General features: G+C 73.4%; 47 protein-coding genes, 1 tRNA gene and 1 riboswitch (1 of these 49 cut by a window edge). Of the genes, 29 read left to right on the top strand and 19 right to left on the bottom strand.

Annotation, left to right across the window (positions count from 1 at the left end; all coding sequences use genetic code 11):
* Positions 1-3,360, bottom strand: the 5' portion of a protein-coding gene (locus QMG39_RS11495) for a DUF3376 domain-containing protein (protein WP_281885097.1). 282 nt of this gene lie to the left of the window's left edge; the window shows 3,360 of its 3,642 coding nt (coding positions 1-3,360); the start codon lies at positions 3,358-3,360; the stop codon falls past the left edge of the window.
* A 195-nt stretch (positions 3,361-3,555) separates the two neighbouring features.
* Here QMG39_RS11495 and QMG39_RS11500 point away from each other — a divergent pair, with 195 nt between their 5' ends.
* Positions 3,556-4,230, top strand: a complete 675-nt coding sequence (locus QMG39_RS11500; RefSeq protein ID WP_281885098.1) for a response regulator — start codon at positions 3,556-3,558, stop codon at positions 4,228-4,230.
* A complete protein-coding gene (locus QMG39_RS11505; RefSeq protein WP_281885100.1) occupies positions 4,230-6,149 on the top strand; it encodes a sensor histidine kinase in 1,920 nt (639 codons plus the stop codon). Before QMG39_RS11500 ends, QMG39_RS11505 begins: the two co-directional genes overlap by 1 nt.
* 31 nt (positions 6,150-6,180) lie before the next feature.
* Here the strand turns inward: QMG39_RS11505 and QMG39_RS11510 are convergent, their stop codons facing one another.
* Together QMG39_RS11510 and QMG39_RS11515 are read right to left on the bottom strand one after the other, a co-directional pair.
* Positions 6,181-6,513: an MGMT family protein gene (locus QMG39_RS11510; protein ID WP_281885102.1), complete on the bottom strand. Its 333-nt coding sequence runs from the start codon at positions 6,511-6,513 to the stop codon at positions 6,181-6,183.
* A gap of 1 nt (position 6,514) precedes the next feature.
* The gene (locus QMG39_RS11515) at positions 6,515-6,967 is read right to left on the bottom strand and encodes a GNAT family N-acetyltransferase (RefSeq protein ID WP_281885104.1); all 453 of its coding nucleotides are present in this window, start codon (positions 6,965-6,967) and stop codon (positions 6,515-6,517) included.
* 186 nt (positions 6,968-7,153) lie between these two features.
* Between QMG39_RS11515 and QMG39_RS11520 the strand changes: the two genes are divergently transcribed.
* The 10 genes from QMG39_RS11520 (at position 7,154) to nagB (ending at position 21,624) form a co-directional block, all read left to right on the top strand.
* Positions 7,154-8,368, top strand: coding sequence for an NADP-dependent isocitrate dehydrogenase (locus QMG39_RS11520; RefSeq protein ID WP_281885106.1), 1,215 nt, complete (start codon positions 7,154-7,156; stop codon positions 8,366-8,368).
* A gap of 103 nt (positions 8,369-8,471) precedes the next feature.
* Positions 8,472-10,355 carry a heavy metal translocating P-type ATPase gene (locus QMG39_RS11525; protein ID WP_281885108.1) on the top strand — a complete coding sequence of 628 codons (1,884 nt, stop codon included), beginning with the start codon at positions 8,472-8,474 and terminating at the stop codon, positions 10,353-10,355.
* Between the two features lie 311 nt (positions 10,356-10,666).
* The gene (locus tag QMG39_RS11530) at positions 10,667-13,603 is read left to right on the top strand and encodes a S8 family peptidase (RefSeq protein ID WP_281885110.1); all 2,937 of its coding nucleotides are present in this window, start codon (positions 10,667-10,669) and stop codon (positions 13,601-13,603) included.
* A 169-nt stretch (positions 13,604-13,772) separates the two neighbouring features.
* A complete protein-coding gene (locus tag QMG39_RS11535; RefSeq protein ID WP_281885112.1) occupies positions 13,773-15,035 on the top strand; it encodes an ROK family transcriptional regulator in 1,263 nt (420 codons plus the stop codon).
* Positions 15,036-15,104: 69 nt separating this feature from the next.
* Positions 15,105-16,346, top strand: coding sequence for an extracellular solute-binding protein (locus QMG39_RS11540; protein ID WP_281885115.1), 1,242 nt, complete (start codon positions 15,105-15,107; stop codon positions 16,344-16,346).
* Positions 16,347-16,544: 198 nt separating this feature from the next.
* Positions 16,545-17,522 (top strand): carbohydrate ABC transporter permease, encoded by a 978-nt coding sequence (locus QMG39_RS11545; protein ID WP_281885117.1) that lies wholly within the window; start codon positions 16,545-16,547, stop codon positions 17,520-17,522.
* Complete coding sequence (locus tag QMG39_RS11550) at positions 17,519-18,463, top strand: carbohydrate ABC transporter permease (RefSeq protein ID WP_373878323.1); 945 nt, start codon at positions 17,519-17,521, stop codon at positions 18,461-18,463. The genes QMG39_RS11545 and QMG39_RS11550 overlap by 4 nt, the downstream gene beginning before the upstream one ends.
* Positions 18,460-19,929: a glycoside hydrolase family 3 protein gene (locus tag QMG39_RS11555; protein ID WP_281885119.1), complete on the top strand. Its 1,470-nt coding sequence runs from the start codon at positions 18,460-18,462 to the stop codon at positions 19,927-19,929. Before QMG39_RS11550 ends, QMG39_RS11555 begins: the two co-directional genes overlap by 4 nt.
* A complete protein-coding gene (locus QMG39_RS11560; protein ID WP_281885121.1) occupies positions 19,926-20,846 on the top strand; it encodes an ROK family protein in 921 nt (306 codons plus the stop codon). Before QMG39_RS11555 ends, QMG39_RS11560 begins: the two co-directional genes overlap by 4 nt.
* Positions 20,839-21,624, top strand: coding sequence for a glucosamine-6-phosphate deaminase (nagB, locus tag QMG39_RS11565; RefSeq protein WP_281885123.1), 786 nt, complete (start codon positions 20,839-20,841; stop codon positions 21,622-21,624). Before QMG39_RS11560 ends, nagB begins: the two co-directional genes overlap by 8 nt.
* A 7-nt stretch (positions 21,625-21,631) precedes the next feature.
* On the opposite strand, the gene QMG39_RS11570 is transcribed toward nagB, so the two are convergent.
* Complete coding sequence (locus QMG39_RS11570; protein WP_281885125.1) at positions 21,632-22,246, bottom strand: TetR/AcrR family transcriptional regulator; 615 nt, start codon at positions 22,244-22,246, stop codon at positions 21,632-21,634.
* A 96-nt stretch (positions 22,247-22,342) separates the two neighbouring features.
* Here QMG39_RS11570 and QMG39_RS11575 point away from each other — a divergent pair, with 96 nt between their 5' ends.
* Both QMG39_RS11575 and QMG39_RS11580 read left to right on the top strand, forming a co-directional pair.
* Complete coding sequence (locus QMG39_RS11575) at positions 22,343-23,251, top strand: ABC transporter ATP-binding protein (protein ID WP_281885127.1); 909 nt, start codon at positions 22,343-22,345, stop codon at positions 23,249-23,251.
* Position 23,252: 1 nt separating this feature from the next.
* The gene (locus tag QMG39_RS11580; RefSeq protein ID WP_281885129.1) at positions 23,253-24,848 is read left to right on the top strand and encodes an ABC transporter permease; all 1,596 of its coding nucleotides are present in this window, start codon (positions 23,253-23,255) and stop codon (positions 24,846-24,848) included.
* Between the two features lie 42 nt (positions 24,849-24,890).
* Here QMG39_RS11580 and QMG39_RS11585 read toward each other — a convergent pair whose 3' ends face one another.
* A complete protein-coding gene (locus QMG39_RS11585) occupies positions 24,891-25,484 on the bottom strand; it encodes a TetR/AcrR family transcriptional regulator (RefSeq protein ID WP_281885131.1) in 594 nt (197 codons plus the stop codon).
* Between the two features lie 156 nt (positions 25,485-25,640).
* Between QMG39_RS11585 and QMG39_RS11590 the strand changes: the two genes are divergently transcribed.
* Positions 25,641-26,732, top strand: coding sequence for an ABC transporter permease (locus tag QMG39_RS11590; protein WP_281885133.1), 1,092 nt, complete (start codon positions 25,641-25,643; stop codon positions 26,730-26,732).
* 3 nt (positions 26,733-26,735) lie between these two features.
* Here the strand turns inward: QMG39_RS11590 and QMG39_RS11595 are convergent, their stop codons facing one another.
* The 3 genes from QMG39_RS11595 to purU all read right to left on the bottom strand — a co-directional run bounded on the left by QMG39_RS11595 (position 26,736) and on the right by purU (position 29,153).
* Positions 26,736-27,785 carry an isopenicillin N synthase family dioxygenase gene (locus tag QMG39_RS11595; protein WP_281885135.1) on the bottom strand — a complete coding sequence of 350 codons (1,050 nt, stop codon included), beginning with the start codon at positions 27,783-27,785 and terminating at the stop codon, positions 26,736-26,738.
* An 88-nt stretch (positions 27,786-27,873) separates the two neighbouring features.
* Positions 27,874-28,233: a YrdB family protein gene (locus QMG39_RS11600; protein WP_281885137.1), complete on the bottom strand. Its 360-nt coding sequence runs from the start codon at positions 28,231-28,233 to the stop codon at positions 27,874-27,876.
* Positions 28,234-28,250: 17 nt separating this feature from the next.
* Positions 28,251-29,153, bottom strand: a complete 903-nt coding sequence (gene purU / locus QMG39_RS11605; protein ID WP_373878324.1) for a formyltetrahydrofolate deformylase — start codon at positions 29,151-29,153, stop codon at positions 28,251-28,253.
* Positions 29,154-29,289: 136 nt separating this feature from the next.
* Between purU and QMG39_RS11610 the strand changes: the two genes are divergently transcribed.
* A complete protein-coding gene (locus tag QMG39_RS11610; RefSeq protein ID WP_281885138.1) occupies positions 29,290-30,537 on the top strand; it encodes an MFS transporter in 1,248 nt (415 codons plus the stop codon).
* On the opposite strand, the gene QMG39_RS11615 is transcribed toward QMG39_RS11610, so the two are convergent.
* The 3 genes from QMG39_RS11615 to QMG39_RS11625 form a co-directional block, all read right to left on the bottom strand.
* Complete coding sequence (locus tag QMG39_RS11615; RefSeq protein WP_281885140.1) at positions 30,534-32,090, bottom strand: sigma-70 family RNA polymerase sigma factor; 1,557 nt, start codon at positions 32,088-32,090, stop codon at positions 30,534-30,536. The genes QMG39_RS11610 and QMG39_RS11615 overlap by 4 nt on opposite strands.
* A gap of 255 nt (positions 32,091-32,345) precedes the next feature.
* Positions 32,346-33,494 carry an N-acetylglucosamine-6-phosphate deacetylase gene (gene nagA, locus QMG39_RS11620; RefSeq protein ID WP_281885142.1) on the bottom strand — a complete coding sequence of 383 codons (1,149 nt, stop codon included), beginning with the start codon at positions 33,492-33,494 and terminating at the stop codon, positions 32,346-32,348.
* Positions 33,491-35,035: a beta-N-acetylhexosaminidase gene (locus QMG39_RS11625; RefSeq protein WP_281885144.1), complete on the bottom strand. Its 1,545-nt coding sequence runs from the start codon at positions 35,033-35,035 to the stop codon at positions 33,491-33,493. The genes nagA and QMG39_RS11625 overlap by 4 nt, the downstream gene beginning before the upstream one ends.
* 105 nt (positions 35,036-35,140) lie before the next feature.
* Positions 35,141-35,223, top strand: a riboswitch (ZMP/ZTP riboswitch).
* Between the two features lie 52 nt (positions 35,224-35,275).
* Between QMG39_RS11625 and glyA the strand changes: the two genes are divergently transcribed.
* A complete protein-coding gene (gene glyA, locus QMG39_RS11630) occupies positions 35,276-36,565 on the top strand; it encodes a serine hydroxymethyltransferase (RefSeq protein WP_281885146.1) in 1,290 nt (429 codons plus the stop codon).
* A 3-nt stretch (positions 36,566-36,568) separates the two neighbouring features.
* The gene (locus tag QMG39_RS11635; RefSeq protein ID WP_281885148.1) at positions 36,569-37,450 is read left to right on the top strand and encodes a bifunctional methylenetetrahydrofolate dehydrogenase/methenyltetrahydrofolate cyclohydrolase; all 882 of its coding nucleotides are present in this window, start codon (positions 36,569-36,571) and stop codon (positions 37,448-37,450) included.
* 34 nt (positions 37,451-37,484) lie between these two features.
* On the opposite strand, the gene QMG39_RS11640 is transcribed toward QMG39_RS11635, so the two are convergent.
* Positions 37,485-38,225, bottom strand: a complete 741-nt coding sequence (locus QMG39_RS11640) for a sulfite exporter TauE/SafE family protein (protein ID WP_373878325.1) — start codon at positions 38,223-38,225, stop codon at positions 37,485-37,487.
* Between the two features lie 107 nt (positions 38,226-38,332).
* On the opposite strand from QMG39_RS11640, the gene QMG39_RS11645 reads away from it, so the two are divergent.
* The 4 genes from QMG39_RS11645 (at position 38,333) to QMG39_RS11660 (ending at position 43,490) form a co-directional block, all read left to right on the top strand.
* On the top strand, positions 38,333-39,559 hold the full coding sequence (locus QMG39_RS11645; RefSeq protein ID WP_281885150.1) for an acylneuraminate cytidylyltransferase: 1,227 nt from the start codon (positions 38,333-38,335) through the stop codon (positions 39,557-39,559).
* A 13-nt stretch (positions 39,560-39,572) separates the two neighbouring features.
* Entirely contained in the window at positions 39,573-40,463 is an 891-nt protein-coding gene (locus QMG39_RS11650) for an N-acetylneuraminate synthase family protein (RefSeq protein WP_281885152.1), read from the top strand.
* Positions 40,460-41,884: a DUF6716 putative glycosyltransferase gene (locus tag QMG39_RS11655; protein WP_281885154.1), complete on the top strand. Its 1,425-nt coding sequence runs from the start codon at positions 40,460-40,462 to the stop codon at positions 41,882-41,884. The genes QMG39_RS11650 and QMG39_RS11655 overlap by 4 nt, the downstream gene beginning before the upstream one ends.
* Before the next feature lie 73 nt (positions 41,885-41,957).
* Positions 41,958-43,490, top strand: coding sequence for an HNH endonuclease signature motif containing protein (locus QMG39_RS11660; RefSeq protein WP_281885156.1), 1,533 nt, complete (start codon positions 41,958-41,960; stop codon positions 43,488-43,490).
* Here QMG39_RS11660 and QMG39_RS11665 read toward each other — a convergent pair.
* Complete coding sequence (locus QMG39_RS11665) at positions 43,487-44,023, bottom strand: gamma carbonic anhydrase family protein (RefSeq protein WP_281885158.1); 537 nt, start codon at positions 44,021-44,023, stop codon at positions 43,487-43,489. The genes QMG39_RS11660 and QMG39_RS11665 overlap by 4 nt on opposite strands.
* Positions 44,024-44,172: 149 nt before the next feature.
* Here QMG39_RS11665 and QMG39_RS11670 point away from each other — a divergent pair, with 149 nt between their 5' ends.
* A complete protein-coding gene (locus tag QMG39_RS11670) occupies positions 44,173-44,589 on the top strand; it encodes a hypothetical protein (RefSeq protein WP_281885160.1) in 417 nt (138 codons plus the stop codon).
* Here QMG39_RS11670 and QMG39_RS11675 read toward each other — a convergent pair.
* On the bottom strand, positions 44,567-45,853 hold the full coding sequence (locus tag QMG39_RS11675; RefSeq protein WP_281885162.1) for an APC family permease: 1,287 nt from the start codon (positions 45,851-45,853) through the stop codon (positions 44,567-44,569). The two genes, QMG39_RS11670 and QMG39_RS11675, sit on opposite strands and share 23 nt — an antisense overlap.
* Before the next feature lie 42 nt (positions 45,854-45,895).
* Here QMG39_RS11675 and QMG39_RS11680 point away from each other — a divergent pair, with 42 nt between their 5' ends.
* On the top strand, positions 45,896-46,390 hold the full coding sequence (locus QMG39_RS11680; protein ID WP_373878326.1) for a YbaK/EbsC family protein: 495 nt from the start codon (positions 45,896-45,898) through the stop codon (positions 46,388-46,390).
* Here QMG39_RS11680 and galK read toward each other — a convergent pair.
* Positions 46,374-47,540 carry a galactokinase gene (gene galK / locus QMG39_RS11685; RefSeq protein ID WP_373878327.1) on the bottom strand — a complete coding sequence of 389 codons (1,167 nt, stop codon included), beginning with the start codon at positions 47,538-47,540 and terminating at the stop codon, positions 46,374-46,376. The genes QMG39_RS11680 and galK overlap by 17 nt on opposite strands.
* Positions 47,537-48,688: a galactose-1-phosphate uridylyltransferase gene (galT, locus tag QMG39_RS11690; RefSeq protein WP_281885164.1), complete on the bottom strand. Its 1,152-nt coding sequence runs from the start codon at positions 48,686-48,688 to the stop codon at positions 47,537-47,539. Before galT ends, galK begins: the two co-directional genes overlap by 4 nt.
* Positions 48,689-48,773: 85 nt before the next feature.
* Between galT and QMG39_RS11695 the strand changes: the two genes are divergently transcribed.
* From QMG39_RS11695 to QMG39_RS11705, 3 genes are read left to right on the top strand one after another with little or no spacing between them, the layout of a single operon-like run.
* Positions 48,774-49,613, top strand: coding sequence for a DeoR/GlpR family DNA-binding transcription regulator (locus QMG39_RS11695; protein ID WP_281885166.1), 840 nt, complete (start codon positions 48,774-48,776; stop codon positions 49,611-49,613).
* Between the two features lie 2 nt (positions 49,614-49,615).
* On the top strand, positions 49,616-50,548 hold the full coding sequence (locus QMG39_RS11700; protein WP_281885168.1) for an aldose 1-epimerase family protein: 933 nt from the start codon (positions 49,616-49,618) through the stop codon (positions 50,546-50,548).
* Between the two features lie 11 nt (positions 50,549-50,559).
* Positions 50,560-51,600: an LLM class F420-dependent oxidoreductase gene (locus tag QMG39_RS11705; RefSeq protein ID WP_281885170.1), complete on the top strand. Its 1,041-nt coding sequence runs from the start codon at positions 50,560-50,562 to the stop codon at positions 51,598-51,600.
* A 13-nt stretch (positions 51,601-51,613) separates the two neighbouring features.
* Here QMG39_RS11705 and QMG39_RS11710 read toward each other — a convergent pair whose 3' ends face one another.
* Together QMG39_RS11710 and fdhD are read right to left on the bottom strand one after the other, a co-directional pair.
* Entirely contained in the window at positions 51,614-52,795 is a 1,182-nt protein-coding gene (locus QMG39_RS11710) for a MarP family serine protease (RefSeq protein ID WP_281885172.1), read from the bottom strand.
* Positions 52,792-53,625 carry a formate dehydrogenase accessory sulfurtransferase FdhD gene (gene fdhD / locus QMG39_RS11715; RefSeq protein ID WP_281885174.1) on the bottom strand — a complete coding sequence of 278 codons (834 nt, stop codon included), beginning with the start codon at positions 53,623-53,625 and terminating at the stop codon, positions 52,792-52,794. Before fdhD ends, QMG39_RS11710 begins: the two co-directional genes overlap by 4 nt.
* 107 nt (positions 53,626-53,732) lie before the next feature.
* On the opposite strand from fdhD, the gene QMG39_RS11720 reads away from it, so the two are divergent.
* The gene (locus QMG39_RS11720; protein ID WP_281885176.1) at positions 53,733-56,054 is read left to right on the top strand and encodes an FdhF/YdeP family oxidoreductase; all 2,322 of its coding nucleotides are present in this window, start codon (positions 53,733-53,735) and stop codon (positions 56,052-56,054) included.
* Between the two features lie 14 nt (positions 56,055-56,068).
* Here QMG39_RS11720 and QMG39_RS11725 read toward each other — a convergent pair.
* Positions 56,069-56,141: transfer RNA gene (locus QMG39_RS11725), tRNA-Lys, on the bottom strand.
* A gap of 80 nt (positions 56,142-56,221) precedes the next feature.
* Here QMG39_RS11725 and QMG39_RS11730 point away from each other — a divergent pair.
* Positions 56,222-56,854 (top strand): DNA-directed RNA polymerase subunit beta, encoded by a 633-nt coding sequence (locus QMG39_RS11730; RefSeq protein ID WP_281885178.1) that lies wholly within the window; start codon positions 56,222-56,224, stop codon positions 56,852-56,854.
* Positions 56,855-56,931 lie beyond the last annotated feature (77 nt).

Raw genomic sequence — 56,931 nt, forward strand, 5'->3', positions numbered from 1 at the left:
CAGCGTCGACACGGCGGCCCCGGCGACGGCCAGGACCACGAGCGCGGCGGGCCACGAGGGGACCACGCCGGCGCTCAGCAGCGCGAGCGCCTCGTCGCGGTCGGCCGCCCCGGAGGCCTGCAGCAGCAGCGGGACGACGACCCCGAGCGCGACGAGCGTCGACACGCCGGCCCAGGCGCGCAGGCGGGCGACGCGGGCGACCGGACGCGGCACCGCGGTGAACGAGCGGGCGGCGGCGACCACGAACACGACGGCCGTGCCGGTCGTGAGCACCGCCATGAGCGGGTTGCCGGCGAGGATCGCCGTCGCCGCCACGGCGATCGCGACGACGGCGAGGAACATCGGCGCGGTCGCGGCGAGCCGGCTCGCGGACTCCGCGTCCTCGACGCGGTCGGCGGCGAGGTCGCCCCCGTGCTCCTGCGCGCGCACCGCCTCGCGTACCCTGCGCCAGCGCTCGTCCGACCCCCAGCCCGCGGCCACGAGCCAGCCCACGAGCCCGGCGGCCACCAGGCCCGCGCCGATCCAGGCCCAGGGGCCCGGCGCATCCAGCGCGCGCCACGAGAGCACCCATCCGGCGCCGCCGACGACCCCGGCGATCGCTGCGGCGCGAGGCGGGTCGATGACGGCGGGGAGCACGGCGAGCACCGGCCGGAGCACCGCGAGCAGCGCGCCGAGCAGCCAGCGCGCGATCCGGTGCGCCGGTCGCAGGGCCACGCGATCGATCAGCCGGAGTCCGCGCGACGCGATGCCCACGAGGTAGCCGGGCGGCAGGTCGCCGAGCGCGTCGACGCCCCCGCGCAGCCTCGCCCGCGCGGACGGCGTCGGCGCCTGGAACGGCGGGTCGACGACCGGCGGGACGACCAGGGGCGTCCGCTCGGCGCCCCCGTTGCCGGGGTCGCCGGTCGCGGCGCGCTCGACGACCTCGGCGTCGTGGTCGGCGTCCGAGAGGACCGTGTCCTGCGCGATGCGGATGGCCGCGCTCGCGCGGACCCGGTTCGGCTCGAGCGAGTCGAAGAACCGCACCACGCCGGCCGCGGCGTCCAGGCGGCCCCACAGCCAGTCGTTGACGCGCCAGCTCGCGCTGAGGAACCCGAGGAAGTTGCCGAGGCCGTAGCCGGCGAGCTTGGACTGCGGCGTGAGGGTCGATGTCTCGGGGGTGTCGGCCAGGCGTGCGAGGAGCTCGCCCGGCAGGTCGCGGTCGGTCGGGGCGCGGAGCGCCTCCTGGAGCGCGGCGCGGCGCTGCCCGGCGTGCAGCGCGGTGAAGGTGAAGGGCCGGTCCGGGCGCTCGTCGACGCCGATGCTCCAGTACCCGACGGGCGACAGCGCCGGCGGGATGCCCGCCGGGCACATCAGCGCCGCCAGGTCGACCGCACCCGGCGTGACGCCGGACGCGGGCACGCGGAGCATGGTCCACGGCGAGGCCGTGGCCCGCGCCTCGGCGTGGGAGCCGAGCCCATCCGGGGTGCCGGTGAGCCGCGCGTTCTCGGCGAGCAGGTCGGCGACGCAGGCGTCGAGCGCGTACCAGGCGTCGCGCAGGTCGTTGCCCGGTTCCGTGTCCGAGATGCGCCACTGCCGCATCCACGGGCGCGCCTCCTCCCGCCGGGGCTGTGCGAGCCGCCGGGGGTGCGCGCGCAGCACGAACCGGCGCACGTGCTCGAGCACGCGGGCCGTCGAGCGGTCGACGTGCGCGGTCGCGAGCTCGAGGGCCGAGTAGGCGGTCGCGCGCACCTCGGGGAAGCTGCGCAGCCTGCGGGCGCCGTCGGCCTCGGGGATCGCCTCGAGGTCGCGCGCCCAGGCGAGCACGCAGTTCGCCGCGTCCGCGAGGGCCGATGCCGATACCAGCCGTGCGTCGCGCGCGGCCTCGTCGTCGGCCGCCTGCCGGTAGTCGCCCTCGACCATCTCGGTGAACGCGAGGAGCCGCGTGCGCGCGATCGGCAGGTAGCGGCAGCGCTGCTCGAGGTCCGTCGACACCTGCCAGAGCGAGGGCCCGGAGATCGCGTCCGCGAGCCGCTCGGCGACGGAGGCGCCCATCGCCCGCACGTACGCGGCGCGACGGTCCTCGACGGCCGCCTGCGACCAGCCGGCGCTCTCCACGAGCGAGACGGCCGCCCGTCGACGGGCATCCTCGACGCGGCGTGTGGCGTTGAACCGCTGCACGTCGGCGGTCTCGCGGGCGACCGGCTCGGTGCGGAACATCCGGCTGACCTGCGCGCCGATCGCGCGGAAGAAGCGCGACGCGCCGGCGTCCCAGGCGAGCAGGTCGTCGGGACCCGGATCCGGATCGGGATCCAGGAACAGCAGCACGCGATCGGCGTTGCGCTCCGACGCGCGCCCGCGCGCCGCCCGCATCGCGCGCTCGATCGGCACGTTGTCGAACACCGCGCCGTCGACGACGCGGTAGGGCACGTCCGGCGGCTCGCGGTGCCCGCTGAAGGCGTGCCGGAGGTCGTCCCGGTCGCCGGTCGCCATGGGGCCGCCGTGCAGCGTGCGGTCGATGCGCGTGCGCGAGGTGATCTCGGCCGGCTCGAAGCCGCCCGGCAGTGACGAGGTCGAGCGCGCGGCGAGCGCGAGGCGGTCCAGGCTCAGGTCGTCCTCGCGCGCGTCGGCCTCGTGGTCGTGGCGGCTCGGGATGCGGTTGGTCCGGCCCTGCGGCACGGTGGCCCGGAAGCGGAAGTGCGCGCGTCCCTCGTTGCTGTCGGGCTCGAGCTCGTCCCGCGCGTCGATCGCGGTCGCCGAGAGGTCCACGTCGACGTGCTCGGCGCGCAGGTCGGGATGGGACGGCTGTGTGGCGTAGATCTCGGTGAGCCCGCGGTGGACCTCGCGGCGGAAGAGGTCCTCGCCGCGCATGAGCGCGTGGATCTCGTCGCGCCCGGGGAGGTTGAGCAGGCCCCACAGGCCGCCGACGTCGGCCCACATGATCCTGAGCGCGTCGATGCTCGCGCCGGCGCGCTGGGCGACCGCGTACACCACGGCGTTCAGGCCCCCGGCGCTGGTGCCCGCGAGCAGGTCGAACTCGACGCGGTCGTAGCCGCGCATCCAGAGCAGTTCGGCGTAGATCGAGGCGCGCAGCCGCGTCTCCAGCGTCGGCGGCTCCGCACCGGGCGTGATGAGGAACGCGACGGGCGCGCCGTCGCGCTCGTAGAGGCGGATACGGCGCAGGAGGTCGAGCTCGGCGACCGCGCCGCCGATCCACACCGCGAGGCTCACCCCGCCGCGCATCGCGAGCGAGACCCTGAGGGTGCGGCCGAACGCGGGCTCGGCGCCCTTCGCCGCGTCCGCCAGCCGCGTCTCGCCGGTGACGGGGACGACGCGGATCTTCGGCCCGCCCTGCACGGCGCGCCCGGTCGCCTCGGTTCCCACTGTGCCGCGCCTGACCACCATGGCCCGCCTCTCACCGTCGATGCACCCCAGTATCCCGGTCGCCCGGGGGGTCGTGCGCACCCCCCGAAGGGGGGCGCTTTACGCGATCTGGCGCGGAAGTTCCGTGTGTTCGGGAGGCTCTCCGAGGTATTCTCGACACAACCGCACAACCCGGCATTGCGGCACGAGGTGATGATGGACCCGCACCACGATGAGGCGCCGACGCTCCGCGTGGCGATCGCCGACGATGCGCTGCTGCTGCGCGAGGGCATCGAGAAGGTGCTGGCGGATGCCGGCATGGAGATCGTCGCCTCGGTCGGCACGGCCCCCGAGCTGCTCGCCGTGATCAACGCGAACGAGCTCGACGCCGCAGTCCTCGACATCCGGATGCCTCCCGACTACTCCGACGAGGGCGTGAGCGCGCTCGAGCGCATCCGCGAGGCGGGCTCGAAGATCGGCGTGCTGCTGCTGTCGATGTACGCGACCCCCGAGTACGCGGTGCGCGTGATGGGCGCGGGCGCCGGCACCGGGTACCTCCTGAAGGACCGGGTGTCCGAACCGCAGTCCCTCGTGCGGGCGGTGCAGACCGTGGCATCCGGCGGCTCGGTCGTCGACCCCGAGGTCGTCTCGAAGCTGGTCTCGCGCTCGCGCGCCGACGACCCGATCGCCAGGCTCACGCCGCGCGAGCGCTCGGTGCTCGAGCTCATGGCCGAGGGTCGGTCGAACGCCGGCATCGCGCAGGAGCTCTTCCTGGGCGTCAAGACGGTCGAGACGCACGTGCGCAGCATCCTGCAGAAGCTCGACCTCGAGGAGTCCCCCGAGCATCACCGGCGCGTGCTCGCCGTGCTCATGCTGCTCGGGTCCCGGTGATGCCGGCGAGTCCCGCCGCGGTCCGCTCGCGGATCACCCGCAGGTCGCTCGTGATCGTCGGGGTGATCGCCGCGAGCCTGGCGATGTCGATCGGCGGGTACCTCGCGACGCCGCCCGACGAGCGCTTCGACCCGAGCTACGCGACGCTGCACGCCATCGTGCCGCTCGTGTTCGCGATCTGCGCCGCGATCGCGTGGCGACTCGACGTCGCGCCGTCCGCGGCGCGGCTGATGGCGGTCTTCCCGCTGCTGTGGATCCCGCAGACCATCTACAACGTGATCGCGCCGCTCGGCTGGCTCTGGCCGGTGGTGCGCGGCGTCGACCTGCTCTGGGGCGTGCTCGCGGGCGTGCTCGTGCTGATCTACCCGCGCGGCACGTTCGACGACAACACCGACCGGGCCATCGCGTACTCGGCGTTCGCCGTGTCGGCGGTGAACTTCGCCGCGGTGCTGCTGCTCGCGGTGCCCGACGCGGTGCCGTGCGACTGCGCACCCAACGCCTATTCCTTCCTCGACGCGCCGACCGCCTTCGCGATCATCGACGCCGGGTTCCGGCTGTTCGGCGGCGCCCTCGTGGTGGTCGTCGCGGTGCGGATGCTGCTGCGCTGGATGCGCGGCAGCGTACCCGCCCGCACGATCGTGTTCCTCATGCCGGTCGCGCTGCTCGCGTGGGCGACCACGCTCGCGATCCAGGTCGTCAGCTATGCGGTCGACACCGCCTTCGACGAGGTCGCCGCGACCATCTCGCTCATCGCGATCGCGACCATCCCGGTCTGCTTCGTCGCCGGCATCGCGCACGCCCGCAACCTGCGCGCACGCGTCGCCGACCTCATGCGCATCACCCGCGAGAGCGCCGACCGCACGCTCTGGGAGGAGTCGCTCGCCCGCACGCTTCGCGACCCGTCGGTGCGCGTCTACTGGTGGGACGACCGCGACGGCGCCTACACGGATGCCGCGGGCGAGCCGCTCGACGTCGGCGACGGCGGCGGCGCGGGCATGCTGCCGATCACCTCGCCCTCGGGCGCGCGGCTCGCGCTGATCCGGCACGACCTCGCGCTCACCGACAACACGCGACTGCTCGACGGCGTCTCCAGCGCGCTGCGCCTGTCGGTCGACAACGGCCGGCTGCGTTCGCAGGTCGAGGCGACCCTGGCGCAGGTGCGCGAGTCCCGCGAGCGACTCGTGCGCGCGAGCCTCGACACGCGCCGCCGCATCGAGCGCGACCTGCACGACGGCGCGCAGCAGCGGATCGTCGCCCTCGGCCTGCAGCTGCGCGTGCTCGCGGACCGCGCCTCGGCGGCCGGGGAGGGCGACCTCGCCGCGCGCGCGGAGGAGGCGATCACCGAGTCGGGCGTCGCGCTGCGCGAGCTGCGCGAGCTGGCCCACGGCATCCACCCGAGCCTGCTCTCCGCGGGCGGCCTCGCGCTGGCGGTCCCGGAGCTCGCCGGTCGATGCCCGGTGCCCACCGAGATCGACGTGCGGGTCGGCCGCCTGCCCGAGGTGATCGAGTCCACGGTGTACTTCGTGCTCTCGGAGAGCCTCGCCAACATGGCCAAGCACGCGAAGGCGACCCGCAGCTGGGTCTCCGTCGAGGTCGTGACCATGGAGGCCGACGTCGACGACGGCGACCCCGAGGCCGATCGTGCGGACGACGCCGAGGCCGCCGTCGCGCAGTCGGAGGGGGAGGCCGTGCGGCTCGTCGTGCGCGACGACGGCGTGGGCGGCGTCGACCCGCGCGGCACCGGGATCCTCGGCATGGCCGACCGCGTCGAGGCGGTCGGGGGCACCTTCGCGCTCGACAGCCCGGCCGGCGGCGGCACGAGGATCTGCGTCGACCTGCCGCTCGGCGCCGTGGACCCGGCCGGGGATGTGGTCGCGGCCGTTCCGATGCCCGAGGCGGAACCCGCCGCGGCCGAGTAGCGCCTCCGCGCCCCGGCGCGCTGCGCAGCCGCTACGGCCGCCACCTCGCGCGCGCGAGGTCGACCCGGTAGGCGGCGTCCGTCGCCGCCGGCCGCAGCGGGGTGCCCTCGTCGCGGTAGTGCGCGAGCGCCCGCTCCGCGTGGCCGGTCGGCGGGTGCCCGCCCGCGCGCAGCACGCGCCACCAGGGGACGAGGTGCCCCGAGCGCGCCATCACGGTGCCGACCGCCCGGGCCCCGCGGGAGCCGAGCAGCGCGGCGACGTCGCCGTAGGTCAGCACGCGGCCCGGCGGGATCTCGGCGACGAGCTCGAGCACGCGCTCGCCGAAGCCGCCGGGGGTCGAGGGCGATCCCGAGGCATCCGCCATCTCAGAGCTGGAGGGTGCCGATCACGTCGCCGTACTCCGACTCGCCGACGTCGCGGAAGCCGATCCGGTGGAAGAACTCGCCCGGCCCCTGCTCGCCCGGCTCCCACATCACGGTGACGTGGTCGAAGCCGCGGGCCTTCGCCTCCGCGGCGAGCGCCTCGGCGAGGAACCGGCCGACGCCCTTGCCCTGCACGTCCGCATCGACGTTGATGCGCCACAGGCACGCGCGGAACTCCTCGCGCGCCTCGTCGGGGTCGAAGTTGCCGTGGATGAACCCGACGACGCGGTCGCCCTGCAGCACCACGCGCTGCCACGTGGTCGCGGGGTTCACGACCGTGGTCTCGGCCGAGTAGGTGACGGGAGCGACGAACTGCTCCTGACCGGGCTTCAGCGACAGGCCGTTCGCGGCCACCACGTTCGAGGCCGACAACTCTTCCAGACGCAGATCACCCATAGAGGCAAGGGTAGCCGCTCCGTCCCCCGCTCGGCCCGGAGATGACCTCCGAAGGCTCCGGCGGCCGCCCGCGGGTGCCCGCGGAGGTGTCTCGATGTCGAGAGAATCTCCGGACCCGGTAAGCTGGTCGGCGGCGAGATCCCGCCCATCCGACTTCCCACTCCCGATCCCAAGGAGCGCACCGACTTGAGCAAGATCAAGGTTGCAGGCACCGTCGTCGAACTCGACGGCGACGAGATGACCCGGATCATCTGGCAGGCCATCAAGGACCAGCTGATCCACCCGTACCTCGACATCGACCTCGAGTACTACGACCTCTCGATCCAGAAGCGCGACGAGACCGACGACCAGATCACGGTCGACGCCGCCAACGCCATCAAGAAGCACGGCGTCGGCGTCAAGTGCGCGACGATCACGCCCGACGAGGCGCGCGTCGAGGAGTTCGGCCTGAAGAAGATGTGGCGCTCGCCGAACGGCACGATCCGCAACATCCTCGGCGGCGTCATCTTCCGCGAGCCGATCATCATCTCGAACATCCCGCGGCTCGTGCCGGGCTGGAACAAGCCGATCATCGTCGGCCGCCACGCGTTCGGCGACCAGTACCGCGCCACCGACTTCAAGTTCGAGGGCGAGGGCACCCTCACCATGACGTTCACCCCGAAGGACGGCTCCGAGCCGCAGTCCTTCGAGGTCTTCCAGTCGCCGGGCTCCGGCGTCGCCATGGGCATGTACAACCTCGACGAGTCGATCAAGGACTTCGCGCGCGCCTCGCTGAACTACGGCCTCGCCCGCGACTACCCGGTCTACCTCTCGACCAAGAACACGATCCTGAAGGCCTACGACGGCCGCTTCAAGGACCTCTTCCAGGAGGTCTTCGACGCCGAGTTCAAGGAGAAGTTCGAGGCGGCCGGCCTCACCTACGAGCACCGCCTCATCGACGACATGGTCGCGGCGAGCCTCAAGTGGGAGGGCGGCTACGTCTGGGCCTGCAAGAACTACGACGGCGACGTGCAGTCCGACACCGTCGCGCAGGGCTTCGGCTCGCTCGGCCTCATGACCAGCGTGCTCGCCACGCCGGACGGCAAGGTCGTCGAGGCAGAGGCGGCGCACGGCACCGTGACCCGCCACTACCGCCAGCACCAGCAGGGCAAGCCCACCTCGACCAACCCGATCGCCTCGATCTACGCCTGGACGCGCGGCCTCGCGCACCGCGGCACGCTCGACGGCAACCAGGAGCTGATCGACTTCTCGCACACGCTCGAGGACGTCGTCATCAAGACGGTCGAGTCCGGCGCCATGACGAAGGACCTCGCGCTCCTCGTCGGCGGCGACCAGCCGTACCAGACCACCGAGGAGTTCCTCTCGACCCTCGCGGCGAACCTCGAGGCGCGCCTGGCGTAGGCGCACCTCCCATGCGAAGGGGGCCGGATGCCGCGTGGCATCCGGCCCCCTTCGTCGTCGTGGCGTGCGGCCGGGCGCCCGCCTCGTGCGCGAGGATGGAGGCATGGCCCGCGGCATCCGTCTCGTCCGGCGCTACCCGGTCGTCGCGCTCACGCTCGCGATCGGGCTCGCGGGCATCGTGCTCGCGCTCGCGGGGCAGGGGTGGCTGGTCGCCTGGATCTTCAGCGTCTACGCGCTGGGCGTCGCGGCATGGCAGGCGGTCGGCATGCTTCGCGACCTCCTGCGCGGGCACTGGGGCCTCGACGTGCTCGCGGTCACCGCGATCGTCGCGACCGTGCTGGTCGGGGAGTACGTGGCGGCGCTCATCGTTGTGCTCATGCTCACGGGCGGTGAGGCCCTGGAGGACTACGCCGGGCGCCGGGCGAAGCGCGAGCTCGACGCGCTGCTGACCCGTGCGCCGCAGCACGCCCATCGCGTCGAGGGCGACGGTTTCGCCGACGTGCCGGTCGAGGAGGTGCGGCCCGGGGACGTGCTGCTCGTGCGGCCGAGCGAGATCGTGCCCGTCGACGGCGAGCTGCGATCGTCGGAGGCGTCGGTGGACGAGTCGTCGATCACCGGCGAGAGCGTGCCGGTCGACAAGCGCACGGGCGACGGGCTGCTGAGCGGCTCGGTGAACGGCCCGGCCGCGATCGAGATCGCGGCGACGGCGCGCGCGGCCGAGAGCCAGTACCAGCAGATCGTGGCGCTCGTCGCCGAGGCGGCCGCCAGCCGGGCCCCGGTCGTGCGGCTCGCCGACCGGTACGCCGTGCCGTTCACGGTGCTCTCGCTCCTGCTCGCCGGCGTCGCCTGGTGGGTCTCGGGCGATCCGGTGCGCTTCGCCGAGGTGCTCGTGCTCGCGACGCCGTGTCCGCTGCTCATCGCGGCCCCCGTCGCGTTCATGGGCGGGATGAGCCGTGCCGCGCGCAACGGCGTGATCGTCAAGGGCGGAGGCGTGCTGGAGCAGCTCGCGCGGGCGCGCACAGCCGTGTTCGACAAGACCGGGACGCTCACGCACGGCACCCCCGAGCTGGTCGGGGTGCGCCCGGAGCCCGGCTTCGAGGCGGACGAGCTGCTCGGCCTCGTGGCATCCGCCGAGCAGTACTCGTCGCACGTGCTCGCCGAGTCGATGATCGCCGCGGCGCGCTCGCGGGGCATCGCGCTGCACGAGGCGGCCGCCGCGCGCGAGGAGGCGACCAACGGCGTCGTCGCGCGCATCGGCGGCCGCGAGGTCGTCGTCGGGAAGTTCGCGTTCGTGCGCGGGCACGCGGCCGGGGCGCGGCGAACGGCCATCGAGCCGGGGGAGCTCGCCGTCTACGTCGCGGTCGACGGCGCCTACGCCGGTGCCCTGCTCGCCCGCGACCGGGTGCGCGACGAGGCCCGGGACACCCTGGCCCGACTCGACGAGCTCGGCGTGCGCCACACGAGGATGCTCACGGGCGACGCGCAGGCGACGGCCGACCACATCGCGGCCGAGGTGGGGATCGAGCGCGTGCGCGCCGAGTGCCTGCCCGCCGACAAGGTGCAGGAGGTCGCCGGCATCGCCGAGCGGCCGGTGGTGATGGTCGGCGACGGCGTGAACGACGCGCCCGTGCTCGCGGCGGCCGACGTCGGCATCGCGATGGGCGCGCGCGGCGCGACGGCGGCGAGCGAGTCCGCGAGCGCGGTCATCCTGGTCGACGACCTGTCGCGCACGGCCAAGGCCGTCGAGATCGGGCAGGACACCGTGCGCATCGCGCTGCAGAGCATCTGGATCGGCATCGTCGTGTCGATCGCCCTGATGCTGGTCGCGACGTTCGGCGTGATCCCCGCGACCGTCGGCGCGCTGCTCCAGGAGGTCGTCGACCTGATCACGATCCTCGCCGCGCTCCGCGCGATCGGCGGACGGCGCGACGCACGGGCCGATGCCGCGGCTGATCGGCCCCAGTCTCTGAGGGAGCCTCAGCACTGATCGAGGATTCTTCGAGGAATCCTCGTAGTGGCAAAGATCGTGCATGATACGCAGCATTTCTGCGTGCAAAGTCACTACTTTCTGCGAATTCCTTGGGATAGGTTCGATGACACTGTGCACCCCGATCGGGGGGCGCGCGCACGTCATCCGAAGACAGGGGATTCGATTTGCATGCAACACAGCGGCGGGCTCGTACCGCCAGGATTCGCGGCATCGCGGCAGCAGCGCTGAGCGGTGCCGTCGTCGTATCCGGGGCGCTCGGGGTCGGTGGAGCTGCGCTGGCGGCGCCGACCGGGACGGCGACCGCGAGCGTGACCGGGGCCACGGGCTTCGTCGACCTGACGGACTTCGCGGACGGGCGGTACATCGTCACGCTGAAGGCCCCGGCCGTCGCCGCCTACGAGGGCGGCGAGCCCGGGCTGAAGGCGACCAAGCCGGGCAAGGGCACGGCGTTCGACGCCGACTCGCCCGCTGCGAAGGCGTACGCGAAGCACCTCGAGTCCTCGCAGGACGATGCGGCCGACTCGGTCGGCGCCGAGGTCGACACCCACTACACCACCGCGCTCAACGGGTTCGCCGCCGAGCTCACGGCGGAGCAGGCGGCCGAGCTGGCGGCGACGCCGGGCGTCGTCGGCATCGAGGCGGACGAGCTGCGCAAGCTCACGGCGACGCCGTCGACGGAGTTCCTCGGGCTCGGTGCGGGCGCGGCCGGCGCCGGCGGCGTCTGGGACGCGATCGGCGGGCGCGACGCCGCTGGCGAGGGCGTCGTCGTCGGCGTGCTCGACACCGGCATCGCCCCCGAGAACGCCTCCTTCGCTGGCGCCGCGCTCGGCACGACGCCGGGTGACGAGCCGTACCTCGACGGCGACGCGATCGTGTTCGAGAAGGCAGACGGCGGCACCTTCACGGGTGTCTGCGTCGAGGGCGAGCAGTTCGCGGCGAGCGACTGCTCGACCAAGGTGATCGGCGCGCGCCACTACGTGGACGGCTTCGGCGCCGACCGCATCGGCGACGCGAGCATCGGCGAGTACCTCTCGCCGCGCGACGGCGACGGACACGGCTCGCACACGGCCAGCACGGCCGCGGGCGAGTACGTGGGCGCGGTCTCGGTCGGCTCGAGCACCTTCGACGGTGTCGTGGGCGTCGCGCCGGCGGCGAAGATCGCCGCCTACAAGGTCTGCTGGTCGGGCCCCGACCCGGCGTCGCAGAACGACGACGGCTGCGCCACCTCCGACCTGCTCTCGGCGATCGACGACGCGGTCGCCGATGGGGTCGACGTGATCAACTTCTCGATCGGCGGCGGTGCCGCGACGACCTCGATCTCGGCGACCGACGTCGCGTTCCTGGGCGCCGCGGCTGCGGGCGTGTTCGTCTCCGCCTCGGCCGGCAACTCGGGCCCGGGTGCCTCGACGCTCGACCACGCCTCGCCGTGGATCACCACGGTGGCCGCGACCACCATCCCCAGCTACGAGGCCACCCTCACGCTGGGCGACGGCTCGCTCTACGCCGGTGGGTCGGTCACGGTTCCCGCCGCCGGGCTCGCGGACGTGCCGCTCGTGCGGGCCGACCAGATCCCGGCCGCGGGCGTGAGCGCCGCCGACGCGCTGCTCTGCGGCATCGGCACGCTCGACCCGGCCGGTGCCGCCGGCAAGGTCGTGTACTGCGACCGCGGTGCGCACGCTCGTGTCGACAAGTCGCTCGAGGTGTCGAACGCTGGCGGCGTCGGCATGATCATGGCGAACCCCTCGCCGAACTCGATCGACCTCGACCTGCACTCGGTGCCGACGATCCACATCGCCGACACCGTGCGCGAGCCCGTCTTCGAGTACGCGGCCACCTCGGGCGCGACCGTCTCCTTCGAGACCGGGCACGTCGAGGGTGCGCTGCCGGCCACCCCGCCTGCGCCGCAGATCGCCGGCTTCAGCTCCCGCGGCCCGGCCCTCGCGGAGGACAGCGACGTGCTGAAGCCCGACATCGCCGCCCCCGGCGTCGCGATCCTCGCGGCGAGCGCGAACGCCGAGGGTGCCGACGGTACCTACGCGTTCCTGTCGGGAACGTCGATGGCCGCCCCGCACATCGCGGGCCTCGCCGCGCTGTACCTGGGCGTGCACCCCGAGGCGAGCCCGATGGAGGTCAAGTCGGCGATGATGACCACGGCGTACGACCTCGTCGACGCCGCGGGCGACCCGGTCTCCGACGTGTTCGCGCAGGGTGCGGGTCACGTCGACCCGACGTCGTTCCTCGAGCCGGGCCTCGTCTACGAGAGCGACCTGCTCGACTGGTTCGACTACGTCGAGGGCTCCGGCTACGACGTCGGCGGCTGGGACACGTCGGTCGACCCGTCCGACCTCAACCAGGCGTCGATCTCGGTGGGCTCGCTCGCGGGAACGCAGACCGTCACCCGCACGGTCCGCGCGATGGAGGCGGGCACCTACGCGGCGTCCGTCGAGGGCCTGGCTGGCGTGGACGTGTCGATCGAGCCGTCGTCGCTCACCCTCGCGGCCGGGGAGGAGGCCACCTTCGCCGTGACCTTCCTCCGCACCGACGCGGCACTCGAGCGCTGGGTCACCGGTTCGGTGACCTGGACCTCGGGTGCGACCGAGGTGCGCAGCCCGGTCGCGGTGAAGCCGGTCGCGGTGGCCGCCCCCGGTTCGCTCGTCGCCGACGTCAAGCGCGGTGCGTTCGACGTCACGGTGGTCGGCGGGCTCGACGGGAGCATCCCGCTCGAGTTCCACGGCCTCGCCGAGGGTGAGCTGCTCGCCCAGCACCAGGCCAAGCGCGGCACCTCGGCGACCGGCAGCGCCGGTGAGGCGTTCCAGTGGATCGTGGAGCTGCCCGAGGGCGTCTCGCTGCAGCGCTGGGACCTGGTGAACACCGGCTCGCCGGAGGACCTCGACCTCTACGTCTACAAGATGGCGAGCGAGACCGGTCCGCTGACAGCGCTCTGGTACTCGGCGACGGGTGCCACGGACGAGCGAGTCGACCTCGCCGACCCGGCATCCGGCTATTACCTGGTGATCGCCGACGTGTACTCGGGATCCGACGTGTCGTTCGCGCTCACGTCGTACTCGGTGATGCCCGACGGTGACGGCCACGTGGCTCTCGACCCGGACGAGCTCGCGCTCGCCATCGGGGAGGAGAGCACGTTCGAGCTGTCGTGGAAGGCGCTCAACCCGCGCCGCTCGTACCTCGGCCTCGTCGAGTACGGCGACACGGGCGTGACGACCGTCGTCGAGGTCGCGCCCTAGGCGCGCATCCGGCCCTCCGGGCGACGCGAACGGGCGGTGGATCTGCGGATCCGCCGCCCGTTCGGCGTCTCCGGGCGATCGTCCGCCGCCGCATCACGAGTCGGTAACGGCCGGGGAAATTCGTGGAGAACCCTTGTGGGATGTTTGTTCGTAAGGTTTACTAACAAACATGACCACGGCGGATCAGCAGCGCAGCACCCTCATCGAGGTGCCCGCCGACGCTGCCGCCGAGCGGCCGACGCAGGCCCCGCAGCTGCGGCTCGACACCGCCTCGGTGGCGACCGGCTTCTCCCGCGCGCTCCGCCCCAGCGGCAAGCGGCTCCCCGAGCACGCGCGCCGCCACAACCGGGCGCTCGTGCTCCAGACGCTGTACACGGCGGGGGCACGCAGCCGCGCCGACGTGGCGCGCGAGACGGGCCTGACCCGCGTCACGGTCTCCGACCTCGTGGCCGACCTCATCGAGGAGGGCCTGGTCGTCGAGCTCGGCCAGCGCGAGTCGGCTCGGCCGGGCAAGCCCGCGACCCTCATCGACATCGCCCGCGACGCCTTCCAGATCCTCGGCGTCGACCTCTCCGACGCCCAGGTCTTCCGCGGCGCGGTCCTCGACCTCGAGGGCGCCGTGATCGAGCGCGCCGAGGTGGAGCTCGCCGGCGCGACCGGCGAGGAGGCGATCGCCCTGGTGATCGCCCTCGTCGATCGGCTCGCGGCCGCGGCATCCGCCCCCGTCCTCGGCGTCGGCGTCGGCTCGCCCGGCGTCGTCGACGACGCCGGCGTCGTGCGCCGCGCCCCGAACCTCGGCTGGACCGGCCTCGACCTCCGCGCCCGCATCCGCGCGGCCGCCGGCGTGCCCGTGCACGTCGCCAACGACGCCAACGCCGCGGTGCTCGCCGAGCACGCGACCCGCGACGGCGACGACGACGTGATCCTCGTCAAGGTCGGTCGCGGTGTCGGTGCCGGGCTCATCGTCGGCGGACGCCCGCTCATCGGCGGCGACTACGCCGCGGGCGAGATCGGCCACGTCGTCGTCGGCACCGACGGCGGCCCCGCCTGCGCGTGCGGCAAGCACGGATGCCTCGAGGCCTGGCTGGCCGAGCCGCGCCTCGCCGCCGAGCTGGCGGCCGCGACCGCGGCGGCGGACGACGACGACGCGCGCGCCGCGGCGCGCGACACCGTACTTCGGGAGGCGGGCCGCCGACTCGGCATCGTGCTCGCCCCCGTGGTCGGAGCGCTCAACCTCGCAGAGGTCGTGCTGAGCGGTCCGGCCGAACTGCTTGACGGCCCCTTGCGAGAGGCGGCCGTCGAGACGCTCCGGAACCGGACGATGGCGGACGTGAACCGCGATCTCCGGCTCCGGATGACCACGCACGGGCAGGACATCGTCCTGCGCGGCGCGGCCGTCATGGTCCTCTCCGGCCAACTCGGGGTCTCGTAAGGAGACTCCTGCACCATGGACTCCGGCGCCCCGGCCGGTGACCACACCCCCACGAAAGGAAACACAGCAATGCGGAAACTCGGCATCGTGGCGCTCGGCGCCGCTGCTGCGCTCGCCCTCGCCGGTTGCGCCTCGGGAGGCGACGCTGCTTCCGAGGCGGAGCCCGAGACCGGTGACCTCCGGGTCTGGCTCGTCGGCGCGGACACGCCCCAGGACGCTCGCGACTACCTCGTCGAGACGTTCGAGGCGGAGAACCCCGGCTCGACCCTCACCATCGAGGAGCAGTCGTGGGACGGCCTGGTCGACAAGCTGACCACCAGCCTCTCCTCGTCCGACAGCCCCGACCTGGTGGAGTTCGGCAACACGCAGGCCCCCGCGTTCACGTCGGTCGGCGCGCTGCTCGACATCTCCGACGAGTACGAGGCACTCGGCGGCGACGACCTGCTCCCCGGCTTCGTCGAGGCGGGTTCGTACGACGGCGCCTTCTACGCGGCTCCGCTCTACGCGGGTGCACGCGTCGTGTTCGCCGACCCGGCGTACGTGTCGGAGGCCCCGGCCACCCTCGCGGACTACGTCGCGCAGGCCAAGGAGCTCGCCGCCGACAACGACGGCAAGTCGGGCATCTACTTCGCCGGCCAGGACTGGTACAACGCCCTGCCCTTCATCTGGGAGGCCGGCGGCGAGGTCGCCGTTCCCGAGGGTGACGGCTGGGACGCGCAGCTGAGCTCGCCCGAGTCGATCGAGGGCCTGGAGATGGTCCAGGACCTCATGCTCAACGCCTCGGTCGCGCCCAAGGACGGCGACAACGCCGAGCCGTGGACCCCGTACTGCGAGGGTGACGCGATCCAGTTCTCGTCGCCGAACTGGGCCCTGGGCCTGGCCAGCGGCTGCGAGACCGAGAACGCGCCGGCCGCTCCGTTCGTCTACGCCCTCCCGGGTGCCGACGGCGGCGCCGCGCAGGCCTTCGCGGGTGGCTCGAACATCGGCGTCTCGGCCAAGTCCGAGTACCCGGAGCTCGCCAAGAGCGCCCTCGCGATCATCCTGAGCGACGAGTTCCAGACGATCTACGGCGAGAACGGCCTCATCCCGGCCAAGCAGTCGCTCGCGAGCACCCTCGGCGACAGCCCGGAGGCCCAGGCCTTCACCGCCGCCGCGGGCAGCGCGAAGCTCACCCCGGCATCGCCGAACTGGGCCGAGGTCGAGGCCTCGCGCGTCCTGGAGGACTTCTTCGTGAAGATCGCCCAGGGCGGCGACGTCGCCGAGCTCGCGGCCGAGGTCGACGAGAAGATCGAGGACATCCTCAACGGCTAGTCCCCGCACCCCGGGTCGGCGGCGCCCACACACGCCGCCGACCCGGAACCGGCCGCCACGCGGCCAGCACCCGGGCCCGACGGCCCGCCGATGCCCGGCACGACCGGCACCACACGTCGTGCCGGGCATCCCTGTTCTTTTCGTGCCGCCGCGCGCATCATGGCAGCACGCACCCCGCTCGAACCAGGAGTCACCCCCATGAGCACCGTCACTCGACCCGAGGCACCCGCCGCGGGCGACACCGGGCCCGCACGGCCCGACGGCTCGCCGCGCGCGAAGCGCACGGGCGGACGCGGCGCACGGCTGACGCCCTACGCGCTGCTCGTCCCCTCGCTCGTCATCCTCGTCGCCGTGATCGGCTGGCCGCTGCTGCAGCTGGTCATCATGTCCTTCCAGGAGTTCGGCCGCGCCCAGGTGTTCGGCGCCCCGCCCGAGTTCGTCGGCCTCGGCAACTACCTCGGCGTGCTGGGCGACCCGGAGTTCTGGCAGGTGCTCGGCCGCTCGGTGCTCTTCGCCGCCGCGTGCGTGGTGATCACCCTGGTGCTGGGCGTGCTGGTGGCGCTGCTCATGCGCAAGCTCGCCGCGGGCTGGCGACTGCTCGTCTCGATCGGCCTGCTGCTCGCCTGGGCGATGCCGCCCCTGTCGGCGACCATCGTCTGGGGCTGGATCTTCGACTCCCAGTACGGCGTGCTCAACTACGCGCTCTCCGAGTGGTTCGGCCTCGACTTCCGCGGCCACTCCTGGCTGCTCGAACCGCTCAGCTTCTTCTTCGTGGCGGGCATCGTCATCGTCTGGGGCGCCATCCCGTTCGTCGCCTTCACGGTGTTCGCCGGCCTCACCCAGGTGCCCGAGGAGGTGCTCGAGGCCGCGCAGCTCGACGGCGCCGGCCCGTTCAAGCGGTTCTTCCTCGTGATCGTGCCCTACCTGCGCTCGATCCTCATCGTCGTGACGATCCTGCAGATCATCTGGGACCTGCGCGTGTTCACGCAGATCTACGCGCTGCAGGCGCTCGGCGGCCTCGCCGAGCAGACCAACACGCTCGGCGTGTACATCTACCGCGTGTCGCTCGGCACGGGCGACTTCGGCGTCGGCGGCGCGATCTCGGTGATCGTGGTGCTGTTCCTGGTCGCCATCTCCCTCTACTACGTCCGCCAGAGCCTCAAGGAGGACCGATGACCGCCGCCGACACGCGCGCCGCCGTCACGGCAGGCGCCCACGCCCACGGCACGACGGCACTCCCCGCGACGCCGTCCGCCGCCCCCGCCCGACGCCGGAGCGCACGCTCGGTCGTGGCGAAGGTGCTGCTCGCCGCATCCGCCCTCGTGATCTTCGTCATGAGCGTGTTCCCGGTCTACTGGATGGTGAACACCTCGCTGCAGCCGAACTCGCAGGTGCGCGGCAGCGAGGTGCACTTCTGGCCCGAGAACGGCAGCCTCCAGAACTACATCGACATCATCTTCAACTACGAGCGCGCGCCGTTCCTCCCGGCGCTCGCGAACTCGCTGCAGATCACGCTGCTCACCGTGCTCATCACGCTGGTGTTCGCGTTCCTCGCGGCCGTGGCGGTCACCCGCTTCCGGTTCCGCAGCCGGGTGTCGTTCATCATCACGATCCTGATCATCCAGATGATCCCGGCCGAGGCCATGATCATCTCGATGTTCCGCGTCATGGACTCGTGGCACCTGCTGAACTCGATCGCGGGCCTCACGCTCGTGTACGTCGCCACGGTGCTGCCGTTCACGATCTGGACCCTGCGCGGCTTCGTCGACGGCGTGCCGGCCGACTTGGAGGAGGCCGCCATGATCGACGGCCTGAGCCGCACCCAGGCGTTCTGGCGCATCACCTTCCCGCTGCTCGCGCCGGGCCTCGTCGCCACGGGCGTGTTCGGGTTCATCCAGGCCTGGAACGAGTTCGTCTTCGCGCTGGTCATCAACCCGCGGCCCGAGGCGATGACGCTGCCGGTGTGGCTGCGCACGTTCCTCGACCCGAACGGCGGCACCGACTGGGCGCAGCTCATGGCCGGCTCGACGCTCATCGCGATCCCCGTCGTGATCTTCTTCCTCATCGTGCAGAACCGCATGACGAGCGGCATGGTCTCCGGGGCGGTCAAGGGATGACCGCTGCCGCCCCGGGTGCCGCCGCCGACCTCGCGCGCGACGCCCTCACGACGCTCCTGCCCGGATTCGCCGGGACCAGCCTGCCCGGCTGGGTGCGCGGCCGGCTCGCGGACGGCCTCGGCGGGGTGTGCGTGTTCGGCCCGAACATCGCCTCGGCCGGGCAGCTCGCGGGCCTGAACGCCGAGATCACGGCCGCGAACCCGCACGCCGTCATCGCGATCGACGAGGAGGGCGGCGACGTCACCCGCCTCTTCTACGACGTGGGCGCGCCGTACCCCGGCAACGCCGTGCTCGGCCGCATCGACGACGTCGCGTACACCGAGGAGATCGGCCGACGGGTCGGCGAGGCCCTTCGGGCGAGCGGATGCACCCTGGCCTTCGCGCCCGACGTCGACGTGAACTCCAACCCCGACAACCCGGTCATCGGCACGCGCAGCTTCGGCACCGACCCCGGGCTCGTCGCCCGCCACGCGGCGGCGTGGACGCGCGGGCTGCAGTCGACCGGTGTCGCCGCGAGCGCCAAGCACTTCCCGGGCCACGGCGACACCGACGCCGACTCGCACGTCGCGCTGCCGGTCGTCGACCGCTCGCTCGAGGAGCTCTCCGAGCGCGAGCTCGTGCCGTTCCGCGCCGCGGTCGCGGCGGGTACGCGCACGATCATGACCAGCCACATCCTGCTGCCGCAGCTCGATGCGGCCCATCCCGCCACCCTGTCCTCGCGCGTGCTTCGCCTGCTCCGCGCGGAGCTGGGGTTCGAGGGCGTCGTCGTCAGCGACGCGCTCGACATGCACGGGGCGAGCGGCGTGCACGGCATCCCCGAGGCGGCCGTGCGCGCCCTCGCCGCGGGCTGCGACCTGCTCTGCATCGGCACCGACACGACCGAGGCGCTGCTCGACGAGATCGTCGCTGGGGTGCAGGACGCGGTGCGCGAGGGCCGTCTGTCGCAGGAGCGGGTGGCGGATGCGGCGCGCCGCGTGCGCGCCCTCGCAGACGCCGAGCCACCGGCGTCCGCCCCGGCGGCCTCCATCGACCACGAGGCCGAGCTGGGCCGCATCGCCGCCTCCTTCGAGGTGACGGATGCCGCGCGCGAGCGCCTCGCGCAGGGCGCGCCCGCGACCCTGGTCCGCCTCGAGTCCGACGCGAACATCGCCGTGGGCGTGGCCCCGTGGGGCATCGACGCGCCCGATGCGGTCGTCGTGCGCCCGGGGGACGCGCTGCCCGAGGCATCCGCCCTCGCCGGCCCGGTCCTCGTGCTCGGCCGCGACGTGCACCGCCACGACTTCGCCCGACGAGCCGTCGACGCGCTGCGCGCCGCGCGGGCCGACGTGGTCGTCGTCGACATGGGCTGGCCGGGCGCCGACCGCGCCTACGCCGACGTCGCGACCTTCGGTGCGTCGCGACTGGTGGGCGAGGCCCTGCAGGGCCTGCTCGCCGAGCTCTCCCGTCACGGAGTGGCGACCGCATGAGGCTCGGCATCGACATCGGCGGCACGAAGACCGCAGCCGTCGCGATCGGCGCGGACGGCGAGCTCAGCGACCAGGTGCGCATGCCCACGGGCTTCGGCGCCGCGGCGGTCGTGGAGACCGCGGTGCGCACCGTGCGCCGCATGGGCGAGCTGACCGGCGCGGGCGTAGAGGGGTTCGACTCCATCGGCATCGGCATCCCGGGCGCGGTCGACAACGGCAGCGGCCGGGTCGCGCACGCCGTGAACCTGGGGCTCGAGGGCCTCGACCTCGGTCCGCGCCTCGCCGACGAGTTCCGGGTCGACGTGCGCGTGGAGAACGACGTGAAGGCCGCGGCCCTCGGCGCGCACCACCTGCTGGGCGTCGCCGACGGACTGCGTGCGCACTCGATGGCGTACCTGAACCTCGGCACCGGCCTCGCGGCCGGGCTGGTGCTCGACGGGCGGCTGCTGCGCGGCGGCCACGGCGTGGCCGGCGAGATCGGCCACATCCCGGTCGACCCGGCGGGGGAGCCGTGCGCCTGCGGGCAGCGCGGATGCCTCGAGACGGTCGCGTCGGGGTCGGCCCTCGCGCGCCTCTGGCCGACCGACTCGCCCCACCCCGCGCAGGACCTGTTCGACGCCGCCGACCGCGGCGACGCGCGCGCGATCGCCGCGCGCGACACGTTCCTCGGCGGCGTCGCGTCGGCCGTGCGCATCCTCGTGCTCACCTCCGACATGGACACGGTCGTGATCGGCGGGGGGCTCAGCGCGCTGGGCGACCGCCTGCTCACGGGGGTGCGCGGCATCCTCGCGACCTGGGCGGCATCGTCGCCCTTCCTCGCATCGCTCGACCTGCAGGAGCGGGTCCAGGTCATCCCGCTCGGATTCCCCGCGGCCGCCGTCGGCGCCGCACTCGTCGGAGAGGCAGCACATGGCTGAGATCGTCATCGTCGGCAGCGAGGAGGAGGCGGGCGCGCTCGTCGCCGGCACCGTCCTCGGCACCATCGCCCGGAGGCCCGACGCCGTGCTCGGGCTCGCGACCGGCTCGACGCCGCTGGCGAGCTACCGCGCGCTCGCGGAGCGCATCGCCGCGGACGGCGTCGACGTGTCACGGGTGCGCGGCTTCGCGCTCGACGAGTACGTCGGGCTCCCCGAGGGGCATCCGGAGAGCTATCGCGCGGTCATCACGCGCGAGGTCGTGGAGCCGCTCGGCCTCACGCCCGGGCTCATCCACGTGCCGAACGGGTCGGCCGAGGGCATCGAGACCGCGGGCGACGACTACGAGGCCGCGATCGAGGCCGCGGGCGGTGTCGACGTGCAGATCCTCGGCATCGGCCGCACCGGGCACATCGGGTTCAACGAGCCGGGCTCGTCGTTCGCGTCGCTCACGCGCGTGAAGACCCTCACCGAGCCGACGCGCGCCGACAACGCGCGCTTCTTCGACTCGCCCGACGACGTGCCCATGCACTGCATCACGCAGGGCCTCGGCACGATCCTGCGCGCCCGGCACCTGCTGCTGCTGGCGTTCGGGGAGGCCAAGGCCGACGCGATCGCCGCGGCGGTCGAGGGGCCGGTCACGTCGAGCCAGCCGGGATCGGCCATCCAGCTGCATCCGCACACGACCGTGATCGTCGATGAGGCCGCGGCCTCCGAGCTCGCGAACCTGTCGTACTACCGGCACGCCTGGGCGAACAAGCCGGTCTGGCAGGGCATCTGAGCGGGGTTCAGTGCCCCGGACCGTCCAGGTGGTGCTGAACGGTCGGAGTCACCAGTTCGACGAGCTCGTCGTGCGTGAGCTCGGCGAGCCCGGGCATCTCGAGCACGTGCCGGGCGACGGCGATGCCGAACAGCTGGGCGCCCGCGGCGACGAGCCCGCGCGCTGCGGGCTCGCCGATCACCGGCATCGGGCCGACGTCGCGGATGCGCGTCGTCAACGTGTCGCGCATGAGCCGACTCGCTTCCCGCGATGTCATCGCGGAGCGCGCGAGCGCCATGAGGATCGGGCGGGTGTCGGCGTCCTCCCAGAGACGCAGGTACGCGTCCGCGAGCCTCGACGCGAGCTGGTCGGGCGGCCCCGCGAACGCCTCACCGAGACGTGGACCGATCGCTGATCGCTCTGCCATCGCGGTCGCGAACAGCGCCTGCTTGTCGCCGAAGTAGTGCCGGATGAGGGCCGGGTCGACCGCGGCGCGGGCGGCGATGGCGCGCACGGACGCCCCGTCGTAGCCCAGCTCCGCGAAGAGCGCGCGCGCCGCGGTGAGGATCTCCTCACGCGTCTCGCTGTCGCCGCTGCGACGCCCGACGCGGCGCCGCGGTGCGACCGCTTCCGACTCGGCCATCCGCACAGGATAGCGCGCGGGGCTCGGTATTTCCCCAAGCGTGGAGTTCCCCTATGCTGGCGATGTTCCGTCACCATCCGATGAGGAGAGACGTCCATGGGCGAGACCGACGCGGTGATCCAGGTCGAGCAGCTGACGAAGTCCTATGGGCGCTTCCAGGCGCTGAAGGGCGTGGACCTCACGGTCGAGCGCGGGCAGGTGCACGGCTTCCTCGGTCCCAACGGCGCCGGCAAGTCCACCACGATCCGTGTGCTGCTCGGGCTGCTGCGCGGTGACGGCGGCACGGCGAGCGTGCTCGGCAAGGACCCGTGGCACGACCTCGTCGAGCTCCACCGGCGCATCGCCTACGTGCCCGGCGACGTGTCGCTCTGGCCGGGCATGACCGGCGGCGAGGCGATCGACCTGCTCGGGTCGCTGCGCGGGGGCCTCGACGACACCCGCCGGGCGGAGCTAATCGAGCGGTTCGAGCTCGACCCCACCAAGCGCGGCCGGCAGTACTCGAAGGGCAACCGGCAGAAGGTCGCGATCGTCGCGGCGCTCGCGTCCGACGTGGAGCTGCTGATCTTGGATGAGCCGACGAGCGGCCTGGACCCGCTGATGGAGAACGTCTTCCAGGAGGTCGTCGGCGAGGCGAAGGCACGCGGTGCGTCGGTGCTGCTCTCGAGCCACATCATGAGCGAGGTCGAGACGCTCGCCGACCGCCTGTCGATCATCCGCGAGGGCGAGATCGTGCAGACCGGCACCCTCGCCGACCTGCAGCTCGGCTCCCGCACCACCATCCACGCCGCATTCGCCCGCCCGGTGCCGGAGTCGGCGCTCGCGGGACTGTCGGACGTCCACGTCGACGGCCCGCGCCTGACGGCGACGGTGGATGCCTCCCGGGTCGGCGACGCGATGGCGCAGCTCACGCCGTTCGGCATGACCGCCCTCACCGTCGAGCCGCCGTCGCTCGAGTCGTTGTTCCTGCGGCTCTACGAGCGCGACGTCGACGAGCAGGCGTCCTGAGATGGCCGGGACCGCGATCACCGGAACGCCTCCGCTGCTGCGCGCGGAGATCCGGCACGACGGACGGCTGCTCGCACCGTGGGCACTGCTCACGACCCTGCTCGCGTCGTCCTCGATGCTGTACCCGCTCATCTTCCCGACCGACGAGGACCGCGCCGCGTTCGCCGCGGCGGTCGCGGCGAACCCCGCGATGGCGATCATCTTCGGTCCGGCATTCGACCTCTCCACCGCCGACGGGTTCGCCGCGTGGCGCTCGCTCGCGCTCGGCGGGCTCATCGCCGCGCTCGGCGTGATCTTCGCCGTCACCCGCGCGACCCGGGCCCAGGAGGACTCGGGTCAGGCGGAGCTGCTCGCCTCCGGCGTGATGGGACGCGCGGCCCGCCTCATGGCCGCGGTGTGGATGTGCCTCGTCTTCGCGATCGTGCTCGGCCTCGTGACCGGGCTCGTCACCGTCGCCTTCGGCGGCGGGTGGAACGCGACGATGCTGCTCGCGGCGACGATGACCGCGACCGCCTGGATGTTCACGGGCGTCGCCGCGGTCACCGCGCAGCTGGGCTCCGACGCGCGCACCGCGAACTCCCTCGCGGTCGCGACCCTCGGCGTGCTGTTCATCGCCCGGGGCGTGACCTACGCGCTCGACGCCCCGGACTGGGTGATCTGGATCAACCCGCTCGGCTGGATGACCGAGACCAAGCCCTCGGTCGACGACGACTGGCGGCCGCTGCTGCTCGCCGTGGGCCTGACGATCGTGCTGCTCGCGATCGCCTTCGTGCTGCAGGCCCGCCGCGAGTTCGGCGCCGGCGCGATCGCGCCCCGGCCGGGTCCCGCGCGCGGGCGGGATCGCACGACGTGGCGGCTGGCGCTGCGCCTGAACCGCGGCCCGATGCTGAGCTGGACGATCGCGTTCGTCGCGCTCGGTCTGGTGTTCGGCTACCTCGCCACCGCCGTGACCGACATCCTCGGATCCGACGTGGGGCTGCAGCAGATGCTCGCCGCCGGTGCGGTCACCGACGCCGAACTCGTCAGCGCGTTCCTGGTCACCATCCTCAGCCTCGTCGGCATCATCGCCTCGATCCCCGGAGTGCAGACGATGCTCAAGGTGCGCTCGGAGGAGCTGGACGATCGCGTCGAGCCGATCATGGCGACGGCGATCACGCGTCCGAGGTACTACGTCTCCAACGTGCTCATCGCCCTGGGCGCGCCGGCGCTGTACATGCTGGTCGCCGGAACGCTCATGGGCGCGATCGCGGGCGCGGCCGACATCGGCGTGAGCTTCGGCGACGTGCTGCTCCAGGCCGCCGCGACGGTGCCGGCGGTCTGGACGATCGTCGCGCTGTCGGTGGCGGTGGTCGGTGCCAGGCCGCACGTCTCCCTGGCCGCCTGGGCGGGCGTGCTCGCCTCGTTCGCGCTCACGATCCTCGGGCCCACCTTCAACCTGTGGGACTGGGTGCTCGCGATCAGCCCGTTCTGGCACGTGCCGAACGTCACCGTCGACGACGCGGACTGGTGGGGCCTCGTGTGGATCAGCCTCGTGACGCTGTTCTTCCTGGCGGTGGGCTTCGCCGGGTTCCGGCGTCGCGACCTCGCCCGTCAGTAGCCGGGGCGGGGCGGGCGAGCGGATGCCGCGGGGCCGCCGGATTCAGTGCGGCAGCGCCTCGGGCAGCATGTCGAGGTACGCCTCCTCGTCGAACCGGTCGCTCAGCGCGCGCTGGATCATGAAGCCCGGCGCGAGGCCCATCGCGATGGGCGTGAGCGCGTCGATGTAGCCCTCGGGGTCGTCGCCGCCCCGCCCGGGCTCGGCGGCCACCCACGCGGCGATGTGCTCGCGCACGGTCGTGCGCACGAGCGCGAGGATGCCCTCGACGACGGAGCGCAGCTCGTCGTCGATCGCCGCTTCCGACCACATCTGGATCATCACCTGCGGCGCGAACGGCTCGGAGATCATGCCGCGCAGAAGGGTGGCGATCGTCTCGCCGGGGGAGAGGACGTGCCCGCCCGCCTCGGCGCGTGCGAGGTCGTCGCGGCGGGCCGAGAGCACGCGCTCGGTGACGGCGACGAAGAGCTCCCGCTTGCCCGCGTAGTGCCCGTAGATCGCGCCGGCGGAGAGCCCGGACTCGGCGATGATGTCGGCCATCGAGGTGCCGCCGTACCCCTTGCGGGCGAAGCAGCGGAGCGCCGCGGTGGCGATCTCGTCGCGCCTGGCCTCGCGGTACGCCTCGGTGACCTTGGGCATCGTTCCCCCTGCGTGGATGGAACGGACGCCAAACCGAACGTCCGTTCTTGACAAGCGTAGGCGAGTGGCGCACGATGATAAAGAACGAACATTCGTTTTACAGCATTTGCACAGCCACCGCGCGGCGGAGCCGTGCGCACCAGCACAGGAGGAGTCATGTCCGACACCCGAACCCCACACACGCCGCTCGCGCGCGTGCTCGCCCTCGCCGTGGCGCTCGTCGCGGTCGTGGGGGTGATCGTGCTCGCGTTCTCGTGGCCGTCGGTCACCGCCGAGCCGCGCGACCTGCCGGTCGCCATCGCCGGCCCCGAGGAGGCCGTCGCCCAGATCGAGGCCGGGCTCGGCGAGGCGCAGCCCGACGCCATCGCGTTCACCGAGGTCGCCGACCGCGACGAGGCCGTCGAGGCCATCGAGGCGCGCGAGGTCTACGGTGCGATCATCCTCGGCCAGCAGCCCGAGGTGCTCACCTCGTCCGCCGCGAGCGCGGCGGTCGCCCAGCTGCTCAGCGGTGCCGCCGGCCAGCTCCAGCAGGCCGCGAACGCCCAGGCCGCCGCGGCGGCGCAGGCGCAGGGCCTCGACACCGTGCCGACGATCGAGGTGACGGTCACCGACGTGGTGCCGCTCGCCGACACCGACCCGCGCGGCACGGGCCTCGCGAGCGCCATGTTCCCGCTCGTGCTCGGCGGCATGCTCGGCGGCATCGCGATCTCGTTCGCGGTGATCGGCGCCATGCGCCGCATCCTCGCCGTCACCGTCTACTCCGCCGGCGGCGGGCTCGTGCTCGCAGGCATCCTGGGCGGCTGGTTCGGCTCGCTGCCAGGCGACTACTGGCTGAACGCCGGCGCGATCGCGCTCACGCTGCTCGCGATCTCCGCGTTCATCACGGGCATGTCCGCGCTGCTCGGCCGGGCTGGCCTCGGCCTCGGCGCGCTGACGATCCTGCTCGTGGCGAACCCGATCTCGTCGGCGGCAGTGCCGAAGGAGTTCCTGCCCGCCCCGTGGGGCGAGGTCGGCCAGTGGTTCCCGCCGGGCGCCGGTGCGACGCTGCTGCGCGACGTGAACTACTTCCCGAACGCCGACGCGGCCTTCCCGCTGCTCGTGCTCACCGGCTGGGCCGTCGTGGGGCTCGCGCTCTCGCTCGTCGGCCACTTCCGCACGGCCGGGGGCGCGGAGTCCGACGCCGAGGCCGCGCACGAGGACGACCGCGTGGACGAGTCGGAGCCCGAGCCGGAGCCCGTGCAGCCCTAGGCGTCAGTCCTCGTCGCGCGCCGCGAGCACCCGGGCGGTCTCCCGCCCGGGTGCGTTGCGGCGCCCCTCGCGCGACCCCGCCAGCTTCGCCGCGATGTGCTCGCCGACGGTGATCGGCGGGTACAGCGGCTCCTCACCCGCCGGCACGGTCGTCGGGATCGCCTCGATCAGCGCGTCGGCGTTGCCGTCGTGGAAGTACGCGGCGCTGCGCCGGCGCTCGATCGTGCCGCCGACGATCGGCGGCTTCACGCGGTGCAGCGTCGACATCCAGCGCTCGTTGGTCCAGCGCGCCGTGAGGTCGCCCAGGTTGATGAGCAGCGCCCCGGGGTCGGGGGAGACGTCGTGCCATCCGCCGTCGGTGCCGAGCACCTGCAGGCCGCGCACGCGGTCGGCCCAGAGCACGGTCACGATGCCGTAGTCGGTGTGCTCGCCCATGCCCGTGAGGTCGCCGTCGAGCCGCACGTCGGTGCCGGCGGGCAGGGCGTAGTTGTTCATGCGCAGCACGTCGAGCGAGTGGTCCGTGCGGCTCGTGAACACCGACGCGTCGACGCCCAGCGCGTCGGCGAAGATTCGGGTCATCGTGCGCGCGACCCGGCCGGCCTCCGCGAAGTACGCCTCGACCGGGGCGCGGAACCCCGGGGCATCCGCGTCGGGCCAGGTGTTCTCGGCGTAGTGCACGGGGTCGACCTCGACGCCCGGGAAGTCGCTCGCCGCGAGCCCCACGTTGAACGCCTCGAAGAAGTCGTTCATGCGGTTCGCGCTCTCGACGCCGAGGCTGAGGCTCAGCGACTCGGTCTTGGGCGGTGCGTAGCCGCGGTTGATGCCGGCGGGCGTGCGGTACTCCCGCTTCGCGTCCATCTCGAGGCCGAAGAACTCGTCCATCGCGCCCGCGAGCCCGTCGGTGACCGGCTCGGGGATGCCGTGGCCGAGCACCTGGATGAACCCGACCTCGTTGCAGGCACGGTCGACGGCGCGGGCCACCTCGGCACGGGCCGCGTCGTCGCCACCGGCGACGTAGGGCGTGATGTCGACCACGGGAACGGAGAAGGGCATGTGCCGGATGCTACGCCGAAGCCGTTTCGCGCGGGTTACCCCGCGGCATCCGCTCGCCCCCTGCCGTGCCCGACCGTGCCCGGCGGGGTCACTCGGGGAGCTGGCTGCGCCCGTGCAGGATGCCGCTCACGGTCGCGACGATCGTGAACACGACCGCGACGATCGGCTGGCCGAGCCCCCACCATGCGAGCGCGGCCGACAGCATGACCGCGAGCTCGACGAGGGCGCGGCCGAACACGTCGACTCGGAAGACCGCCTTGGGCGACACGAACAGCGCCCAGGCGAGGATCGCGAGTGCGGGTGCGCCGATGCCGATCAGCACGCCCGGCCACGGCAGCGGCCAGGCGAGGAACCCCCAGATGGCGAGCGACACGAACGCGAACAGCTCGAGGAAGAAGCGGAGGATGTCGTTCGGGCCGATGGCGGGGGAATTCGGGGTCTCGGTCACCGCACGATTCTACGTGCTCAGCGGAAGATGATCGTGCGCGCCCCGTCGAGCAGCACGCGGTGCTCCGCGAACCACTTCACGGCCTGCGTGAGCGTGCGGCTCTCCTCGTCCTGGCCGATCGCGACGAGCTCGGACGGCGTGCGGCTGTGGTCGACGCGCACGACGTTCTGCTCGATGATCGGGCCCTCGTCGAGGTCGCTCGTGACGAAGTGCGCGGTCGCGCCGATGAGCTTCACGCCGCGGGCGTGCGCCTGGCGGTACGGGTTCGCGCCCTTGAAGCCCGGCAGGAACGAGTGGTGGATGTTGATGCAGCGACCCTCGAGCGCGGCGCAGAGCTCGGGGGAGAGGATCTGCATGTAGCGCGCGAGCACGACCAGCTCGATGTCGTGCTCGTCGACCGCCTCGAGCACGCGCCGCTCGAACGCGGCCTTCGACGCGGCATCCGTCACCGGCAGCGACTCGAACGGCACGCCGTAGAAGTCGACCAGGTCGCGGAGCGTGCCGTGGTTCGACAGCACGAGCGGGATCTCGACGGGCAGCTGGCCCGCGCGCTGGCGGAAGAGCAGGTCGTTCACGCAGTGGCCCGCGGTCGACGCGAGCACGAGCGTGCGCGAGGGGCGGCCGACCTCGTCGAGGCGCCACTCCATGTCGAAGCGCTCGACGACCGGCGCGAGCGCCTCGCCGAACTCCGCGCGGCCCGCGGGCGACTCGACCTGCAGGCGCATGAAGAAGCGGCCGGTGTCGAGGCTCGCGAACTGCTGGCTCTCGGTGATGTTGCCGCGGGCGGCGACGATCGCGCCGCTGACCGCGTGCACGATGCCCGGGCCGTCGGTGCAGACGAAGGAGAGGACCCAGTGGTGCAGGTGCTCGGACGCCTCGTGCTCGGGGGCCTGCTCGGATGCCGCGGGACTGCTGTTCACCCGGCAAGGATATGACATCGGGTACACTCGTCTGCGGTCGTCGGTCACCGTCGGCCCTGGGCGCGCACAACAGCGCGTAGTCGACCCGCCAGCGTGCACACTCCGCGGCGGGGAACGCCGTCGGGACAGCTGCATCATGACTGCCACCGAATCCGTATCCGTTCGCGCGCGCTCGCGCGCCTTCCCGTGGACCCCGCTCGCCGTGCTCGGGGCCGCGGTCTTCCTCTCCGTGACCGGCGAGATGCTGCCGGCGGGCCTGCTGCCCGAGATGAGCGCCGACCTGCGCGTCGCCGAGCCCGCGATCGGGCTGCTCGTCACGGTCTTCGCGTTCACGGTCGTCGCCACGAGCGCGCCGCTGACCGCGCTGACCCAGTGGATGCCGCGCCGCCGCCTGCTCGTGATCGCGTTGTCGGTGCTCGCGGTGGCGCAGCTGCTCACCGCGGTCTCGCCCGACTACGCCTGGATCGTCGGGTCGCGCGTCGTCGGCGGCCTCGCGCACGGCGTGTTCTGGGCCCTCGTGGCCGCGTACGCGGCGCGCCTGGTGCCCCGCGAGCTCGTCGGCCGCGCCGTCGCGGTCGTGCTCGGCGGCGGCACGCTCGCGCTCGTGCTCGGCGTGCCGCTGGCCACCACGCTCGGCCAGGCGGCCGGGTGGCGCACCGCGTTCCTGCTGCTCGGCGTGCTCACGGCCGTCGGCGCGCTGCTCGTGCGCGCGGTGTTGCCGTTCGCCCAGGGCACCGCCGAAAAGGCACACGACGAAGCGGATGCCCCCGCGGCGCGCCCGGTGCTCCGCGACGCGACCGTGCCGGCCGTCGTCGCGGTGTGCGTGGTGACCGCACTCACGATGACCGGCCAGTACGCGCTGTACACCTACGTCGCCCCGCTGCTGACCGACGTGGTCGGCGTGCGCTCGGGCACGGTCGGCCCGCTCCTGTTCGTGTACGGCATCGCCGGCGCCGTCGGGCTCGTGCTCGCCGGCTCGGTGCTCGGCCGCCGGCCCACGGCCGGCCTGGTCGTGGCGATGTCGGCCGCCGCGGCCGCGGTCGTCGGCATCGTGTTGGCGCAGGGGTCGACCGTGCTCGCGCTGGCCGCGTTCGCGCTCTGGGGCGTGGCGTTCGGGGCCGTGCCGCCGCTGCTGCAGACCCGCCTGCTGCAGAGCGCCTCGCCGCGCATCCGCGACGTCGCGAGCGCGCTCTACACGACCGCGTTCAACGTCGGCATCGGCGGCGGCGCGATGGTCGGCGCGCTGCTGTACGGCGGCTTCGGCGTGGTCGCGCTGCCGTTCGCGTTCGCGATCGTGCTGCTCGCGGCGGTCGGCGCGGTGCTGGCGCCGGTGCTGCGGGCGCGTCGCCGGGCCGGCGTCGCCGGTCCGGCCGCGACGAGCTAGCCGACCGCGACCGGGGTGCCGAGGAGCCCGTCGACCAGGTAGGCCACGGTGACCTCGGTGTGCGGCCCGACGATCCAGTGCGGGATGAGCTCGCTCGTGCCGTCGGCCGCGAGCACGAGGAGCCGCTCGACCTGCCCGTCGACCGACACCGCCACGGTGGCGCCCGGAGTTCCGGTCAGGACCAGGTCGTGGATGACGCCCCCCGAGACCTGGACCGACACGAACGGCGCGTCCGAGGCCGTCGGGTCGTCCCCGCCGTCGCCGCCCGTGGGCGGGGGAGCGGGCGCGATCGGCTCGGGCGCGGCTTCGCCGGGCACCGCCTCGTCGTCGGCGGGGGCGTCGGACGCCGACTCGTCGTCGGGCGCCTCGTCGGCCGCCTGGTCGGCCGCCTGATCGTCCGCCGGGTCGTCCGCAGCACCGGGCTCGTCGGTCGCCCGCGGGTCGGTCGCGTCCGGCGTCTGGCTGATGAGCTCCTCGATCGGCCCCGGCCCCGGTGCCGAGTCCCCGGCGGTGCCGTCGTCGCCCGAGTCGAGGCCGGACGCGGCCACCGCCGCGGCGGGCGCCGCCGACGTGGCATCCGTCTCGCCCACCAGCGTCGGACCCAGCGCGACCGCGGCCACGACCGTCGCGGCGACCGCGGCGGTGCCGACTGCCGCGCCGGTGATCGCCCCGCCGGACATGCCCGAGCCCGATGAGCCGCCGTTCGCCGCACCCCCTGCGCCGGCGGCGCCCATCGCGACGACCGTCGCGGGCGCGCCGGCCTGCAGCCATCCGGCGTACGCGGTCGCGCCGGTGGCGCCCGCGCTGAGCGGGAGCAGCACCATCGCCAGCCGCGAGCCGACCTCGTGCGCCTCGACGGCCACGATCGTGCAGCGCGCGCACTCGTCGAGATGCGCGTCGACCCGGGTCGCGTCGCGTGCACCGAGCCTGCCGCGTGCGTAGGTGCCGAGCCGCTCGATGGTCCACCCGCACTCGGTCTCGGGGTCGGAGTCCTGCAGGTGCACCCGGATCCAGGCCTGGCGCAGTCCCTCGCGCGCCCGGTAGGCGAGCGCCGCGGTGGCGTTGGCCGACATGCCGAGCAGCGGCGCGACCTCGCGCGGCGCCATCTGCTCGACCTCGCTGTACCAGAGCACCTCCTGCCAGCGGGTCGGCAGCGACCGGAACGCGCGCGCCGTCAGCCCGCGGTCGAGCGCCTCCAGTGCCGCGTGCTCGTCGGTGGCCGGGTCGGGCTGCAGGTCCAGGTCGTCGACGGGCAGTTCGCTCGCGCGGCGGCCCCAGCTCGCGGCCGTGTTGCGGATGGTCGTGAACAGGTACGGGCGGAACGCGCCGCGCGGCCCGCCGCCCGCGACCACGGCGTCGTAGATCCGCGCGAACGCCTCGGCGACGAGGTCCTCGGGGTCGAGCGAGCTGAACGAGCGCGCGACGGTCACCCCGGCCGCGGCGTGGCGGCGGAAGAGCTCGCCGAACGCGTCCTTGTCGCCCTCGCGGGCGCGCTCGACCAGCCGTGCGTCGCTCTGCCGGTGCGGCGAGCGTGCGGTGATCAGGGGGCTCACGCGGCGCTCTCGGGTATCGGGGATGGTGAGGGGGTATCGGGTACCAGCCATTCCACCAGAGATTCGCCGATTCCGCTCGCGAAGTTCGCGTCATGAAACGCACGTCGGCGCATCTCTTCGGGTGAGGGACGCCCGCGGCCCGCTCGGGGGGAGCGCGTGGCAGTCCGCTCGGGGGAGCGGATCCGACGGGCCGGGTCCGGGGGCGATGGGGAACACGCCCCCGGGCCCCTCCCGTCGACCCTCGGCCCGGCAGGTTCAGTCGAGCGGATGCCCCCGGCTGAACACCCGCTCGACGCGCAGCGCGTCGTCGAGCAGCACCGCGTCGGCCGCGCAGCCGGGCTCGAGCCGGCCGAGGTCGACCGAGCGGCCGATGGCCGCAGCGGGCGCGACCGTGGCCGCGTCGATCGCCTGCACGGGGTCGATGCGGCAGTCGAGCACGGTGCGGCGCACGGCCTCGTCGAGCGTGAGGGTCGAGCCGGCGATCGCGCCGTTCGAGCGCAGCCGCGCGACGCCGTCGGCGACCACGACCTCGAGCCCGCCGAGCACGGCGTCGCCGTCGCCCATGCCGGTGGCCGACATCGCGTCGGTCACGAGCGCGACCCGTCCGGGCGCGCCCTGGAAGGCCAACCGCGCGACCTCGGGGTGCACGTGCACGCCGTCGTGGATGATCTCGAGCGTCACGTGCGACTCGCGCATGGCTGCGGCGATGGGTCCGGGTGCACGGTGGTGGATGCCCGGCATGGCGTTGAACGCGTGGGTGAGCACGCTCGCGCCGGCGTCGAACGCGGCCAGCGCCTCGTCGAACGTGGCGGCCGTGTGCCCCACCGCGACGGTGACGCCCGAAGCGACGAGGCGGCGCACCGCGTCGAGCGCCCCGGGCAGCTCGGGTGCGATCGTGATCATCCGCAGCGTCCCGTCGGCGGCCTCGAGCAGGCGGTCGACGGATGCCGCGTCGGGAACCGCGAGCGCCGCCGGATCGTGCGCGCCGCGGAACTCGGGCTGCAGGAACGGGCCCTCGAGGTGGCTGCCGAGCACGCGCGGGTCGGCGCGCGCCGCGTCGCGGATGACCGCGAGCCGTTCGACGAGCGCGTCGACGGGCGCGGACACGAGCGAGAGCAAGGAGCGGGTGGCGCCGTGGCGGCGGTGCACGTCGAGCGCGGTCGCGATCGCGTCGGGGCCCTCGTCGAACGAGGCCCCGCCGGCGCCGTGGCAGTGCAGGTCGACGAACCCGGGCACGAGCCAGCGCCCCGCGGCATCCGTCGTCTCGGTGGCGTCGTCGGCGAGCTCGCGCCACGAGTCGCCGCGACCGGCATGGGTGACCAGGTCGCCGTCGAAGCGCACCCAGGCGTCGATGATGACGTCGTGGGAGCCGGCGCGTCGCGCGGTGTGGATGACGAGGCTCACGCGGCCCACCCTATGCCCCGGTGCGGTGCCGGTTCAGAGCCGTGGCACGCGACGCCCATCGCGGCCAGCCGGGCGCGCAGCGCATCGAGCCGGAGGTCGAACCCGGCGAGGTCGCGCGCGGCCGTCGCGGGCGACCACGCGATCTCCGCGACGGCAGCGAGCCGCGGGAAGAGCAGCCACTCCGCCTCGGCGAGGGTCGTGACGGTCTCGGTCCAGAGCGGCGCCTCGATGCCGAGGAGGTCGGACTCGTCGAGCCCCGGCACGATGCGCTCGGGGTCCCACCCGTACGAGTCGGCGAGCGAGTTCGGCCCGTCCGCCCAGTCCTGTCCGAGCGGCCGCCCCTCGGGGCCGTCGACGCCGTCGGGGTACGAGATGTCGAGGTACGCCACGTCGGCGGGGGAGAGGATGACCCGTCCGCCCTGCTCGACGAACGCGCGCGTGCGCTCGGCCGAGTCGTCCCGCGGGGTGGTGAAGCTCCAGTACTGCCCGATCGTGCCCGCCGGCAGTTCCCGCGACCTCCCGAGCTCGTGCCAGCCGATCACGGCCTTGCCGGTGCCGGCGGCGATCGCGGACGCACGCGCGACGAACGCCAGGTAGTCGTCGTCGCCCATCGAGAGCGTCTCGTCGCCGCCGAGGTGCAGGTACGGGCCGGGCGTCATCGCCGCGACCTCGCCGAGCACGCGCTCGACGAAGGTCCAGGTGGCGGGCGAATGCGGGTCGAGTCCCGAGAACCCGACCTCGACGCCCTCGTACGGTGCCGGCGCGACGCCGTCGGGGTTCAGCTCCGGCACGGCCGTGAGCGCCGCGTGGGTGTGGCCGGGCAGGTCGATCTCGGGCACGACGGTGAGGTGGCGGGCTGCGGCGTGGGCGACGATGCGCGCGTAGTCGGCCTTCGAGTAGTGGCCGCCGCCGCGCCCGTCGACCGAGGTCGAGGCGCCGATGCCGGTGAGCGCGGGGTACGCGTCGATCGCGACGCGCCAGCCCTGGTCGTCGGTGAGGTGCAGGTGCAGGTGGTTGACCTTGAGCAGTGCGACCTCGTCGATGAGCCGCTCGACCTCCTCGACGGTGAGGAAGTGGCGGGCGACGTCGAGCATCACGCCGCGGTAGGCGAACCGGGGCGCGTCGGTGATGCGCACCGCCGGCACGGTGACGGGCACGGGGCCGTCGGATGCCTCGAGCTCGACCGGCAGCAGCTGGCGCAGCGTCTGCACGCCGAAGAACAGGCCCGCCGCCGCGGGTGCGATGAGGCGGATGCCGCGTGCATCGACGTCGAGCCGGTACGACTCGTCGCCCGAGCCGTCGTCCTCGAGCGCGAGCACGATGTCCCCGTCCCGGGCGTCGTGCTGCACGACCTCCGGCGCGCTCCCGGTCGCGGGGCGCAGCAGCTGGGCGAGGTACCCCGCGACCTCTTCCGCCGCGGTCCCGACGGCGACGATCCGCGCGCCCGGCCCCAGCTCGAACGGCTCCGCGTCCTTGGGCCGTTCGAGCGACACGGGCGCGGGAATGACGGCGGGCAGGGGCATCCGGTTCGACGTGGTCATGCGGCATCCGTTCGCAATAGTCAAGAATCCTTACTATTGTCCCACGTTCCTCGCCCGAGCGACAGGTGCGGCACCCGGGTGCGCACCGGCATCCGTTGCTATGCTGACAGGCGTCGCGACTGGCGTTGAGGTGGGTGACCACCGGGGAGCGACTGGCACGCATCCGACCGTTCGCCTGGGCCGGAGCGGATGCCTCGGCGCGAGTCGCCGCGGCAGCATCCACCACCGGTATCGCGTGTCATGAAGGAGCCAGCCTTGGCAGAGTCCGTCTTCAACCAGCCGCTCGAGGTCGTCGACCCCGAGATCGCCGCCGTCCTCGAGCAGGAGTTGGGTCGCCAGCGCGAGTACCTCGAGATGATCGCGAGCGAGAACTTCGTGCCCGTCTCGGTGCTGCAGTCTCAGGGCTCGGTGCTCACCAACAAGTATGCCGAGGGCTACCCGGGCCGTCGCTACTACGGCGGCTGCGAGCACGTCGACGTCGCCGAGCAGCTCGCGATCGACCGCGCCAAGTCGCTCTTCGGCGCCGAGTACGCGAACGTGCAGCCCCACTCGGGTGCGAGCGCGAACGCGGCCGTGCTGTCGGCGATCGCCACGCCGGGCGACACCATCCTGGGCCTCGAGCTCGCCCACGGCGGCCACCTCACGCACGGCATGAAGCTGAACTTCTCGGGCAAGCTCTACAACGCCGTCTCCTACGGCGTCGACCCCGAGACCTTCCTCGTCGACATGGACGTCGTGCGCGACAAGGCGCTCGAGCACAAGCCGCAGGTGATCATCGCCGGCTGGTCGGCCTACCCGCGCCAGCTCGACTTCGCCGCGTTCCGCGCGATCGCCGACGAGGTCGGCGCGAAGCTCTGGGTCGACATGGCGCACTTCGCGGGCCTCGTGGCCGCGGGCCTGCACCCGTCGCCCGTGCCGCACGCCGACGTCGTCTCGTCGACCGTGCACAAGACCATCGGCGGCCCGCGCTCGGGCTTTATCGTGAGCCGCGACATGGAGCTCGCGCGCAAGCTCAACTCGAACGTCTTCCCCGGCCAGCAGGGCGGCCCGCTCATGCACGCGATCGCGGCCAAGGCGACCGCGTTCAAGATCGCGGCGTCGGAGGAGTTCGTCGACCGCCAGGCGCGTACCATCCGCGGCGCGCAGATCCTCGCCGAGCGCCTGACCGCCGACGACTCGCGTGCGGCGGGCGTCGACGTGCTCACCGGCGGCACCGACGTGCACCTCGTGCTCGCGGACCTCCGCACCTCCGAGCTCGACGGCCAGCAGGCCGAGGACATCCTGCACTCGGCGCTCATCACCGTGAACCGCAACGCGGTGCCGTTCGACCCGCGCCCGCCGATGATCACCTCGGGCCTGCGCATCGGCACGCCCGCGCTCGCGACCCGCGGCTTCGGCGACGCGGAGTTCACCGAGGTCGCCGACGTGATCGCCGAGGCGCTGAAGCCGGGTGCCGACGTCGCGCCGCTGCGCGCGCGCGTCGAGGCGCTCACCGCGCGCTTCCCGCTGTACCCCGGCCTCGAGCAGTAGCCGATGACCGCGATCAGGCTCGACGGCGTCGCCACGGCGACCGCGATCAAGAACGAGCTGCGCACGCGCATCGACGACCTGCGGGCCAACGGCGTCGTGCCGGGCCTCGGCACGCTGCTGGTCGGCGACGACCCGGGCTCCCGCTCGTACGTCGCCGGCAAGCACCGCGACTGCGCCGAGGTCGGCATCGAGTCGATCCGCATCGACCTGCCCGCGGCGGCCACCTCGGCCGACGTGCGCGCCGCGATCGCCGACCTCAACTCCGCGCGCGAGGTCACCGGCTACATCGTGCAGCTGCCGCTGCCCCCGGGGCACGACGAGAACGCCATGCTCGAGCTCATCGACCCCGACAAGGACGCCGACGGGCTGCATCCGACCAACCTCGGCCGGCTCGTGCTCGGCATCGAGGGCGAGTTGCAGTCGCCGCTGCCGTGCACGCCCGCGGGCATCGTCGAGATGCTGCAGCGCTACGACGTGCCCATCCGCGGCCGCAACGTGGTCGTGATCGGCCGCGGGCTCACGGTCGGCCGCCCGCTCGGGCTGCTCTTCACCCGCAAGGGGCTGGATGCCACGGTGACCCTCACGCACTCGCGCACGGCCGACCTGCCCGCCGAGGTGCGCCGCGGCGACATCGTCGTGGCGGCTGTCGGCGTGCCGCACCTCGTGAAGCCCGAGTGGGTCAAGCCGGGCGCCGCCGTGCTCGACGTGGGCATCACGCGCGTGCAGGACGAGGAGACCGGCAAGGGTCGGCTCACCGGTGACGTCGACCCCGCGGTCGCCGAGGTCGCCGGGCACCTGTCGCCGAACCCCGGCGGGGTGGGGCCGATGACGCGCGCGATGCTGCTGGCGAACGTGGTGAAGTCGGCCGAGCTCCGGCTGCAGTAGCGCTGCGCGAGCCGCGGGTCAGGCGAGCAGCAGGTCACGCGAACAGCAGGTACAGGGCGCCGACCACGGTCAGCACGATCACGATCCGCTCGAACACCCGCTGCGGCATCCGCTTCATGAGGTTCCAGCCGACGAATCCGCCGACGAGCACGGCGGGCACCAGCACGAGGTCGAGCAGCAGCGTCGCGGGCGTGATGATGCCGAGGCCGATCGAGAACGGCACCTTCACCACGTTCACGATCGCGAAGAACCATGCGGCCGTGCCGAGGAACGCGGCGGCCGGGAACCTCGAGGCGAGGAAGTACATCGTCATCACCGGGCCGCCCGCGTTGGCGACCATCGTCGTGAACCCGCCCAGCGAGCCGTAGCCCCAGGCCGCGATCCGGCCGCCGGTCGGGGCGTCCGCCGACGTGCGCCGGCGTCGCCACAGGGTGAACGCGATCACGAGCAGCAGGATCACGGCGATGACGCGGCGCACCCAGGTGTCGTCCGCGACGGCGAGGAACAGCACGCCGAGCACGATGCCGACCCCCACCGCCGGTGCGAGCCGCACGAGCGCCGGCCAGTCGGCGTGCCTGCGGTAGAGCCACAGCGCCAGCATGTCGCCCACGATCAGGAGCAGCAGCAGGGCGCCGGTGGACGCGCGTGCGGGGAGCACCGCGGCGAACAGCGCGATCGAGATGGTGTTCGCGCCGGGCAGCGCCGTCTTCGAGACCCCGACCATGAACGCCGAGAACGCGAGCAGCACCCAGGCGAGGGCGGTCAGGTCGGGCACGGGTTCCACCGTAGCCGTGCGGGCCGTGCCGAGCCGTTCACCGGATCCGCCCGCGTCGTTCACCCGTCGCTCACGCCCGCGCAAGTTCGCGAACCTAGCCTCGCGACATGCCCCACGAGGTGATCGTCGTCATCCCCGCACGCGGGGGCTCGAAGGGCGTGCCCGGCAAGAACCTGCGCGAGGTCGCGGGGGTCCCGCTGGTCGCCCGCGCCGTGCGGGCGGCGCTGGCCGCCGCATCCGTCGATCTCGTGGTCGTCTCGACCGACGACGCCGAGATCGCCGCGACCGCCGAGGCCGCGGGCGCCGAGGTCGTCGACCGGCCCGCCGACCTCGCCGGCGACACCGCGAGCTCGGAGTCGGCGCTGCTGCACGCCCTCACTGCGCTCGAGGCCGAGGAGCGGATGCCCGAGGTGCTCGTGTTCGTGCAGGCCACCTCGCCGTTCATCGATCCCTCCGACATCGACGCCGCGGTCGCCGAGGTGCGCCACGGCGACGCCGACGTCGTGTTCTCCGCCGTCGAGAGCCACGCCTTCCTCTGGCGGAGCACCTCCCGCGGGGCCGCGGGCGTGAACCACAGCTCGGGCGCGCGCCTGCGCCGGCAGGATCGTGAGGCGGAGTACCGCGAGACCGGCGCGTTCTACGTGATGAACGTCGACGGGTTCCGCCACGCCGAGCACCGCTTCTTCGGCCGCATCGGCTTCCGCCTCGTGCCCGACGCGCACGCGCTCGAGATCGACACGCCCGCCGATCTCGCGCTCGCCGACGCGCTCGCCGCGGTCGTCTCGCCCTCGGCGCTGGTGCCGGCCGTGCCGTGCATCGACGTCGACGCCGTGGTCACCGACTTCGACGGCGTGCACACCGACGACACGGCGTACGTGGGCAGCGACGGCACCGAGCGGGTGCGCGTGAGCCGCAGCGACGGGCACGGCGTGAAGATGCTGCGCGAGGCGGGCGTGCCCATGCTGATCCTCTCGGTCGAGGAGAACCCGGTGGTCGCCGCGCGCGCGGCGAAGCTCGGGGTCGATGTCGTGCACGGCGTGCGCGACAAGGCGCCCGAGCTGGTGGCATGGGCCGAGCGCAAGGGCATCCCGCTCGAGCGCATCGCGTACGTGGGCAACGACGTCGGCGACCTCGGCTGCCTGCGCATCGCGGGCTGGCCGGTGGTGGTGGCGGATGCCGCGCCGGAGGCGCTCGCGCTCGCGCGCCACGTGCTGACCAGGGCGGGCGGCGACGGCGCCGTGCGCGAGCTGTCCGACCTCGTGCTCGGCGCGCGCGCCGCGGCGCGGGTGCGGTCGTCCGAGCAGCCGGCGCTCGCCGGTGCCATCTGGTACTAGAGGAGGAAGCCCCATGGCGATCCGCATCGGCCGCAGCGCGGTCGGCTACGGCGAGCCGGTCTACGTCATCGGCGAGATCGGCCTCAATCACAACGGCGACGTCGAACTCGCGCGGCGGCTCATCGACGTGGCCGCCGACGCGGGCGCGCAGGCGGTGAAGTTCCAGAAGCGCACGCCCGAGATCGCGACGCCCGAGCACATGCGCGACATGCCCCGCGAGACCCCGTGGGGCACGATGAGCTACCTCGACTACCGGCGCCGGGTGGAGTTCGGCGTGGCGGAGTACCGTGCGGTGGCCGAGCACGCGGCATCCGTCGGCCTCGACTGGTTCGCCTCGCCGTGGGACGTGCCGTCGGTGGAGTTCCTGGAGGCGCTGGGGGAGTTCGGAGAGGAGCCGGTGGCGTACAAGGTGGCATCCGCCTCGGTCACCGACCTCGAGCTGCTGCGCGCGATCGCCGCGACCGGGCGCCCCGTGATCTGCTCGACCGGCATGTCGACCATCGAGGAGATCGACCGGGCGGTCGAGGCGCTCGGCACCGACCGGCTCGTGCTCATGCATGCCACGTCGAGCTACCCGATGCCCGCCGAGGAGGCCAACCTGCGCATGATCGACACGCTGCAGCTGCGCTACCCCGGCGTGCCGGTCGGCTACTCGGGCCACGAGCCGGGGCTGCAGATCTCGCTCGCGGCGGTCGCGCTCGGCGCCGTCGCGGTGGAGCGGCACATCACCCTCGACCGCACGATGTGGGGCAGCGACCACGCCGCCTCGCTCGAGCCGCAGGGACTGCAGCACCTCGTGCGCGACATCCGCATCATCGGCGAGGCCATGGGCGACGGCATCAAGCGCGTCTTCCCGGGCGAGGAGGCGCCGCGCGCGAAGCTGCGCCGGGTGCTCGTCCCGTGAGCCGGGGCGGGGCGACGGGTCGGTCCGGCGGCCCGCGACGGCTGCTGGTCGTCGCCGACAGCGACTCGTACCTGAAGTGGGGTGCGGCGCTCGCGTCGCGCCTGCCGGGTCCGGTGCCGCCGGGTTCGGCGCTGCCGACGTCGTGGAAGGTACAGGTGGTGCTGGTCGACTCGCCGGTGCTGCCGAGCGAGCGACAGGTGCGCGTGGCGCTCGACGGGTCGGCGTTCGCGCTCGACCAGGTGCGCGTGGTCGACCTCGACGGGCTCGACCGACTCGTCGACGACCGGCGCCCCGACGCGGTGCTGCTCGCGCTGCGCGGCCCGCTCGTGCGCGTGGTCGCGCCGCGGCTCGCCGAGCGTCCCGACCGCCCGGTGCTGCTGAGCGGCTTCCCCGGCATCACGATTCCCGCCGAGCCCAAGGCGATCGTCTACCGCGAGCAGACCGACCTCGTCGTGCTGCACAGCCACCGTGAGGTGCGCGAGTTCGCGCGCAACGCCGCGGGCATGCCCGTCGACGTGAGCTTCGGGCTGGCGCGGCTGCCGTTCCTGGGCCTGTCGTCAGTGGCAGCTGGGGCGGATGCCTCGGGGCCGGCGACCGTGCGCCCGGGTGGCGGTGCGCGCGACGACGTCGTGTTCGCCGTGCAGGCGAAGGTGCCGCGCACGCTCGAGGACCGCGAGCGGCTCGTCGGCTGGCTCGTCGAGGCCGCGCGGGCGCAGTCGGCTCGACGGGTGGTCGTGAAGGTGCGCGCGCGTTCGGGTGAGGCGCAGACCCACGCCGAGGCGCACGACCTGCAGGAGCTGCTGGCGTCGCCGTCGGTGGCGGGATCGCTGCCGCCCAACCTCGTGGTCGAGGACGGCCCGATGGCGGCGCACCTGAAGCGCGCGGCGGCGCTCGTGACCGTGAGCTCCACGGCCGTGCTGGAGGCTATCGCCGAAGGGGTGCCGGCGCTGCTGCTCGACGACTTCGGGGTCGAGAAGGCGATGATCAACACGGTCTTCGCCGGGAGCGGGCTCCTCGCGAGCCACGAGGCGCTCGTTGCGGGGGAGTACCGCGACCCCGACCCGGCCTGGATCGAGGACAACTACTTCCACCCGGCTGCCGACGACGACTGGATCGTGCAGCTCGGCGCCCTGGTCGCCGCCCGCGACCGTGGCGTGCTGCCGCAGCGGGTGCGTCGCCACAACCTCACCGGCGGCGCGGTGCGCCGTGCCTACGAGCGGCGACGCATGCTCGGCGAGCACGACGCGGGCCCAGGTGCCGCAGCGGGTGCGGCCGCGATGGCGGTCGCGCTTCCGGCACGCTGGATGCTCCGTCGCGCGCGTCGCGTCAAGGCGCGGCTGCAGCCCGGGGCATCCGCTCCGCTCGGGTATGCGCCCGTCGATGCAGGTGCGGACGTGCGGGTGCCGAGCCGTCAGGGCTGAGCCGGCGTCCCGGCCGCCCGGCTGCCTCGCATTCCGATCGGGGAATGTCGGTGGTCGCTGCTTCCATGAAGGTATGGAGGAAGCAGGGCGGGCCGCGGTTCCGGCGTTCGACGCGTTGCCACCGCGCCTGCCCGCGCCTGACGAGATCGACATCGAGTGGCAGCTACTCGACGACGTGATCGACGAGTGGCGCCGGGGTGAGGCGACGGATGCCGCGGGGCTGCCCGCCGACGCCAGGCGCGAGGCGCTGCTCGACCTGCACGTCACCGAGATCGCCGCGCTCACGGCGCAGCTCGAGCGCGTCAGCGCGCGGCGTGCGTCGCTCATCGCGGACGCCCATCGGGAGTCGGCGGCGATCGAGGAGGAGCGCGCTGCCGTGCGCGAGCGCGAGGGTCTGCGCGTCGACCCGCCGCGTCGCCGGGCCGAGCTCGTGCGCCGCTCGCTGACCGCAGAGATCGCATGCGCGACCCGCGCGACCGAGGCGACCGTCGCGCGCTGGATCGGCGAGGCCGAGGCGCTCGCCGACGGGCTCGGAGCGACGCTGGCGGCCGCACTGGAGGGGCGCATCTCGTACCTGCACGCCCGCACCATCGCCGACGAGGCCGGGTCGCTGCCGGCCGCCCACCGTGCCGACTTCGAAGCCGAGGCGCTGCGCGTCGCGGCGACCACGACGCCCGGGCGCTTCCGGCGACGAGCGCGGATACTGCGCGAGCGCATGCATCCCGACTCGATCGAGGCTCGTGCCGCCGATGCCTCGGCCGGCCGCCACGTGCGAGTAGAGCCCGATCGCGATGGCATGGCCTGGCTGACCGCCCACCTGCCCGCCGCGACCGCGGCGCGCATCGACGCGCGGCTCACCGACACCGCCGGGCACCTTCGCGCGCTCGACGGCGAGGAGCGCACCGTCGCGCAGCTCCGCGTGGACGTGCTCGCCGACCTGCTGCTGGCAGCGGGGCAGGGGATCGCGGGCGAGGCGGCCTCGCAGCCCGGGGCGGAGGGCCCGGCGCACAACGGCGCGACCTCCGCGCGAGACGAGTCCGCGCCGGCACGTGCCACCTCGGGTGCACCCTCGGCGAGACGCGGCATCCGACCGCAGGTCTCGGTCACCGTCCCCGCCAGGCGCCTCCTCGGCCACGGCGACGAGCCCGCGATGCTCGACGGGTACGGACCGATCCCGATCGACGACGCCCTCGAGCTCGCCGGGGCGGCCGGCTCGCTGCGGCGCCTGCTCACGGACCCCGACTCGGGCGCGGTGATCTCCGTCGGGCGCGACCGCTACACCGTTCCGCCCGACCTGCGCGCCTGGCTGCGCGTGCGCGACGGCACCTGCCGGTTCCCGGGCTGCGATCGGCGGGCGGATGCCTCGGAGATCGACCACACCCTCGACTGGGCCGCCGGAGGTGCGACCGCGCACGACAATCTCGCGCACCTCTGCGCCCGCCACCACCACCTGAAACACGAGGCCGGATGGCGGGTCGTCCAACGGGGCGGAGGGGTGCTCGACTGGCGGAGTCCACTCGGGCGGGAGTACACGACCGAGCCGATCGAGGCGTTGTCGGTCGCGCGCCAACGCGAACCCGAACCCGAACCAGATCCGCCGTTCTAGCCGTCGCCCGCGCGGTGCACCTCGACGTGCCGCAGGTACGCCTCGCCGTTGCGGCGGATCCCCGCGCGCTCCTCGTCGCTCAGCTCGCGCCGCACCTTCGCCGGAACCCCGGCCACGAGCGACCCCGGCGGCACGACGGTGCCCTCGAGCACCACGGCCCCCGCGGCGACGAGCGACCCCGCGCCGATGACCGCGCCGTTCAGCACGGTCGCCGACATGCCGACCAGGCAGTCGTCCTCGATCGTGCAGCCGTGCAGCACCGCGCCGTGACCGACCGACACCCCGCGCCCCACCGACAGCGGATACCCGCGATCGACGTGGCACACGACCGTGTCCTGCAGGTTGGACCCCTCGCCCAGCACGATCGGCTCGGCCTCCGCGCGCAGCACGGCGTTGTACCAGACGCTCGATCCCGCCTCGAGCCGCACGTTCCCGACCAGCACGGCGCCCGCGGCGACGAACGCGGACTCGTCGACCGACGGCTCGGAGACCCCCGGAAGCGAACGGACATGGGCGGCGGCGTCGACGGTCATGCCGTCAGACTAGCGATCGGCGCGACCCCGACAACCGCGAGGGGTGCTCGATTCTCCACACGCTGCCGCGCGCCGTACGCACACCTCGACACCTGCGGTACCGTGGCTGCTCGTGCGTATACGGACGCACAAGTACGGAACCGGGAGACATGGACGAGATCTCGAGACGCACCGCCGCCAGGGCCATCGCATGGTCGGCGCCCGCCATCGCCCTCGCGGTCACCGTGCCGCAGGCGGCCGCCTCGGTGCCCGACCCGACCGCTCCGCAGGCGGCGCCGCTCCTGCTGTGCTGCGATCCCGGCTACCTGGAGGTGTCGGTGACGAACCCCCCGAGCGCGGCGGGAGCGATCGTCGTCGAGGGCTGGCGCGACGCGTCCGGGGCGGTCTGGGCGCCGAGCAGCCCGCGGTTGCTGGAACCGAACACGCGTGCGAGCGTGTCCTTCCCGGGCGCATCGGACTGCGACGCCCCGACCGGATGGGTGCTGTGGCGACCTCAGTCCGGCGGTGACCAGCAGGCCATCTGGGTCGACCTCTCGGCAGTGATCAACCCCGACTGCGTCTTCTGAGCGCGAGCACGACGAGCCGCCCCACGACCCCCACCGCGAACACCGCGACGCCGGCCACGACCGACGTCCAGGGCAGCGTGGCGACCAGCACGAGGCATCCGATCGCCCCGAGCACCTGCAGCCAGCGCGGGTACCGCCGATCGTCGCGGCCCTGCGTGTACGCGGCGACGTTCGCCACGAGGTAGTACAGCAGCACGCCGAACGACGAGAACCCGATCGCCCCGCGCAGGTCGACGGTCAGCACCAGCACGATCACCACCAGGGCGACGGATGCCTCTGAGACCCACGGCACCCGGAACCTGGCGCCCACGCGCGCCAGCGGCGCCGGCAGGTCGCGCTCGCGCGCCATCGCAAGGCTCGTGCGCCCGACGCCCGCGATGAGCGCGAGCAGCGCGCCGAGCGACGCGGCCGCCCCGCCGATGCGCACGAGCGGTGCCGCCCAGGCCCAGTCGTTCGCCCGCACCACGTCGACGAGCGGCGCGGCCGACGCCCCGAGCGCCTCCGCGCCGAGCGCGGCGAGCGCGACCACGCCCACCGCCGCGTAGACGACGACCGCGACGCCAAGCGCGAGCACGATCGCGCGCGGGATGGTGCGCGACGGCTCGCGCACCTCCTCGCCCATGGTCGCCATGCGCGCGTAGCCCGCGAACGCGAAGAACAGCAGGCCGCCCGACTGCATGATGCCGTACCAGCCCTCGGCGACGAGCCCCGACGGGTCGAGCAGGCCGCCGCCCGGCAGCGCTCCCGCGACGCCGGACGCCACGACGACGGCGAGCACCAGCAGCACGACCGTCACGATGATCGCCGCGAGCCCCGCCGTGCGGGTCACGCCGAACAGGTTCACGCCGGCGAGCGCAGCGACCGCGAGCGCCGCGACGAGCCGTTCCCAGCCCTCGGGCGCAACGTACGCGGCGAACGTCAGCGCCATCGCCGCGCAGCTCGCGGTCTTGCCGATCACGAAGCCCCACCCGGCGAGGAACCCCCACCACGGTCCCAGTTGCTCGCGCCCGTACACGTACGTGCCGCCCGACCGCGGGTACTGCGCAGCGAGCTGCGCCGACGAGGTCGCATTGGCGAACGCGATCACGGCGGCGATCGCCAGGCCGATCAGCAGCCCGTCGCCCGCGGCCCGCGCGGCCGGCGCGAAGGCGGCGAACACTCCGGCGCCCACCATCGACGCCACCCCGATCACCGTCGCGTCGCGCAGCCCGAGCGCGCGGGAGAGTTCGGGGGAGCCGGGGGTCCCGGCGGCGCCTGCGGTCACGGCCGCACCCTATCGCTCGCGGGTGTCGCCTAGGATCGCCGCGTGACCACGCCGCAGCCCACGCCCGCCCACCCCGCCGTCGATCGCGTGCAGGCGGCGCTCGCCGAGCAGGGCCTCACCCCCGAGATCCGCTGGTTCGACGGCGCGGTCACGACCGCCCAGCTCGCCGCCGATGCGCTCGGCATCGAGGTCGGCCAGATCGCGAACTCGCTCGTCTTCCTGCTCGACGACGAGCCGCTGCTCGTGCTCACGTCGGGCGCGCACCGCGTCGACACCGAGTGGCTCGGCGCCGAGCTCGGCGGCACGATCGGCCGCGCCTCGAAGGAGCGGGTGAAGGATGCCACGGGGCAGGTGATCGGCGGGGTCGCCCCGGTGGGGCATCCGTCGCCCGTGCGCACCGTGGTCGACACGCACCTCGCGCGCTACGACGTGGTGTGGGCGGCCGCCGGGCACGCGCGCACGGTGTTCCCGACGAGCTTCGACGAGCTCGTTCGGGTCACCGGCGGCACGCCCAGTGCCGTCAGCGCTCCCGAGTAGCGCCCTGCGACGCCCGCACCGTGAAGATCACCGGCTCGCCGTAGCCGCGCTCGTCGAACGCCGTGCGCACGACCCGCTCGATCACGGGCACGAGCGCGTCGGTGACGAGTGCGATCGCCGCGCCGCCGAAGCCGCCGCCGGTCATGCGCGCGCCGATCGCGCCGTGCGCCTGCGCGGTCTCCACGGCGAGGTCGAGCTCGGGCACCGAGATCTCGAAGTCGTCGCGCATCGACACGTGCGAGGCGTCGAGCAGCGGCCCGATGCCGGTCGGTCCGACCTCGCGCAGCGTGCGCACGGTGTCGAGCACACGCGCGTTCTCGGTCACGACGTGCCGCACCCGCCGGAAGGTCTCGTCGTCGAGCACGGATGCCGCGCGCTCGAGGTCGTCCACGCCGAGGTCGCGCAGCGACCCGACGCCCATAGCCGCAGCGCCCGCCTCGCACGACGCGCGCCGGGCCGCGTAGCCGCCGGTCGCGTGCGAGTGCTCGACCTTCGTGTCGATCACCATGAGCGCGAGCCCGTCCGCGTCGAACCCGAGCGGGATCACCTCGGCGTCGAGGCTCCGGCAGTCGAGGAACACGCCCGCGTCCTGCCGGCCCAGCAGCGAGGCCGACTGGTCCATGATCCCGGTCGGGGCGCCGACGGCGCGGTTCTCCGCGAGCTGGCCGACCTTCGCGAGCGTCGGGCGGTCGAGGCCGAGCCCCCAGTGCTCGTCGAGGGCGAGCGCGACGGCGCTCTCGATCGCGGCCGACGACGACAGCCCGGCGCCGATCGGCACGTCGGATGCCACGAAGAGGTCGACGCCCGTCACGCCCGAGAGGTCGGCGCCGAACTCGCCGAGCGCCCAGGCGACGCCGAGCGGGTACGCCGACCAGCCCGACACCGCGTCGGGCGCGAGCGCGTCGATCGCGATCTCGATCGACTCATCGCTGAACGTGCTCGCGACGCGCAGCACAGAATCGCCCCTCGCACCCAGCGCGACCGCCGTGCGCCGGTCGATCGCGAACGGGAACACGAACCCGTCGTTGTAGTCGGTGTGCTCGCCGATGAGGTTCACACGTCCGGGGGCCGACCACACGCCGTCGGCCGGGTGACCGTACCTCGCCGCGAACCCGTCGGATGCCTCGGACACGACGTCCTGCCCGCTCACAGCGTGACCCCCTCGATCGCCTCGCGCAGCGCCGTGGCCTGCGTCTCCGGCGGCACGTCGCCGATCCACGCGCCCATCGCCGCCTCGGAGCCGGCGAGGAACTTCAGCTTGTCGGCCGCACGCCGCGGGCTCGTGAGCTGCAGCATGAGCCGCACCTCGTCGCGGCGCTCGTGCACCGGGGCCTGGTGCCAGGCCGCGATGTACGGCGTCGGGGTGTCGTAGAGCGCGTCGACGCCGCGCAGCAGCCGCAGGTACAGCGTCGAGAGCTCCTCGCGCTCCTCGAGCGTCGTGGCGGCGAGGTCGGGCACGTGCCGGTTCGGCAGGATGTGCGCCTCGATCGGCCAGCGTGCGGCGAACGGCACGAACGCCGTCCAGTGCTCGCCCGCGATGAGCAGGCGCTCGCCGGTGCGTTCGCGCTCGAGGATGTCGGCGAACAGCGTGGGGCCGTACGCGTCGAGCGAGTCGAGCAGTCGCTGCGTACGAGGCGTCACGTACGGGTAGGAGTAGATCTGGCCGTGCGGATGCTGCAGGGTGACGCCGATCGCCTCGCCGCGGTTCTCGAACGGGAACACCTGCTGCACCCCCGGCAGCGACGAGAGCGCGGCCGTACGCTGCGCCCAGGCCTCGATCACGGTGCGTGCGCGCGACGGCGTCTGGGTGCCGAACGAGCCCTCGTGGTCGGGGCTGAAGCACACGACCTCGCAGCGGCCGACCGACGTGCGGGTGCGCTCGATGCCGACCGACCGGTACGCCGCGAGGGCGGCCGTGTCGTCCTCGCCGTCGGGCAGGCCCAGCTCGGGCCCGAACGAGGGCGACTTGTTCTCGAACACGGCCACGTCGTACGTGCTCGGGATCTCCGAGGGATTGCCCGGCGCCTGCGGCGCCAGGGGATCGAGGTGGGCGGGCGGCAGGAACGCGCGGTTCTGGCGGGCCGCAGCGAACGAGATCCACTCGCCGGTGAGCGCGTCCTGGCGCATCACCGCGGTGGGCGGCCTCGGGGCGAGCTCGCGCTCGTCGACCGCGCGCTCGGGCGGCAGCGTCGAGTCCGCGTCGTCGAAGTAGATCAGGTCGCGCCCGTCGGCGAGCGAGGTGCGCCGCACCGCGATGCGGTCGTCGGTGATCGGGGCGGGGATGTCGGTGTGGCTCATGGCGACGTCAGACTACGCCGCTTTGCTTTCACAAACAAGTGGCTTTGTCTTGCAAAGAATTCCGAAGCACGGCAGGATGCTGCGCATGGACGCCGACCGCTCCGACGACGCACGCGTGGTGCTGCCCGCCTCCGTGCGGCGCGAGCGCGCGCTCGCGCTCGTGACCGAACGGGGCTTCGTCCGCGTGAGCGAACTGGGCCGGGCCTTCGGCGTGACCGACGTCACCGCGCGCGCCGACCTCGACGCGCTCGAGCGGTCGGGAGGCATCCGCCGGGTGCACGGCGGCGCGGTGCCGGCCGACGCGGGTGCCGTCTCGGCGCGGCCCGAGCGCGAACCGAGCTTCGAGGAGGCGTTGGCGTCGTCGGTCGTGCCCAAGGAGCAGATCGGACTGGCCGTCGCCGCGGAGGTGCAGAGCGGGCAGAGCGTGATCCTCGACGTCGGCACGACCACGCTCGCGGTCGCCCGTGCGCTGCGCGCGCGGGAGGACCTGGCCGACGTCACCGTGCTGACCAACGGCCTCAGCATCGCGCTCGAGCTCGAGCCCGAGATCCCGCGGTTCACGGTCGTCGTCACGGGCGGCACGCTGCGCCCGCGCCAGCACTCGCTCGTGCATCCGCTGGCCGGCGTCGTGCTCGACGAGGTGCACGCGGACCTCGCCGTGATCGGATGCAACGGGGTCGACGCCGCTCGCGGCGTCACCAACGCCAACCTGCCCGAGGCCGCCGTCAAGCGGCAGATGCTGCACGCCGCGTCGCGCGCCATCGTCGTCGCCGACGCCGCGAAGCTCGGCGAAGTGCACCTCGGGCGCATCGCCCCGGTCGACGCGTTCGACCGGCTCGTGACCGACGCCGCCGCGCCCGCGGCGCTCATCGACGAATTGCAGGATGCGGGTCTGGCGGTCACGGTGGCAGACCATAGGCTGTAGGGATGACGCTTCCCACGGGCGAGCAGTTCGAGCTCAGCACCACCACCTCGAGCGGCGAACTCCGCGCCACCATCACGTCGCTCGCCGCCGGCATCCGCGCGCTCAGCATCGACGGCATCGACCTCGTGCCGAGCTTCCCCGAGGACTCGAGCCCGCCGAGCGGGTCGGGCATCGTGCTCGTGCCCTGGCCGAACCGCATCCGCGACGGCCGTTGGACCCACGACGAGCAGGTCCACCAGCTCGCGATCACCGAGCCGGCCCGCAACAACGCGATCCACGGCCTGCTGCGCTACACGGCGTACCACGAGCTCGATCGCGACCGCGACTCGGTCACGCTCGGCGCCGACATCTACCCGCAGCTCGGCTACCCGTTCCTGCTGCGCACCGCCGTGCGCTACGAGCTGGTCTCCGACGGGCTCGACGTGACGCACTTCATCGAGAACCTCGGCTCGGAGCCCGCCCCGGTGGCGGTCGGCACGCACCCGTTCCTGAAGATCGGCGACGTGCGCACCGAGACGCTCACGCTCCGGCTGGCCGCGGCCAGCCACATCGAGGTCGACGAGCGGCTGCTGCCCACCGGCGAGGTGCCGGTCGAGGGCACGCCGTTCGACCTGCGCGGCGGTGAGCTGGTGGGCGACCTCTCGCTCGACGACGCGTTCGGCGAGGTCGAGCTCGTCGACGGCGAGTCGGAGCACACGCTCACGGCCCCCGACGGCCGCAGCGTCGCGATGTGGGCCGACGACGCGTTCGGCTACGTGCAGGTCTACACGACCCGCACCTACCCCGGTGAGGACGGCGACCAGGCGATCGCGATCGAGCCGATGACGGCGCCCGCCGAGGCCTTCAACTCGGGCAAGGGAGTGCGCTGGCTGCACCCCGGTGAGCAGTGGGAAGTCCGCTGGGGCATCCGCTTCGCCGGATTCTCGGCCGAGTAGGGGCGCCCACCATGCAGATCGGCATGATGCTGAGCTATGCCGGCGGCTTCCGCGAGGCGGCGGCCGAGGTCGAGGCGCTCGAGCAGGCCGGGGTCGACCTCGTCGTCGTGCCCGAGGCGTACTCGTTCGACGCGGTCAGCCAGCTCGGGTTCCTCGCGGCGCGCACCGAGCGGATGCGGCTGGTCAGCGGCATCCTGCAGCTCTACACGCGCACGCCCACGCTCACGGCGATGACCGCTGCGGGACTCGACTTCGTCTCCGACGGGCGGTTCACGCTCGGCATCGGCGCGTCCGGCCCGCAGGCGATCGAGGGCTTCCACGGCGTGCCGTACGACGCACCGCTCGGCCGCACGCGCGAGGTCGTCGAGATCTGCCGGTCGGTCTGGCGGCGCGAGCGCCTGGAGCACGCGGGCAAGTACTACACGATCCCGCTGCCGGCCGACCAGGGCACCGGGCTGGGCAAGCCGCTGAAGCTGATCAACGAGCCCGTGCGACCCGACATCCCGATCCTCATCGCGTCGCTCGGCCCGAAGTCGGTCGAGCAGACCGCCGAGATCGCGGACGCCTGGCTGCCGACGCTGTTCCACCCCGAGCGGGCGCGCGACGTGTGGGGCGACGCGCTCGACGCGGGCACCGCGCGGCGCGACCCGTCGCTGGCACCGCTCGAGATCTTCGCGACCACCGCGCTCTACATCGGCGATGACGTCGCCGCCGTGCTGCCGACGGTCAAGCAGCAGATCGCGCTCTACGTCGGCGGCATGGGCGCGCGCGGCAAGAACTTCTACAACACGCTCGTGACCGGCTACGGGTACGGCGACGTGGCCGCGACGATCCAGGAGCTGTTCCTCGCCGGCCGCAAGGAGGAGGCCGTCGCGGCGGTGCCCGACGAGCTCGCGCTCGCGATGAACCTGGTCGGCACGCCCGCCCAGGTGGCCGAGCGCGTCGCGGCCTTCGGCGCCGCCGGGGTCGGCGTGCTCGCGGCGGCACCGCTCGGGCGCAACGCCGACGAGCGGCTGGCGCTCATGCGCGGGCTGCGCGCGATCGTGGGCTGAGCCGCCGACGGAGTCAGCCGACGTGGCAGGCGCCCGTGCCCACGGGTTGCGTCAGCCCCGCGGCGAGGTCCGCGACGGGGTCGAGTTCGACCATCGTGACGGCGTAGCCGACGTCGGCGACCGACTCGGCCTTGCCGAACACGACGCCCGCGACGACCCCTTCGGTCGTGAGCACGGGCCCGCCCGAGTCGCCCTGGTAGACCGCCGCCGCGAGTGTGTACACGTCGCGCGCGCGGTCGGCGAGCGTGCCGTTGAAGATCAGCGGCCCGGCCGACAGCACCTCTGCGGGCGCCAGCTCGAGCGGCCCGCCGTACGGGTAGCCCGCGACCACCGCCTCGGCGCCGGGCGGCAGGGTGTCGCCCAGTTCGAGCGGCGCCGCCTGGAGCCCGTCGGTCGCGATGACCGCGAGGTCGGCGGCCTCGTCGTAGTACACGACCCGGCCCGGCACGGGCGTGCGCCCGGGTGCCTCGACGACCGGCTGGTCGACGCCCGCGACCACGTGCGCGTTGGTCACGACCCGGTCGGATGCCACGACGAAGCCGCTGCCCGTGACCGAGATGCCGCACTGGAAGGCCGCGCCCGTGATGCGCACGACCGACTGCGTCGCCTCGGCCAGCTCCGGCCCGGCCGTGTCGACCTCGGGGATGTCGGGCGCCTCGGTCGGCTGGCCGAGTGCGTCGAAGAGCCACGGGATGGCGTCGTCGAACGCGGCCTCGCGCACCTGCGCGATCGCCGCGCGCGCCGGCGCGGGGGTGATCGCGTCGATGCCGCGCACGATCGCCGAGCCCGCGACGACGGGGGAGAGCCAGGGCACGCCCATCGCCGCGATGCCGCCGCCGAGCAGCGCGATCACGAGCGCGGCCACCACGGTCGTGGCCGCGCCGCCCAGCAGCCGGTCGACCGGCGCGAGCTTCACGGTCTCGGCGCCCCGTCGCAGCAGCTGCCCGAGCGCGCTGCCGAGCGACGCGCCGACGATGAGCAGGAGCAGCGCGGCGCCGAACGCGCCGACCACGCGCCACTGCGGCCACGGGATCCACGCCACGATCGTCGGCAGCAGCACGTAGGCGGCCACGCCGCCCGCGACGAGGCCCGCGAGCCCGCCCGCGGTGTGCAGCAGCCCGCTCTGCCAGCCGCGCACGAACGCGCCCGCGAGCGCCGCGATCAGCAGCAGGTCGAGCACGAGGGTCCAGTTCATCGCCGCACCCGATCCGCACGGGTGTACAGGTTGATGCCCGTGCCGCGGCTGAAGCCCGCGAGCGTCAGCCCCGCGGCATCCGCCTGCTCGACCGCGGCCGTCGACGGCGCGCTCACCGCCGACAGCATCGGGATGCCCGCGAGCCGCGCCTTCTGCACCAGCTCGAACGACGCCCGCCCCGAGACCTGCAGCACCGTGCCCGACAGGGGCAGCCGTCCCTCGCGAACGGCCCAGCCGACGACCTTGTCGACCGCGTTGTGGCGCCCGACGTCCTCGCGCAGGCACAGCAGCTCGCCGTCGGCGGTGAAGAGGCCCGCGGCGTGCACGCCGCCCGTGTCGTCGAACAGCCGCTGCTCGGCGCGCAACCGGTCGGGCAGCGACAGCAGCACGCCGAGTTCGATGCGCAGGGGGTCGTCGGCCACGTCGAAGCGCGACGACTTCGTCACGGCATCGAGCGACGGGATGCCGCAGAGACCGCACGCGCTCGTCGCGAGCACGCGCCGGGTGTCGGGGAGCGCGTCGGCCGCGGCATCCGGCCCCAGCGTCGCGTCGATCACGTTGTAGGTGTTCTCCTCGCCCGGCTCGCCCGCGCAGAACCGCATCGCGGCGGGTGCGCCGATGCCGAGCACGCCCTCCGAGAGGAGGAACCCGGCGACCAGGTCGAAGTCGTCGCCGGGCGTGCGCATCGTCACGGCGAACTGCTCCCCGCCCACGCGGATCTCGAGCGGCTCCTCGACCGCGAGGCGGTCCTCGCGGCGGCTCGTGGCGACCTCGTCGCCAGCGCCGACCCGCACCCGCTCGATGCGGCGGCGCATGGTCATCCGTGACATGAGTCAAGCTTCCCCCGTCTGCATCCGTTGCGGAAATCCTGTGCGGGCTCGGCCGGCGCGTGCTGGCGTAGAGTGACCGCGTCACGACCCGGCGAAGGAGCATGTGCATGGCGCGGAAGGCACCGGATACCGACATCGACGAGGCGGAACTGCGGGTCTCGGAGCCGAAGGCCCGCGCCGCCGGCGTCCCCGGGGTCGTGCACGCCCTGCAGGCATCGATTGACCAGATGGGCGTCGTGCGCAGCGCGCAGACGCTGCTGCGGGTGAACCAGAAGGACGGCTTCGACTGCATGGGCTGCGCCTGGCCCGAGGGCGACCACCGCCATACGGCCGAGTTCTGCGAGAACGGCGCGAAGGCCGTCGCCGAGGAGGCGACCCGGCGTCGCGTCGGGCGGGCGTTCTTCGCGGAGCACTCGATCGACGACCTGCGCGGCCACGACGACTACTGGCTCGGCCAGCAGGGGCGCCTCACCGAGCCCATGCTGCTGGAGGAGGGCGCGACCCACTACGCGCCCATCTCGTGGGACGACGCGTTCCGCCTCATCGGCGACGAGCTGCGCGCCATGGACGACCCCGGTCAGGCGATCTTCTACACCTCGGGTCGCACGTCGAACGAGGCGGCGTTCGCCTACCAGCTGCTCGTGCGCGGCCTCGGCACGAACAACCTGCCCGACTGCTCGAACATGTGCCACGAGTCGAGCGGGTCGGCGCTCACCGAGACGCTCGGCATCGGCAAGGGCACGGTGAGCCTCGAGGACCTCCACGAGGCGTCCCTCATCATCGTCGCCGGCCAGAATCCCGGCACCAACCACCCGCGCATGCTGAGCGCGCTCGAGAAGGCCAAGCGCCGCGGCGCGACGATCGTCGCCGTGAACCCGCTGCCCGAGGCGGGGCTCATCCGGTTCGTCGACCCGCAGTCGCCCCGTGACCTCGCGGCGGGCGGCACGAAGCTCGCCGACCGGTTCCTGCAGATCCGGCTGGGCGGCGACCAGGCGCTCTTCCAGGCGCTCGGTGCCCTGCTGCTCGAGCTGCACGACGAGCGCGGCGGCGTGCTCGACGAGGCGTTCATCGCCGCGCACACCAGCGGATTCGACGACTACGCGGCGGACGTCCGCGCACTCGACTGGGCCGAGGTCGAGACCGCCACCGGGCTCGCCGAGGCCGAGATCCGCGAGGTCGGGGCGATGGTGGCGGATGCCCCCTCCGCCATCGTCTGCTGGGCCATGGGCCTCACCCAGCACCCGTACGCGGTGGCCACGCTGCGCGACGTCGTGAACCTGCTGCTGCTGCAGGGCAACGTGGGCCGCCCCGGCGCGGGCGTCTGCCCCGTGCGCGGGCACTCGAACGTGCAGGGCGACCGCACGATGGGCATCTTCGAGCGGATGCCCGAGTGGTTCCACGACGCCATCGATCGCGAGTTCGCGTTCGCGTCGCCGCGCGCGCACGGGTACGACACCGTCGAGGCGATCCGCGCGATGCGCGACGGGCGCGCCCGTGTCTTCCTCGGCATGGGCGGCAACTTCGTGCGCGCCACGCCCGACACCGCGGTGACCGAGCGGGCCCTCGCGAACCTCGACCTGACGGTGCAGGTCTCGACCAAGCTCAACCGCTCGCACCTCGTCACCGGCCGCCGCGCCCTCATCCTGCCGACGCTCGGCCGTACCGAGCGCGACGCGCAGGCGACCGGCGACCAGCGCGTGACCGTCGAGGACTCGATGGGCATGGTGCACGCCTCCCGCGGCCGGCTGCGGCCCGCGAGCGACGACCTGCTGTCGGAGGTCGCCATCGTGACGCGCATCGCCGAGGAGGTGTTCGCCTCGGGGCATCCGCCCCTCGCCCCCGGCGGCGCACCGGCCGTCGACTGGGCCGCGTGGCGCGGCGACTACGCGCAGATCCGGCGCAGCATCTCGGCCGTCGTCCCGGGCTTCGAGGGCCTGGAGGAGGCGATCGCCGACGGGGAGAGCCTGCGCCTGCCGAACGCCCCGCGGGACGACCGGCGCTTCGCGACGGCCACCGGGCGCGCGCGGTTCACCGCGAACGCGCTCACCTACCCCGAGATCCCGAGCGGATGCCTCCTGCTCCAGACGCTCCGGTCGCACGACCAGTACAACACCACGATCTACGGCAAGGACGACCGCTACCGCGGCATCGCCGGCGGCAGGCGCGTCGTCATGCTGCACCCGGACGACATCGCGGCGGCCGGCTTCGCCGACGGCGACCTGGTCGACCTCGTCGCGGTCGCGCCCGACCGCGTCGAGCGCCGCGCGCCCCGGTTCCGGATCGTCTCGTACTCGACCCCGCGCGGCAACGCCGCCGCCTACTACCCGGAGACGAACGTGCTCGTGCCGCTCGACTCGGTCGCCGACGTGAGCAACACGCCCGCGTCGAAGTCGGTGCTGGTGCGCCTGGAGGCCGCGTCGGCGGAGTGAGACGGTGCGTGCGGTGGGCCCGGTGGGGCTCGAACCCACGACCCATGGATTAAAAGTCCACTGCTCTGCCAACTGAGCTACAGGCCCGGGCACCCAATCTACCGGGGTCGGGCGGATGCCACAGGCCCGGCCGTGCTCCGATCCGCGCGGGGTATCGTGGCCGGGGTATGAGCCGCGCAGACCACCACCGACCGATGCGGATGCCCTCCGGGGCGTTCGAGGGGTACGAGGGCGCCGAGGACCCGGCGCAGTTGAACCGCGCCGCGCACGACAGCGCGACAGCGCTGCTCGCTCGCGTTCGCGAGGATCCCGACCCCGAGGTGGTCGAGCGGCTCGTGGCGTTCACCGACGAGCACGGCATCGACACGGTCGCCGAGCTCTGGTCGCGCGCCGGCGCACGCAGCCTGCCCGGCGCGCTCTGGCGCATCTACCTGCTGCGCGCGCTCATCCGCCAGGACCCGACCGGCATGGGCTACGTCTACGAGCGCGGCGCCGAGCGTGCGACGACCGGCGACCGCGTCGTCGCGGGAGCCGCCTCGCCGACCGGCCCCGACGAGGTGCTCGCGCTCGCCGACCAGATCCTGCGCGGGGCCTTCGCCGGCGACTTCGCCATCGCCCTCGAGCGCGCCGCGTCGTTCTGCCGCATCACCGCGCTCGGCTCCGCGAGCCTCGCCGACGCGGCCGACCTGGCCGACTCCGACCGCGGCGCCTCGCTCACGACCCGTGCGCTCCGGCTCAGCCAGCTCGCGGTCGAGCTCTCGGCCTGCGCCAGGCTGTGGCGCCGGGAGCGCCTGGACTGACCGGGGCGGAACCGCACGCTCCGGCCGAGCTGAGCGACGCTCGTGGACGCGCCCGGGCGCGACCGATATCGCGCCCG

It is taken from the genome of Agromyces rhizosphaerae (assembly GCF_027925245.1).
Classification (GTDB): Bacteria; Actinomycetota; Actinomycetes; order Actinomycetales; family Microbacteriaceae; genus Agromyces; species Agromyces rhizosphaerae.

Bases quoted from the DNA above. Each gene is read 5' to 3' on its own strand.
- QMG39_RS11580 (WP_281885129.1), top strand. From the start codon at position 23,253: ATGGCCGGGACCGCGATCACCGGAACGCCTCCGCTGCTGCGCGCGGAG.
- glyA (WP_281885146.1), top strand. From the start codon at position 35,276: ATGAAGGAGCCAGCCTTGGCAGAGTCCGTCTTCAACCAGCCGCTCGAG.
- QMG39_RS11550 (WP_373878323.1), top strand. From the start codon at position 17,519: ATGACCGCCGCCGACACGCGCGCCGCCGTCACGGCAGGCGCCCACGCC.
- QMG39_RS11525 (WP_281885108.1), top strand. From the start codon at position 8,472: ATGGCCCGCGGCATCCGTCTCGTCCGGCGCTACCCGGTCGTCGCGCTC.
- QMG39_RS11595 (WP_281885135.1), bottom strand. From the start codon at position 27,785: ATGCCCTTCTCCGTTCCCGTGGTCGACATCACGCCCTACGTCGCCGGT.
- QMG39_RS11665 (WP_281885158.1), bottom strand. From the start codon at position 44,023: ATGACCGTCGACGCCGCCGCCCATGTCCGTTCGCTTCCGGGGGTCTCC.
- QMG39_RS11500 (WP_281885098.1), top strand. From the start codon at position 3,556: ATGGACCCGCACCACGATGAGGCGCCGACGCTCCGCGTGGCGATCGCC.
- QMG39_RS11700 (WP_281885168.1), top strand. From the start codon at position 49,616: ATGACGCTTCCCACGGGCGAGCAGTTCGAGCTCAGCACCACCACCTCG.
- QMG39_RS11585 (WP_281885131.1), bottom strand. From the start codon at position 25,484: ATGCCCAAGGTCACCGAGGCGTACCGCGAGGCCAGGCGCGACGAGATC.
- galT (WP_281885164.1), bottom strand. From the start codon at position 48,688: ATGAGCCACACCGACATCCCCGCCCCGATCACCGACGACCGCATCGCG.
- fdhD (WP_281885174.1), bottom strand. From the start codon at position 53,625: ATGTCACGGATGACCATGCGCCGCCGCATCGAGCGGGTGCGGGTCGGC.
- QMG39_RS11535 (WP_281885112.1), top strand. From the start codon at position 13,773: ATGACCACGGCGGATCAGCAGCGCAGCACCCTCATCGAGGTGCCCGCC.
- QMG39_RS11540 (WP_281885115.1), top strand. From the start codon at position 15,105: ATGCGGAAACTCGGCATCGTGGCGCTCGGCGCCGCTGCTGCGCTCGCC.
- QMG39_RS11505 (WP_281885100.1), top strand. From the start codon at position 4,230: ATGCCGGCGAGTCCCGCCGCGGTCCGCTCGCGGATCACCCGCAGGTCG.
- QMG39_RS11575 (WP_281885127.1), top strand. From the start codon at position 22,343: ATGGGCGAGACCGACGCGGTGATCCAGGTCGAGCAGCTGACGAAGTCC.
- QMG39_RS11730 (WP_281885178.1), top strand. From the start codon at position 56,222: ATGAGCCGCGCAGACCACCACCGACCGATGCGGATGCCCTCCGGGGCG.
- QMG39_RS11515 (WP_281885104.1), bottom strand. From the start codon at position 6,967: ATGGGTGATCTGCGTCTGGAAGAGTTGTCGGCCTCGAACGTGGTGGCC.
- QMG39_RS11660 (WP_281885156.1), top strand. From the start codon at position 41,958: ATGGAGGAAGCAGGGCGGGCCGCGGTTCCGGCGTTCGACGCGTTGCCA.
- QMG39_RS11560 (WP_281885121.1), top strand. From the start codon at position 19,926: ATGAGGCTCGGCATCGACATCGGCGGCACGAAGACCGCAGCCGTCGCG.
- nagB (WP_281885123.1), top strand. From the start codon at position 20,839: ATGGCTGAGATCGTCATCGTCGGCAGCGAGGAGGAGGCGGGCGCGCTC.
- QMG39_RS11670 (WP_281885160.1), top strand. From the start codon at position 44,173: ATGGACGAGATCTCGAGACGCACCGCCGCCAGGGCCATCGCATGGTCG.
- QMG39_RS11645 (WP_281885150.1), top strand. From the start codon at position 38,333: ATGCCCCACGAGGTGATCGTCGTCATCCCCGCACGCGGGGGCTCGAAG.
- QMG39_RS11710 (WP_281885172.1), bottom strand. From the start codon at position 52,795: ATGAACTGGACCCTCGTGCTCGACCTGCTGCTGATCGCGGCGCTCGCG.
- QMG39_RS11650 (WP_281885152.1), top strand. From the start codon at position 39,573: ATGGCGATCCGCATCGGCCGCAGCGCGGTCGGCTACGGCGAGCCGGTC.
- QMG39_RS11545 (WP_281885117.1), top strand. From the start codon at position 16,545: ATGAGCACCGTCACTCGACCCGAGGCACCCGCCGCGGGCGACACCGGG.
- QMG39_RS11720 (WP_281885176.1), top strand. From the start codon at position 53,733: ATGGCGCGGAAGGCACCGGATACCGACATCGACGAGGCGGAACTGCGG.
- QMG39_RS11625 (WP_281885144.1), bottom strand. From the start codon at position 35,035: ATGACCACGTCGAACCGGATGCCCCTGCCCGCCGTCATTCCCGCGCCC.
- QMG39_RS11570 (WP_281885125.1), bottom strand. From the start codon at position 22,246: ATGGCCGAGTCGGAAGCGGTCGCACCGCGGCGCCGCGTCGGGCGTCGC.
- QMG39_RS11705 (WP_281885170.1), top strand. From the start codon at position 50,560: ATGCAGATCGGCATGATGCTGAGCTATGCCGGCGGCTTCCGCGAGGCG.
- QMG39_RS11510 (WP_281885102.1), bottom strand. From the start codon at position 6,513: ATGGCGGATGCCTCGGGATCGCCCTCGACCCCCGGCGGCTTCGGCGAG.
- QMG39_RS11695 (WP_281885166.1), top strand. From the start codon at position 48,774: ATGGACGCCGACCGCTCCGACGACGCACGCGTGGTGCTGCCCGCCTCC.
- QMG39_RS11555 (WP_281885119.1), top strand. From the start codon at position 18,460: ATGACCGCTGCCGCCCCGGGTGCCGCCGCCGACCTCGCGCGCGACGCC.
- QMG39_RS11610 (WP_281885138.1), top strand. From the start codon at position 29,290: ATGACTGCCACCGAATCCGTATCCGTTCGCGCGCGCTCGCGCGCCTTC.
- QMG39_RS11635 (WP_281885148.1), top strand. From the start codon at position 36,569: ATGACCGCGATCAGGCTCGACGGCGTCGCCACGGCGACCGCGATCAAG.
- QMG39_RS11590 (WP_281885133.1), top strand. From the start codon at position 25,641: ATGTCCGACACCCGAACCCCACACACGCCGCTCGCGCGCGTGCTCGCC.